Raw genomic sequence first — 57671 nt, 5'->3', positions numbered from 1 at the left:
TGCTGGTATTCTTTCTTTTATTTCAACACCTAAAGATTTAACATAATCTAATTTTTCAGGATTATTTGTAATTAATTTTAAAGTTTTTATTCCTAAATCTTCAAAAATATATCCAACAATAGAATAATCCCTTTCATCCTCTTTAAAACCTAATTCTAAATTAGCTTCAATTGTATTTCTTCCTAAATCTTGTAAAGCATAGGCATTTATTTTATTCACTAAACCTATATTTCTTCCCTCTTGTCTATGATAAATTACTAAACCACCATGTTCTGAAATAAATTTTAATGACAAATCCAACTGATTTTGACAATCACATTTTAGGCTACCTAAAGTATCTCCTGTTAAACATTCTGAATGTATTCTCACATAAGGTGCGTCTATTAATTCAAAATCTTGACTCATTATTGCCAAATGTTCTTGACTTCCATCTTTATAAGCTTTTATCTTAAATTTTCCATATTTAGTTGGTAATTTTGCAATATTTGATTGTATTATATTCATATTTCATTCTCTTTTTTTCTATCAATTATAACAGATAAATCTTATTTGCAACTTAGTTGCAATTTATTGACTACAATCAGTTTTTACATTGTCAATTAAAGTTATATACCACTTATTATCAATTTTTGTTAGGTAAAATATTTTGTTATAAGTTACTATTACCTCATAACTAGTTTTTTCAATTTGCTCAACTCTTTTTAATTCATCTTCTTTATATCTGTTTGGTAAAATTTTATTTATATCATTCATCATTTGTGATAAATAAGGTTTGATATTTGTAGTTAAAAAAACACCTTCTTTACTCCAACCGTAAAAAGCATCATTTGTAGGACTACAATCAAAAGTAACCTCTTCTTCTTTTATCTCATAAGAATCTATAGAATCACTGATTTCATCTAATTTTAAAAAGTGTCTAAAGGTTATCTTATTTGTATTTTCATTTTTATAAATTTCATATACCCCAAATTTTGGATTAATTAATCTTGCATTTAATGTATCTAAATCTTTTTGTTTAAATAGAAATAAAATATAACCTATTTCATCTAATAATTCTTTTGATACTTTTTCTCTTTCCATTTTTTTTTCTGGATTAATAACAAGTTGATTTGTAGAACAAGCACTTATAAAAAATGAAACAAGTACCATAAGAAAAATATTTTTAATCATAATTTTACCTAATTATTTTCTTTTTCTAATCTTACATTTTATACTCTTAAATAACCTAAAAAAATCATTTAAGAGTTATTTTTAATATTGTTGGATAAAATATTAGCTAAAAAATTAATCATTAGGAATTTATCAAATGACTGAAGCAAAATATATATGGATGGATGGAGAATTTGTAAACTGGCATGATGCAAACGTGCATGTTTTAAGTCATACGCTTCACTATGGAAATGGTGCAATTGAAGGTACTAAAGCATATAAAACTGTTGATGGAAGATGTGCCATTTTCAAACTTAATGAACATACACAAAGATTATTAAATTCTTCAAAAATGACATTAATGAATGTTCCTTTTTCTTTAGAAGAATTAAATAAAGCACAAATTGAATTATTACAAAAAAATGAATTATTTGAAGGTGCGTACATTAGACCTTTAGTTTATTTAGGTTATGGAGTAATGGGTTTATATCACAAAGAAGCGCCTGTAAAAGTTTCTTGTGCTGCTTGGGAATGGGGAGCATATTTAGGAGAAGAAGGTCTTAAAAAAGGTGTTAGAGTTAAAATCTCATCTTTCACAAGAACTCCAAATACTTCAGGAATGGGAAAAGCAAAAGCAGTTGCAAACTACTTAAACTCTCAAATGGCAAAATATGAAGCAGTTGAAGCTGGATATGATGAAGCATTATTAAGAGATGACCAAGGTTATATCGCTGAGGCTTCAGGTGCTTGTTTCTTTATCGTTAGAGACGGAAAATTAATCACTCCTCCAAATGACAACTCTTTAGAATCAATTACTCAAGCAACTGTAATTGAATTAGCTGGTGATATGGGAATTGAAGTTGTTAGAAGAAGAATTAGTAGAGAAGAAGTTTACATTGCAGATGAAGCATTCTTTACAGGAACTGCAGCTGAAATTACTCCTATTAGAGATGTAGATGCAAGAGTTATTGGATGTGGTTCAAGAGGTCCAATTACAGAAAAAATTCAATCTGCTTATTTCGATGTAGTTGCTGGAAAAAATGAAAAATATTTAAGATATTTAACATACGTTAACTAATCTTAACTATTATTAAATAATTAAATATTTTTAATAAGGAAAAAAATGCCTATAGACAACGACTATTTTAAAAACCGACAACAAAATAATGGAGGTTCAAATGGTGGAGGAAACTATCAACCACCTTTTGAAGCGCCAGAATTTTTTAAAAATTTTGGGAAAAAAGCAGGAATGATATATGTAGTTATCATTATCCTAGGAGCTTTATTTTTATTTAAACCATTTGTAATTATCGAATCTGGACAAGTTGGTATTAAAGCAACAACAGGAAAATATGATGAAACTCCTTTAAATCCAGGTTTTCATTTCTATATTCCAGTATTCCAAAAAGTTATTATTGTAGATACTAAAGTAAGACTTTTAAATTATAGAAGTGTTGAAGAGATGAGTGGTTTCGACCCTGGTATTAAAATAAATCCAGCAATCAATATCCTTGATGCAAGAGGATTACCAGTTTCTATTGAATTAACAGTTCAATATAGATTAACAGCATCTGGTGCACCATTTACAATCGCAACATGGGGACTTTCATGGGAAGATAAAATTGTAAACCCAGTTGTAAGAAATGTTGTAAGAAACGTTGTTGGTGGATTTAATGCAGAAGAATTACCAACAAAAAGAAATGAAATTGCAACTATGATTGAGCAAGGGGTTAGAGGACAAATTGAAGCATTAGAGGGAAAACCTGTAAGTGTTGAATCTGTTCAATTAAGAGAGATTGTTTTACCTCCAAAAATCAAAGAGCAAATTGAAAGAGTTCAAATTGCAAACCAAGAATCTGAAAGAGTTAGATACGAAGTTTTAAGAGCAAAACAAGAAGCAGAGAAAAGAGCCGCTCTTGCAAGTGGAGAAGCTGAAGCAAAAAGAATTGAAGCACAAGGTAGAGCAGATGCTGTAACAATTGAAGCAAAAGCACAAGCAGCAGCAAATAAAGAGATAGCATTATCTTTAACACCTACTCTTTTACAAATGCAACAAATTGAAGTTCAAGGAAAATTCAACGAAGCACTTAGAGAAAACAAAGATGCTAAGATTTTCTTAACTCCTGGTGGTTCAACTCCAAATATTTGGGTTGATACAAAAGACAAATCAAGAGATGCAGCAATTAACCAATAAATTAAAAGAAGCAGAAAAATCTGCTTCTTAAAACAATGAAAAAAAAATTTATAATAATTTCAACTATCTTTTTTATATTTGTTGATTTTTTATATGCAGAAAATATTGAATCAGTTCTAAAAATTAAACCAGAAATTAAATACAATGAAAATCTAAAATATGAAGAAATAAACAAATATAAAGAGAATAAAGATTTTGAAATAAAATCTAATTATGATTTTGGAATAAATATTGATATAAATAAAGAATTAATGACCATCGATGGAATAAAAATAGATGTTGGTACAAAATTCTAAAGGTAAATATATAATGAAACAACTAGATAAAATTGACTGGGAAAAGATGGATAATCTAATTCCTGTAATTACACAAGATAGCAAAACAAATGAAGTTTTAATGCTTGCTTATATGAATCAAGAAGCTTTAGAATTAACAATTAAAACAAATTATGCTCACTATTTTAGTAGAAGCAAACAAAGAATTTGGAAAAAAGGTGAAAGTTCAAATCACCTACAAGAAATTGTTGAAATTTTAGTAGATTGTGATAATGATACTTTACTTTTAAAAGTTAATCAAAAGGGTGTTGCTTGTCATACAGGAAGAAAATCTTGTTTTTTCACAAATCTTAATACAAATGAAACTATAAGTGATGTTGAAATTAATACAACAGCTGCTTATGGCATAATTGATACTTTATATCATACAATTTGTGAAAGAAAAAATGATGACCCGACAAAATCATATACAGCAAAACTTTTACAAGGTAAACAAAATTCTATGTTGAAAAAAATCGTAGAAGAGTCTGGTGAATTTACCTTTGCAATTAAAGATGATAATACTGATGAGATAATTTATGAAGCAGCAGATATAACTTATCATGTATTAGTTGCCCTTGCAAGTAAAAATATCAGTCCTGATAGAGTTAAACAAGAGTTAGCTAGAAGATTTGGAATTTCAGGAATTGAAGAAAAAAATTCAAGAAAAGATTCTTGATTTTTTATTAATATAAATGCAAGTAAGTTGCATTTAATTCTCACTTGTTATAATTAAAAATTAAAATAAAAAAGGAGTTATTATGACAAATAATTGTCAATACTGCTCTAAAAAAATACCTATTTCAAAGGTTTTTTGTTCAGCCGAATGTAAAGAGAGCTTTTTTCAAAAGATTGTAATATCTGTACCTAAACCATTTGTTAAGAAATTATATTTTTTCTGTTCAGAAGAACAAAGGGAATCTGAAATTAAAGTATTTGCAAAAAGACATAATTGGCATGAAAAACTTGTAACAGAAAAAGTTGAAGAATTATTTGAAGAATATTATAAATGTGGATAAAAAAAGAGTAAATACTCTTTTTTTATTTAATTAGTGACAACCACATCCAGTTCCACAACTTCCACTACTTTTAGCTTTTTGAGCTGCTTCATGTTCAGCTTTTATTTTTTGACCTTCAGTTGAACAAGCACTTACACCTGCTGGCATAATTGGTTGAATTGCAGAATTATCAATGTTATCATCAATACTTGCTAAAAATTGTATTAATTTATCAGCAGCTATCATATATCTTTTTGCAGAAATTGACTCTGGATTAAAATAAACTACAGGTTTTCCACTATCTCCACCTTCTCTAATAGCAGGTTCAATAGGAAGATTTCCTAATACTTGTGTATTATATTGTTTTGCTAACTCTTCACAAGTTCCCATTCCAAAAATATCAGATTCAGTTTTACATGAAGGACAGATAAATCCACTCATATTTTCAACAATTCCAGCAACTGGGATATGAAGTTTTTTAAACATATCTAAAGATCTTCTTGAATCATCAAGAGCAACATGTTGAGGAGTTGTAACATTAATACCAGCACTTACAGGTACACTTTGTGCTAAAGTTAATTGAGCATCACCAGTTCCTGGAGGCATATCAATAAATAAAATATCTAACTCTTCCCATAAGATATCTCTTAAAAGTTGTTGGATAGCTTTCATAATCATAGCACCTCTCCAAATAAGAGCTTGCCCTTCTTCCATAAGCATACCCATTGACATTACATCGACTCCATATGCATTTAATGGTTTTGCTTTATCTCCAACAATTTCCACCTCTTTACCATTTAATCCCATCATTCTTGGAATATTTGGTCCATAAATATCAGCATCTAAAATACCAACTCTTTTACCTTGCATTGCAGATGCAACTGCTAAATTAACAGTTGTAGTTGATTTACCAACTCCACCTTTTCCTGAACTTACCATTACAACTTTTTTAATTTGTGGAGCTATATTTTTACCACTTACACTATTACTTTGTTGTACTTGTTCTTTTGGTTTATTAAAATTAAGAGTTGCATTTATTCCAATTGAAGCCAACTGAGCTGTAATCTCTTTTCTTAACTGAGCTTCTACTTCAGGAGCTGTTGAAGTAATATCAAGATAGATAGAACAGTTCGTTCCATCTACTTGTATATCTTTTACAAATCCAAACTCTACAATAGACTTTGCAAAGCCTGGATATTTAATATTTTCTAATTCTTTTTTAATAGTTTCTACATTAGCCATATAACATTCCTTATAATATTTAAAAGTCTTGACATTATATTTTAAATAGGATAATTTTTATCTTAATTATCCTGCAATATCTATCATTGCTTGACCATGTTCTTTTACTATCTTTTGAGTAATTTTATAAGAGCAGAATTTTGGTCCACACATTGAGCAGAATTCTGCTTCTTTAAATACATCTTGAGGTAAAGTTTCATCATGATATTCTCTAGCTCTATCTGGGTCTAAACAAAGTTCAAATTGTTTATTCCAGTTAAATGCATATCTAGCATCACTCATTTCATCATCAATATCTCTTGCACCTTTTCTACCTCTTGCAATATCAGCACTATGAGCAGCAATTTTATATGCAATAATTCCATTTCTAACATCTTCAGCATTTGGTAAACCTAAGTGCTCTTTTGGAGTTACATAACATAACATAGAAGCTCCATGCCATCCACCAACAGCTGCACCAATTGCAGATGAAATATGGTCATAACCAGCAGCGATATCAGTAGTTAATGGTCCTAAGATATAGAACGGTGCTTCATGACAATACTCTTTTTCAAGTTTCATATTTCTTTCAATTTGATTTAAAGGAACGTGACCAGGACCTTCAATCATAACTTGAACATTTTTCTCCCAAGCTCTTAATGTTAATTCACCAAGAACTTTTAACTCTCTTAATTGTGCTTCATCAGATGCATCAGCTAAACATCCAGGTCTTAATGAATCTCCTAAAGATAAAGAAACATCATATTTTGCACAAATATCTAAAATCTCATCAAATGCTTCATAGAATGGATTTTCTTTATGATAATGCATCATCCAAGCAGCCATTAAAGAACCACCTCTTGAAACGATACCCATTTTTCTTTTTGCAACATGTGGCATAAACTCAAGTAAGAATCCTGCGTGAATTGTAAAGTAAGAAACCCCTTGTTGAGCTTGTCTTTCAATTACTTCAAGCATTCTTTCAATTGTTAAATCTTCAATTTTATCTTTTACGTCATGTAAAATTTGATAAATTGGAACTGTACCAATTGGAACAGTTGAATGTTCAATTACTGCACGTCTAATCATATCTAAGTCACCGCCTGTACTTAAATCCATGATAGTATCAGCACCATATTTTAAACAAACATCAACTTTTTCAATCTCTTTTGAAACATCAGAAGCAAGAGCAGAAGAACCGATATTTGCATTTATTTTGCATGAAGATGCAATTCCAATTGACATTGGAACTAAATGTTTATGATTTACATTTGCTGGAATTATTAATCTCCCTCTTGCAATTTCACTTCTTACAAGTTCTGGGTCTAGCTTTTCTACTTTTGCTACATACTCCATATCTGGTGTAATAATTCCTTGTTTTGCATAATACATTTGAGTTCTAATTTTGTCGTTTTTATGATTGTCTAACCAAGTTCTCATTTTAAAATCCTATAATATTTTATTAAATTGTAAGTAGATTATAGCCAAATATATTTATATAAGCTTAATGAGTTAGGATATTTTCAAATTATTATTCATATAAGTTTCTTTTCTATATAATAAATAATAAATTTTTCATTGGAGGTTATGTAATGTCAAATGATGAACAAATAAATAATTCTCCAAACTTCTCTTTATACACAAAAAATGAATTTTTACAACAAAAATTCATTGATGAGATTATGTCTATCGCCTATAAATACAATATTTTAAAAAATGAAAATCAATTAATAAGTTCCACAGAAAAAAATTATTTATATATAATCAATTATGTTTTAGAGTTACATAAAAAAAGAGAAAATCTACCTTCTGATATAGAAAATCTTTTTTTAAATAATATTTTTTTTAAAGAACAAATTAATCAATTTTTAGAAAAAAAATTGATTAATTTGATAAAAGATGACAATATTCATTTTATAAAAGATATAAACGTTTTAGCCTATATTTCGACTATTGGTTCAAAAGAATATATATTAAATTCATACTATGAATATGATTTAACGGCCATTGAAAAAGTTTTTAGATTTTATGAAAATTATTTACAAAAAATCTTTTTTGACAAAAAAGAGCTGTTTTTACTCACTTTTGATTTATATATTATTTTATTAAAAACTTTGATTCAACTTTGTACTATAAATTCTATTGATTTAATCAAAAAGAGAAATATTAATCAAATTATAGAACTAATGACAGAAACAATAAATATTGTTAAATTTACAATTCCTTTAAGCAATGACAATTTATCTAAAATAAATAATCTTCAAGGAAAATATTTGTACTATTTTTCTCATTTAGATGAGATTTTAATTGATGTTGATGACCTTGATAGAAGTTTTGAACGATATCTTTTATGTTTAGAAAAACAAGAAGATGGATTTACACTTTCAAAAAACAATAATTTTGGTTTTGAAGATGATATTTTGGAAAATTCCGAATTTCTAATATTTAAAAATTACTCTTCTATTCTTTTATTAAAATTACTTAAGAAATTAAGAGATATTCCGAACTCTCCACGTTTTATAGATAATCCTTATTTTCAAAAAATTTTGAAAATTTATTTCAAAAAATTTTCACTTGAAGATGAAATTGTAATTCCTAAAAGTATCAATGAATTAGAAAAAATTCTTCTTAGTTCTTTACTTTACAATTATAATTCAAATCTAAATTTTGAGAAGAAATTAAATTATCATTTTGTTATTGAAGATTTTATCCTTTCAGATAAAGATTTTGATAATAAAAATTTAGAAACGATTTATAGAATACTCTTTTTTGCATCTGATATTGAAGATTTTAAATATAGTCATATTACACAAATCTTGACAAATTCAAAAGTTGTAAAAAATGATTATCATGAATTTTTCAAATTAGCAATTTTTGATCTTTTTATCAATAAATTTAAAAATTCAAAATTTGATGATGAATTAAATACTATTTTAGAGAAAATTTCAACGTATGTTCTTCAGAATACTTTTGACTTCCATCTTGTATCTATTTGTTCAAAGATTTTTATAAATATATCATTGATTTTTTCAACTCATCAAAAAAAAATCAACAAAGCAAAAGATTTATATGCCTTATTTATTTTATTAAATAATTTTGATATTTTAGAAAGCAATTATCAAAAAATAAATAATAAATTATTGGAAAATTTTAACTTTACAAAAGAGTATGTAAGAACAAGTTTTTTAAATGATTTTTTTATTATAAAAGATTTTGAATTATATCAAGAACTAGAATTTTTAGATAAAAAAGTAAAAAATAATAGTTTGAATATAGAAGAAACTATAAATATTTTAACTCAATTTTTATCAACAAAAGTTTTTTATAATCTATGTAAAATTCATATTTCTCAATCAAATCATAATGATTTCTTTGATTTTGAATTTGAAAAATATATTATAAAAATTGACCATAAATATTTGATTTGTTTTTTATTTCCTAAAATACATGAAAATAGTTTCTATAAAATTTTAGAGCATAATAAAAAATTTATAAAAGATGAAATAAGTAAAATTTTTAAACATTTTAATCAAAAAGATTTAACTTCTTTTCTTTTAGATGATGACGATTTAACTTTTTAAAATATAGGATATATATGAAAAAGAAAATATTAAAAGAGATAACATCTTTACCTCCTTTACCAGCAAATATAATTGAACTTGATAACTTTAGAAAACAAGATAGTACAGATAGTGAAAAATTAGTTGAAATCTTAAAAAAAGACCCTTTGATCGTTGCTAATATATTAAAAATTGCAAACTCTAGTATGTTTGGATTTAGAAGTAAAGTTGATACTTTAAGTAGAGCAATTAACCTTTTAGGAATAAAATTTGCTATTTCTGTTGCAATTGGTTCTTCAATTTCACAAGCTGTAAAATCAAATTTATTAGCTTATGCTGTAACCACTGATGATTTTATTTTGACAAGTTCTCTTGCAAGTAATATTGTCAATACTTGGGTTGCTAATATAAATTTTGATTTAAAAAATGAACTTTTACTTCCAGCTTTTTTACAAGAAGTTGGTAAATTTGTAATTTCTCAAGTAATACAAGAAGAAAAAAAGACTGAAGAATTTTTAAAAGAGTTAGAAGAGACAAAAAATACAAGTTTATGTGAAGAGAAATTTACTGGATTTACATGTGCAAGAATTACTGCAAATATTTTTAAACATTGGAATTTAAGCCATAATATAATTTTCCCTATTGCATTTGCAGAAGATATAGAAAATTGTCCAGAATCATTTAAACAAAAAGCTCAAATTTTACAAATTGTAAAAATTTTATGTGATATTAGATATCCATTAAGTGAAAGAAATATTGAAAAAGCACTAGAAAAAGTTGTTGAATATAATTTTGATGTTGAACATTTTATAAACTCAATTAATGTAATAAAAGAAGTAATTAAGAATAGTCTTAACAAAAGCTAAGTAACAATATACTATAATTTGTAACTTTTTTACTCAAAGGAGTCTTTATTGTTTGATGTTACATTGATAGTTCTTTGTGCTGGTAATTCTTCAAGATTTGAACACAAAACAAAAAAACAGTGGTTAAGAATCAAAGATGAACCTTTATGGCTAAATGTTACAAAAAGACTTAAAACTTTTTCATCATTTGATAAAGTAATTGTTGCCTCAAGTGAAAAAGAATTAAATTACATGAAAAATTTTACCGATGACTTTATTTTTGTCAAAGGTGGAGATACAAGACAACAATCAATTTTAAATTGCTTAGAATTTGTAAAAACAAAATATGTGATGATAAGTGATGTTGCAAGGGCATGTATCCCCAGAAGTGTAATTGAATCTCTTTTAACAGAAAAACAAAATGCTGATTGTATCGTACCCATTTTAAATGTTACAGACACTGTTATATATGAAAATCAAACAATCAATAGAGACAATGTAAAACTAATCCAAACTCCTCAACTTTCAAATACTCAAATATTAAAAACTGCATTAAATACAAAAATTGAATTTACCGATGAAAGTTCTGCTATTAAAAATATAAATGGAACAATAAAATATGTTCAAGGTAGTATTGATAGTAAGAAATTAACTTTAGGTAATGAATTAGATGATTTACCATGTCTAAAAGAACCATCAAATAATTTCTTTACAGGTACAGGTTTTGATATTCATGCATTTGAAGAAAATAAAGAGATGTATCTTGGAGGAATAAAACTTCCTTATGATTATGGTTTCAAAGCACATAGTGATGGTGATGTTTTAATTCATTCAGTTATTGATGCATTATTAGGAGCATGTGGAGCTGGAGATATTGGTGAATTTTTCCCTGATACTGATGAGAAGTATAAAGGAATTGATTCAAAAATTTTATTAGAGGAGATTGTAACTTTTGTTAATAATGTTGGTTATGAAATAGTAAATATTGATTTAACTATTATTGCTCAAAAACCAAAAATCAATCCCTTTAAAAATGATATAAAAAATTCAATGGCAAAACTTTTAGGACTTGAAAAACAGTTTATTAATATCAAAGCTACAACTGCGGAAAAGCTTGGATTTATTGGTAGAGCTGAAGGAGTTGCTGTACAAAGTATTGCTACATTGAAATATTATAATTGGAAACAAAAATGAATATATTAATTATCGAAAATGAAATCTATCTAGCACAAAAAGTTGTTTCAAGATTACTTGATGATGGACATAGTTGTGATTATATCGAATCACCAAATATTGATAATCTAACAAAAGATTACGATACTATCTTGCTTTCAACTTCCCTTCCTTCTAGTTTATGTAAAAATATCATCAAACGATATAGTGAAACTTCTATTATTCTTCTTTTAGTTTCTTATATTTCAGATGAAACAGTAACAAATCCTATTAAAGATGGTGCAAAAGATTATATTATGAAACCATTTATAATGGATGAACTTGTAAGAAAGATTTATCACTATAAAGAGTGTAGAAGTATTAGAAGGGAGTTACAAACTTTAAGAGATTATTTTAACTTTACTATGTCGGATATTGATACAAGTGAAATTCTACTTCCACCATCATTCCCAACTTTAATAGAAAGCAACTCTCAAAAATGTGCAGATAAACTTGTTTTTGAATTAGCAAGAAAAATGGATTTACCTATTTGTTTTATTTCATTAACTTCATCTTCGTGGCAAAAACAAATAAATTCTGTTCAAGGTAAAACTATTATTTATTTAACTGATTATCATACTTTAAAGAAAAATGTAAAAGAACAATTAGTAAAACTTATTGAAGAGAAAAATTGTGTAATTTCTACACTAGAGCAAGAAGAGGATTTCCCTTATAGAAGAATTGAGTTTAACAATGAAAAAGTTTTATTAGGAAATTCAAATATTATGACAATAAATGATTATGTTAAAATGATGGTTATCTCATATCAAGGAAAATATCCTGATACTGAACTTTCTAAAAAACTTGGAATTTCAAGAAAATCTCTTTGGGAAAAAAGAAAAAAACTTGATATTGAAAAGAAAAAATAAAAGGATATTTTATGAACTTTAGAAGATTTTTTTTAACAGTTGGATTTACTGGATTAAGTCCAAAAGCTCCTGGAACTGTAGGTTCATTTGTATCTTTGATTTTAGGACTTTTTCTATTAGAGATTTTACATCCTTCAACTCTATTTTTATTATCTTTACTTGTTACAGTAATTGCAATTAAACAAATTGATGCTTATGAAAAAGAGTCAGGGATTCATGATAATAGTGAAATTGTTATTGATGAGTTAGCTGGAATGTGGATTGCTTTATCTATTTGTGGAATAAATAGTGAAAACTTAATTTATATGGCACCTTTGGCTTTTATATTTTTTAGACTTTTTGATATTTGGAAACCTTCAATTATTGGAAAAATCGATAGAGATGTAAAAGGTGGATTAGGTGTTATGGGTGATGATATTGTTGCCGGAATTGCTGCTGGAATTGCAACTGCTGGACTTTATCAACTAATTGAAAAATTTGTTTTATAAAATCTAATTTATCAAAATAAAAAAGGGGGAAGTTAAATCAACTTCCCCCTTTTTTTATGAAATTATTTTACAATATCTGCAAATTGTTTGAAGATATATTTAGACTCATGTGGTCCAGGACTTGCTTCTGGGTGATGTTGAACTGAGAAAATCTCTTTATTTTTATATTTAACACCTTCAATTGTATTATCAAATAAATTGATATGTGTAATATCTGCAATCTCAACTATATTATCAGGAACATTATAGTTATGATTTTGAGCAGTAATTTCTACAACTCCATTATTAGCAACTGGATGGTTACCACCATGTTGACCAAATTTTAATTTGTAAGTATCATATCCATGAGCAATAGAAAGCATTTGATGACCTAAACAAATAGCAAACATTGGAATATTTGCCTCGATTAGTTTTTGAACTTCTTTTTTCTCATTTACTAAAGTTAATGGATCACCTGGACCATTTGATAAAAATACTCCACCAATCTCTTTAGCTTCAAATCTAGCTATTAAATCTTCACCTTTAAATGTTGAAGGAACTACTTCAACTTCTAAACCAACATTTACTAACTCATTTAAAATATTTCTTTTAACCCCAAAGTCAATAACAACAACTTTTTTATCACTCATAACTGCTTTATTATAAGCTTTAATAGAGTGATTCCAAGCTCCTGATTTATGAACATAAGACTCTTTTGTTGAAACTATTTCAATATAGTTAATATCTTCAATTCTAGGACTTGATGCTAATTGTTTTGCTAATTCATCTTTGTTAGAGATTTCAGTTGAAGCTATCATCATCATAGCACCTTCATCTCTAATCATTTTTGTTAAATATCTTGTATCTATTTCACAAATTCCTAAAACACCATGCTCTTTTAAAAGTGAATCTAAATCATTTTGTGCTCTATAATTTGAATATTCAGCATGATAATTTCTAACTAATACACCTTTACAGTGGCAAGTTTTACTCTCCATATCATCTGCATTTACTCCAACATTTCCAATTTCAGGCATTGTAAAAGTAATAAATTGTCCTGCATAAGATGGATCAGAAATAATTTCTTGATAACCAGTTAATGAAGTATTAAAAACAATTTCTCCAACAGCTGTTCCTGTTGCACCAAAAGATTTTGCCTCTAAAAAAGTCCCATTCTCTAAATATATCCATACTTTTTGCATTTATATTAATCCTCTTTTTATTAATTCTTCTTCATAAAGTCTATGATAAACTAAATCATAATCCTCAGTACCAGGTATCAACTTTCTTTTATAATTTTTAAGTTTTGCTAATACTTCACTATCAGCCTTTTCAAAACCTTTTATAAAATCATCTAAAGAGCTAAAAATCACATTTTTCACTTGATTATCTGAACATGTATAATGAATAAAATCTTCTTCCCATAAATAATCTAAGATTTTATGAGCAATGTCTGAAAATCTATCTTCATTATTTAAAATAACTCCATAATCATTTGCCAATCTCTTTTTTGTCATCCAGAAAAGTTGTCTTCTATCAGCATTTAAGTACTCTATCTCTTCTTCTTGTGCTTCTAAAATTTCTTGAACTTTTTCATCTAATGCAAACTCTTTTTCAATATCAGCATCAAGTATTCTTTCTACTTCTGCTTCAATACTATTTTTATCTTTTCTTATTTCTACAAATTCACAATTAGCTAAATCTCTAGTTATTCTTCTTGAGACATATGGCGTATGATGTAATTTTAACCTCATATTTTCTACCCCCTTATGATTGTGTCAACTCTTTCTGGAGAAGTTGAAACAATTCCAACTCTTACAGAAGTAACCTCTTCGATTTTTTCTATATATTTCTTTGCATTTACAGGAAGTGAATCATAATCTCTGATTCCAACTACACTTTCCCATCCATCAATCTCTTCATATATAGCTTTTACATCATCTAAACATGTTGGAACATAATCTATTTTCTCACCATTTAGTTCATATCCAACACAAATTTTTATTTTTTTGAATCCATCTAAAACATCAAGTTTCATTAAAGCTAATTGATCACAACCATTTAATCTTGCTGCATATTTAACTGCAACAGCATCAAACCAACCACATCTTCTTTTTCTTCCTGTTGTTGTTCCAAACTCTTTTCCAACTTGAGCCATAGTTTCACCTTCATCTCCAAAGTCTTCACTTGGGAAAGGTCCATTTCCAACTCTTGTACAATAAGCTTTTACAATTCCTGTAACAATTCCAACATCTTTTGGATTTACTCCAAGTCCAGAACAAGATCCAGAACTTACTGTATTTGAAGATGTAACATAAGGATATGTTCCATGGTCAATATCAAGCATAGTTCCTTGTGCACCTTCAAGTAATATTTTTTTACCTTCATCAAGTGCTTTCCAAACCATATTTGTTGTGTTTGTAATAAATGGTGCTAGTTGTTCTTTGTATGAAGTTAACTCTTCTAATAACTCTTTTTCATTTGGTGTTGCAATTTCTAATACATCAAAAATTGCTCTATTTTGTTCAAAATATTCTAAAATAGAATTAGTTAATTTTGCAGGATTTAGAAGTTCTCCAACTCTATGCCCTACTCTATTAATTTTATCAGAATAAGCAGGCCCAATTCCTTTTCCAGTTGTTCCAATAGCTTTTGCACCTCTTAATCTCTCTTTTGCTTGATCAATTTGTGCATGATATGGTAAATTTAAGTGTGCTTTATCAGAGATAAATAATCTTCCTTCTAAATCTTTAAATTGACTCATCTCTTTGATTATATTTTCAGGTGATAAAACAACACCATTTCCAATTACGTTTATTGCATTTGGATTTAATACTCCTGAAGGAATTAAATGTAAAGCATATTTAATACCATCAACCCAAATTGTATGACCAGCATTGTGACCACCTTGGCTTCTGCAAACCATGTCATACTTTTGTGCTAACATATCAACTATTTTACCTTTTCCCTCATCTCCCCATTGGATACCAACTATTACGTCTGCGCTCATTCTTAATCCTCTAAAATTTTTAATAAATTATCTGTATATAGTGCAAAACCTAATGAACTCATTCCTTCACTTGAGTACATTCCACCTTTGCATAATGTTAAATTTTCATGTATCACTCTATAATAAATACTATCATAATATCTTAATGTTCCATAATAAAGTGGTGCAATGATTATATTAGAATAATCAACTTCTTTTGCTTTTTGAAGTAGTTTTTCTAACTCTTTTTTAATACTACTTGGTACTATATCAATAACTTTTTCTAAACTTGAAATATCTTTTACTTTTATAAGTTTATTTAACCAATCACAATTTAATTTAAACAGTGCTGCTATTTCACCATTTTTTAATAATTCTATATCAATATTTAATTCACTTGAAACTAATTTCGGGATATTAATATTTGATATTTGTAAAATTGGTTCTATTTGTAATGACTTCAAAATTGTTGCTGTTAAATTCATAATATCAGCAATATTATCATGATCTATCCACTCACATCCAATTTGGTACTCTTCTTTTGATGGATATGTAAAGATTGGTTGAACATAAAACCATTTTTTATGTGTTGTAGTTCTTCCTAATCTTTTTGTAATTATTCTTACAACATCTAAAGTTGAATCTGCTCTTAAAGATACTTGTTCATTTTGCTCATCAGAAAATTTAATTAGTTTTCTTTCATTTGCAATTGCTTGATGTTGAGAATATGAGAAATTTGGTGTTAAAATCTCTTCAAAACCCATTACATCTAAAATATCACAAACTTTATTTTCTAATACTCTTTTTCTTTTTGCAGTTTTTCCAAAGTATAATCGGCTACCTTTTGGAATTTCGTGTTCAAAAATCATTCTTATTAATTTCCTTTAAACATATTTGATGCAAAAACTTTATTTGCTGTTCCATCAAATGTTCTAATACCTAAATCATCAAGTGCTAATTCAACTGCATTTACAGCCCATGAAGCTTCATAATCTTCTACTAATCCCATGTGATTAATTCTAAAGATTTTACCAGCTAAATGATCTTGACCACCTGCAATATTTACATTATATTTATTTTTTAATATTTTTCTAATTGCACTTGATTGCTCAGTATAAGCTGTTGTCATTGCATCTGCTGGAGTTTTTGGATAAATTTCAAAACCAATAGCTTTTAACGCTTCTCTTGTAGCATTTGCTCTTAAAGCTGTTTTAGCATATAAATTTTCAAACCCATCTTCTTTTAATTTTTCTAAAATTGCACCTAATCCAATGATTAAAGTAGTTGCAGCTGTCCAAGCAGTTGTATTTGTTCTTTGTTTTTTGATTTCAATTGATAAATTAAAATAGTAACCTCTTGGTTTAGAATCAATTTTTGCAACAGCTTCATTTGATAAACCAATCATTGCAAGACCTGGAGGTAACATTAAAGCTTTTTGACTTCCTGTTACAACAGCATCAAGATTTGTAGTATCAATTTTTTCTACACCAATTGCTGTAATTCCATCAGCAATAATCATAATATCTTTATTGATTTTTTTAACTTCAGCTGCAATTTGCTCAACTGGGTGTCTTAAACCTCCAGCACTTTCACAAATTTGAATAAAAATTGCATCAATTGAAGAATCAGCTTTTACAGCTTCAACAACAGCATCTACTGATACAGGGGTATTCCATTCATTTTTAATTTCAGTGTATTCAATACCAAATGCAGCACAAATTTTTCCAAATCTCTCACCAAATTTTCCAGAATTAACAGTAAGTGCTTTTTTATGCGTTAAATTTGTAACACAAGCCTCCATTGCACCTGTTCCACTTGAAGCTAACATTACAACTTCAGGCATTCCATATAATTCTAATAATAATTCTCTAGTATTTTTAAAAATTGCTTCAAACTCTTCAGTTCTATGATGTATAGTAACATCTGACATTGCTTTTCTAACAAATTCTGGTACAGGAGTTGGACCTGGTGTTAATAGCATTTCATTATCCTTATATTTTCATTCTTTTATAGCAAAACGAAGCATTTTATCTAAATATAGTTTATTAATCGGTTAAGTAAGTTTGATGTTGTATAATTTCAAAAAAATAGGATTTATTTTATGAGTTTTGAAATTTGGCTAACTCTATTTTTAGCTGCTATTGCAATTTCTGTTTCTCCTGGTGCTGGAGCAGTACTTTCTATGAATTATGGAATTAATTACGGTTTAAAAAAATCACTTTGGGCAATACTTGGTTTACAATTTGGATATATTATTCAAATGTTAGTCGTTATTATTGGACTTGGTTCATTAATTGCTAAATCAATTTTTTTATTTAATATTATAAAATGGATTGGTGTTTGTTATCTTTTATATTTAGGAATTAGTGCTTTTTTTAAAAAAGTAGAAATTACAAATGAAGAAGAAAGAATAAATTCTTACAATCCAAAAAAAGCATTAATAAGTGCAACTTTAATAAATCTTACAAATATTAAAGCCACTGTTTTTTTAGTTGCATTTATTCCACAGTTTTTAAATCCAAATGAATCAATTTTATTACAATTTTTTATCATAAGTATTACCTTATCTTTAGTTGATATTTTTGTTATGATTGGATATTCTTCAATGGCATCAAGATTAAAATTTCTATTAAAAGATACAAAAGCTTTAAAAATCCAAAATAGAATTACTGGAGCTTTCCTTATTTTTGCGGCATTTTTAATGTCAACAGCAAAAAAATCTTAATTTTTTAATTTTACTCTTGACATTTATTACTAATTAGTATTATAATTTCACTTAAGGAGAATGTTATGAAAAATAAATCGTTAAAATCATATGGTTCAAGAACTGACAAATCTATGAAAACTGTTGTTAGATTAGAAAAAGCAAATCTTAAAATCACAAATTTAACAATAAATTATTTATCAAAACATAATCTAACGTTTAATCAATTTAAAGTATTAGAAGTCTTATATCATTTAGGTGATTTAAACATTGGTTCAATTACAAAATTAACAATGAGCACACCAGGAAATATCACTGTTGTTGTAAAAAATTTAAAAAGAGATGAATGGATTACTTCAATTAAAGACCCAAATGATAGTAGAGCATCAATTTTATCAATTACACAAAAAGGTAAAGATATTATTGAACAAGTTTTTCCAACTCATGCAAAAAACCTACATAAAGCTATGGAAGTTTTAAGTGATGAAGAATTAGATACTTTATATGATTTATTGAATAAGGTTTACAAAGCAAACTAAAAATTTTTTTGCTTTAAAAGTACTAATTAGTAATATATTATAGATAAAATAAGGAATAAAAAATGAAATTTTTAAAATTAGGATTAGCTTCAGTTATCGCTTCAACTGCACTTTTTGCAGGAACTTATAATGTTGATGCGAGTCATTCAAATGTTGGATTTAAAGTAAAACACATGATGATTTCAAATGTTGTTGGAAAATTTGATACGTTTAATGGTTCGTTTGAATATGATGAAAAAACAAAAACATTAAAATCACTTGTTGGTGAAATTGATGTAAATTCAATCAATACTGAAAATGCAAAAAGAGATGCTCACTTAAAAGAATCAGATTTTTTTGCAGCAAAAGAGTTTAATAACATTAAATTTGTTTTATCAAAAGTTGAAGATGATAAAGCTTATGGTAAATTAACTCTAAGAGGGGTAACAAAAGATGTTGTTTTAGATTTAGAAAATAATGGAACAGTAAAAGATCCTTGGGGAAATACAAGAGTTGGTTTAGCTTTAAGTGGAAAAATCAATAGAATAGATTATGGTTTAAAATATAATACAGTATTAGAAGCAGGTGGTGTTGCTGTTGATGAGATAGTAAAACTTGATATTCAACTTGAGGGAATTTTAGCTAAATAATTAGCTAAAGTTTTAAAACTATGTATCCAACACTATTTATTTCACATGGCGCACCAAATATAATTTTAAGTGATTCAAAATCAAAAAGAAATTTCCAAAAACTTGGAAAAAGTTTATCTATTCCAAAATATATAATAATGATTTCAGCGCATTATGTAACAAATGATTTAAAAATTATTAGTCCTGAAGCAAATAAAATTATGTATGACTTTTATGGTTTTGAAGATGAGTTATATAAAGTTATTTATGAAATAAATAGTGACAAAGATTTAACTTTTAACCTCATCGATAAATTAAAAAAAGAGAATATAAATATTTCAATTGATGAGGAAAGAAAAAGTTATGACCATGGAGTGTGGAATGTTTTGGCTTTATTATATGAAAAACTAAATATCCCAATTCTTCAATTAAGTATTCCTAGTTCTTATTCACCATTTGACTTAATAAATTTAGGTGAAAAATTAAAAATTTTTAAAGATGAAGCTATGATTATTTGTAGTGGTGGAGTTACCCACAATCTAGGAGATATGAGTTATAGCTCTACCCCAAAAACTTATGCCCAAGAATTTAATGAAAAGATTAAAAATATTGTAGAAAATGGTGATGGAAATAGTTTATTAAATATTAAATCAGATATAAATTTTTACAAAAACCATCCCTCAGTTGAACACTTTTTACCTCTATTTATAGCTTTTGGAAGTGCAACAAATAAAAAAGGTAAATCAGTAAATAGTGAAATGCAATACTCAAACATTTCAATGGAGAGTTTCACTTTTGATGAAAAGGATAAATTATGATAAAAAAATTACCAAAAGAAAATATGGGAACATCAAACCTTGGTTGGTTAGAGAGTCGTTTTCATTTTAGTTTTGCAGAATATAGAAATCCAAATAATATAAATTTTGGAGTTTTAAGAGTTTTAAATGATGATATTGTTCATCCTATGTCAGGATTTGACACTCATCCACACTCAAATATGGAAATAATCTCTTATGTTGTAAATGGTGAAATAACTCACAAAGATTCTATGGGAAATAGTGAGACTTTAAAAAGAGGTGAAGTTCAATATCTTAGCGCTGGAGATGGAATATATCATAGTGAACATAATCTTCATAAAAGTGAGGATTTAAGACTTTTACAAATTTGGATTATTCCGCCATTTACTGGACTTCCAAGACTTTATGGTTCACATCAATATAAAGAAGAAGAGAGACAAAATAGACTTTTAAATATTGTTTCTTCACAAAATGGAGATAGTAAAATAAAAATCTATCAAGATATAAATATATTTGTAAGTGAATTAGATAAAGAGTTAGATTTTAAAATTCAAAAAGATAGACAAGTTTATTTTGTACAAATTGAAGGAAGTTCAAATATAAATGGAACACTTTTAGAAAATGGTGATGCAATGGAAATTGTTGATGAAGATATTTTAACAATTAAACCAATTACTAAAAGTCACATTTTATTTATAGAGATGCAAAAGAAATAAGTATATAAATAAAATTAAACTATACTTCCAGTTACAAAAATTTGAATAGGTTAGCTTATGAGTACAAAACTCCTTCTAAATGGTGCAGGAAGAATAGGGAAAGCTGTTTTAAAACAGCTTTTAGAAAATAAAGATTTTGAAATTGTTATTATAAATGATATAAATCCATATATTGAAAATATAGTTTATTCAATAAACTATGATTCAACTTATGGAAAACTTGATGATAAATTTAAAATTGTTGAAAATAATTATATCCAAAACTCTAAATCAAAAATAAAAATCACTCACTTTAACTCTTTGGATAAAATTGATTTAACAAATATTGATATTATTATTGATTCAAGTGGAAAAAAAGAGGATATAAATCTTTTAAAACAACTTCCAGTTAGTGCCATTTTTTTAACTCATCCAAATAAAAATGCTGATATAAATGTGATTTTAGGAGCAAATGAAGAAAAATTAAATCCATCTATTCATAAAATCATATCAACAAGTTCATGTAATGCAACTGCCCTACTTCCAGCTTTGAAACTAATCAATGACAATAAAGAGATTCTTTGTGGAGATATAGTTACTATTCATCCTTTATTAAATCATCAAAGAGTTCTTGATGGAAGTTTTGTTGGAAGTGCAACAAGAGATGTTGAGTGTAATTTTGAATTTGGAAGATCTTCTACACAAAATATAATTCCTAATAAAACAACAACAATAACTGCTTGTTCTTATGTTTTGGAAAAATTTAATAAAGAGTTGATTAGTTCAAACTCTCTTAGAGTTCCAACAGATACAGTGGGAGCTATAAATGTAACACTTTTTACAAAACAAAGTTCAACAAAAAATGAAATAATTGAACTATTTAAAGAGTATGAAAAAACACAAAAATTTCCAATAGTTTTAAATAATATTGAACCTTTAGTTTCAAGTGATTTTAAAAAAGAGAGATTTACAACAATCGTTGATTTTAGATATTTAGAAGTAAAAAACAATATGATTAAACTTCTTCTTTGGTATGACAATGAATGGGGTTATGCTTCAAAAGTTGTTGAGATTTTAAAATATTACGAAGAAATAAAAAAAGGCAAGTAAAAAATACTTGCCTTTATAAAAAATGGAATTTATCTAAAATATTAGATAAATTCTACACCTTTTGCACCTTCTGCAATATGTCCAATAACATATCCATCAGTGTTTGCTAAAATTGCATCAACATTTGAAGGATTTACAACTAAAACCATTCCAACACCCATGTTAAATGTTCTATACATCTCTTCAAGTTCTACATGTTTACCCATAAATTCAAAGATTGGTAAAACTTTGATTTTACTTCTATCAACAACTGCTTTAAAATTATCAGGTAAAACTCTTGGTAAGTTTTCAGTAATTCCACCACCAGTGATATGTGCTAAAGCATTGATTTTATCTTTGTTAGCTTTGAACTCTTTTACATAAATTCTTGTTGGTTCTAATAAAACATCTTTTAAAGGTTTTCCTTGGAAATCATCTTCTAAACTCATTCCTAATTTTTCAAGTAAAAGTTTTCTAACTAGTGAGAAACCATTTGAGTGAACTCCAGAACTAGGAAGTGCAATTAAAATATCTCCAACTGCAATTTTATCAATTCTATTTAATTCATCTTTTTCAGCAATTCCAACACAAAAACCAGCTAAATCAAAATCACCTTCTTTATACATTCCTGGCATTTCAGCAGTCTCACCACCAACTAATGCACACTCACTTCTAATACAACCCTCAGCAATTCCTTTTACAACTTGTGTTGCTTCTTCAACTTCAAGTTTTGCCGTTGCATAATAATCTAGGAAAAATAATGGTTCTCCAAAATTACATAATAAATCATTTGTACACATTGCAACTAAGTCAATACCAACTGTATCAAATTTTTTAGAATCAATTGCTAATTTTAATTTTGTACCAACACCATCAGTTCCTGAAAGTAATACAGGTTTTTTATATCCACTTGGTAACTCAAATGCTCCTGCAAAAGAACCAATTCCACCTAAAACTCCTGGAATTACTGTTGATTTAACGTATGGTTTAATATTTTCTACAAATTGATTTCCCGCATCAATATCAACACCTGCATCTTTGTAACTAACTGTTGCCATTATTCACCTTTTTTTATATTCAATTTTCTAATCTACGAATACTTTAAAAATTTTTTGGTATTATAGCAAAATGTTTATAAATATTAAGGACTATATATAATGAAAGATAATTACGCATTTAATGAAATGATGGTACATGTACCATTATGTACTCATAAAGAAGCCTCAAATGTTCTGATTATTGGAACTGTTGATGAAGATTTAAAATCAGAAGCTTCTAAACATAATAAAACTTCAAAAATTGAATTTGGAGACACATCTTTTTTAACATCACAAAATGAAAAAAACGTTGATGTAATAATTTTAACTGATGTTAAAATAGATGAATTGTTATTAGCAAATATTGAAAGAATTTTAAAAGATGATGGTTTAATCTGTTTTGCAACAAAAGCATTTTCAAAAGATGAAGAGCAACTATTTACAGATTTAAAATTAGTTGGTTCAAAATTCTGGATTGCTATGCCATTTAGATTTGGTCACAATACTTCAATTATTGCTTCAAAAAGATATCATCCAACTGCTGATTTGAATCTTCAAAGAGCAGATTTACTTGATGATTTAGATTACTATTCAGCAGAAATACACAATGCTTCATTTGTATTCCCAGCTGCTGAGTTTAGAGCTTTAACTGGTATCGCTAAAAGATAAAAATACTCCTATTTAATAAAAATAAATCATATTTATAGTATAATCTATACTATGAGTAATGATTTATTTAAAAACGCTATCGCTTTAACAGGCGGAATTTCAACTGGAAAAAGTACTGTTTGTAACCTATTTAAACTTCATGGTTTTTTAACTATTGATGCCGATAAAATAGCTCATAAACTATTAGATGAGAACTCTGATAAGATTATTGAGATGTTTGGAAAACAGTATGTAGAAAATGGAAAAGTTTTAAGAAAAGAGTTAGGAAAAATCATTTTTTCTAATGAAGAAAATAAACTAAAACTAGAAGCTCTACTTCATCCTTTAATCAAAGAAGAGATAATTAAAGAATCAAAAATTTTTGAAGAGCAAAATAAACCATATTTTGTAGATATTCCACTATTTTTTGAAAAAATGCATTATCCAATTTCTAAATCTTTAGTTATTTATACTCCAAAAGAGTTACAAATTCAAAGACTTATGAAAAGAGATAACATAAATGAAAATGAAGCAAAATTAAAAATTTCTAATCAAATGGATATTGAAGAAAAAAAGAAACTTGCTGATATGGTAATTGATAATTCAAAAGATTTAAAACATTTACAAGATGAAGTAGAACGAATCATCGGAGAAATTATATGACATATACAAAATATAGTGCGAGTGGAAATGATTTTATCATTTGTCACTCATTTGTTGAAAAAGATTATTCAACTGATGCGATTAAATTATGTAATCGAACTGAAGGAATTGGTGCTGATGGTTTTGTAGTTTTAGTTCCAACAAATGAAGCAGACTTCAAATGGCTATTTTATAATAGTGATGGAAGTCATGCCGCTATGTGTGGAAATGCGACAAGAGCTTGTGCCCATTATGCTTTTACAAATGGATTAATTAGTTCAAATGAAACGAAATTTTTAACAGGTGCTGGATTAATAAAATCAACTATTGAAAATGATATAGTTGAAACACAACTAACTGCTCCAAAAGTTATCAATGAAGAATTTATGGAAGAAGGTTTTATTTGGTATTTAGTTGATACTGGTGTTCCTCATTTAGTAACTATTGTTGATGATTTAGATTTGTATGAACACAATTTATGTGCAAAAATGAGATATAAACACAACGCAAATGTAAATTTCGCAAAAATTGAAAATGGAATTATAAAAGTTAGAACTTATGAACGTGGTGTTGAAGGAGAGACTTTAGCATGTGGAACAGGAATGGCTGCATGTTTTTTAAGAGCAATTAATCTTAAATTAGTAAACGATACTGCTTTTGTTTATCCAAAAAGCAATGAACAATTAACTCTTTCAATTAAAGATGGCATTATTTATTTTAAAGGTGCTGTAAAAAAAGTTTTCACAACAAATATTTAACAAGAGGCCTATGTATTTATTAAAATTTTTAATCAATAACTCAAAAAAACTTTTACTAACACTTTGTTTAGTTGGTTCTATGCAAAGTCATTGTTTAGCAAAAGGTTTACCAAAAGAGTATTACGAAATTGACGATGTCAATAAAGCAAAAGAGTATTTCTTTGAACATTTATATCAATTAATCAAAGAAGAAAATGAAGCTATTTTACAAGATAGAGAGTTTGTAAAAAATGTTTTAACATCAAATATCTTACGTATAGATTTTGATTCTTCAACATTTTCAAAACTTCTTGAAATTAAACAAAAATATAAAATAAAAAATATTTTTACGCTACAAGAGTATCTAAAAAAAGTTGATGTTATTCCTCCTTCACTTGCACTTGCACAAGCTGCATTAGAGAGTGGTTGGGGGAAAAGTAGATTTATAAAAGAAGCAAATAATATCTTTGGACATTGGACTTATGACCCAAGATTTGGAATGATTCCTAAACAAAGAAAATTAGGAGCTTCTCATTTTGTAAGAGTTTTCCAAAGTTTACAAGAATCTGTAAGTGCTTATATGTTAAATCTTAATAGAAATCTCGCATATAGAGCTTTTCAAGAAAAAAGATTTGAACAAAGAAAAGATAAACAATCACCAGAAGGTTTAGTTCTTTCTCAAACAATGTTAAACTATTCTGCTATTGCACAAGATTATTTAAAAATATTAAAGGATATAATCCTTGTTAACAATTTACAAAACTTTGATAAAAAATTTTATCAATCATAATCTAAATTAAGGACAAAAATGAAATTCCCAGCACCTTTAAAATCTGACTCTATTAAAATTATGCTTCTTGGAAGTGGAGAACTTGGAAAAGAAGTAATAATTGAAGCTCAAAGATTAGGAATTGAAACTATTGCTGTTGATAGTTACAATAATGCTCCAGCTCAACTTGTGGCAAATAAATCATATACAATCAATATGAAAGACAAAAATCAACTGCTTGATATTATAAGAAGAGAAAAACCAACTTATATCTTACCAGAGGTTGAAGCTATCAATATTCAAGCTTTATTTGATGCTGAAAAAGAGGGATTTCATGTAATTCCTAATGCTGATGCTGTTAATAAAACAATGAATAGAAAAAATATCAGAGAATTCGCAGCAGAACAACTAAAACTTCCAACAAGTAAATATAAATTTGTTACAACATTTGAAGCTTTAAAAGAAGCAGCAAGTGTTATTGGATTTCCTTGTGTTATTAAACCTGTTATGAGTTCTTCTGGACATGGGCAAAGTGTTGCTAGAAGTGAAGCTGATTTAGAAAAATCTTGGGAAATGGCAAAAGAAGCTAGAGGAGATGCTAGTGAATTAATCGTTGAAGAATTTATCACTTTTGATTATGAAATCACTATGTTAACTGTTAGAAATGGAAAAGCTACAGTATTTTGTGAACCAATTGGACATATTCAAAAAGATGGTGACTATATCTTCTCATGGCAACCAATGAATATGAGTGAAATTGCTGTTAAAAAATCACAAGAAATTGCAAAAACAATTACAGATGGACTTGGAGGACGTGGGATTTTTGGAGTTGAACTATTTGTAAAAGGTGATGATGTTTATTTTTCAGAAGTAAGTCCAAGACCACATGATACTGGAATGGTTACTATGATTACTCAAAGTGCTAGTGAGTTTGCACTTCATGTAAGAGCTGTTTTAGGTTTACCAGTTGATTTTATAAATTATGGTTGTGGAGCAAGTGCTGCATATAAAGCAAGTGGTGATAGCTTTAATCCTCAAATTGATATTTTTGATTCTTCATTTACAAAAGATTCAATTATTAGAGTATTTGGAAAACCACAAAGCCATGTTGGAAGAAGAATGGCTGTTGCACTTACATTTGATAAAGATAGTAGTGACAAAGCTTTACAAAAAGCAAAAGAGATTATTGGAAATTTCAAAGATAACTAAAGGTTAAAACCCTTTAGTTTTTTCTTAATCTTTAGATTTAAGAACAAGTGAATATTGCATACCTTCATTATCAATACTTGTAATATCAAATTTTGCATTTAAAGAATTTGCTAAATTTTTTGCTTCTAATATATTTTTATTATCAATATCTGATAAAAATAAATTATAAATATTTCTAACTTCAAATCCATTATTTTTTACAACCATTTGAAATAAATTTTTATTTAAAGAGATATTCACATCTATTTGTTTTTGTATTTTTCCTTTTTTTAACTCTTTTTTAACAACATCCATTGATGATTGTTCTATTATTGCTGATAAAATATTTTCAATATAAGCCATATTTAGATATACAGGTTTATTGATACTTACTTCACAATTATATTCAATAAATATTTTATACTTTATACCAGCATACATATAGTTATCAACTCTTCTTTTATGTAATTCAAGTAAAGAATTAATACTATTTAAGTTTGTAATTTTTTGACTCTCTGTACCTAATGTTGTTAATTGTTCTGCAAACTTTTTTACTTCTTCAAATTGTAAAGCATAGGAATCTATTATTTCAAAGATTATTGTACTATTAATCAAATCTTCAACACCCAATCTATTTATATATTTATCGAAAATTGTAGTATCAAACATATCTATAAAATATCGTAAATTGAAAACTTTATTTTTTAGATTAATTAACTCTTTTATCTCATTTAGACATCTTTTTTTTGCTTCACCTTTTATGCCATGTGTATCTAAATCCAAAGATAATATCTCTAAGAAATTTTTATCATCAAAAATTAGTGTATTTAATTCGGCTTTTTCAAATTGATTGTTATTATTTAAAACAACTCTCATTTGCTCTTTAATTAAACCTGTAATTTCATCTAAAGATAAACTAATCTCTAAAATTGATGATTGGATATTTTCATGGTTTTCATTAAATATTTGTCTATTTAATCTTGTTTTTCCACCATTTTCACTAGAAAAAATCTCTTCTATATTAAAAAATTTATTGTATTTACTTTTTAATATAAGAACTTCATTTGAAATTTTTTCTATATTTGCAAAAATTTCTGATTTATAATCTTTTTGATTTTCCAATTTAATTTCCTATTTACAATTATCACTTAAACTTACATTTTCCTCTGCTAATTGAACCCAATTATTTTGATTTGATACATCCATTACATCACCTGAAACTTTTTTATAAATTGTATCTATTTGAAGCCAATCATTATTTTTTTCTTTTATTGTAAATTTATCATCAAGTTTTAAAATTCTTAAAATTTTTGCATCAGAACTTGTATTATTTCTTACATTTAGATTTTGTTTATTTACAATGTAACAAGACTTATCTTTATTATTTGTAGTTTTTTGTTCAGTTTTAACTTGTTCAAAAACTTTTTTTACACTCTTATTTTCTTTTTCATCTTTCTTAGTTTCTTCATTTACTTCTATTTTCTTTAAGTCGCTAACAGAGATTCCATAATTACTTAAATAGATTGTATATCCGTACTCTTCATCAAGTTTTTTATATAATTCAACACTTTTTGTTCTTGTATTAATATCAATAATTTTATGTCCTAAGATACTATCACCTTCAACATATCTTCCTTCAATATTTGCACTTAACTCTGTTTTTGTCAAACCATTTTGTTTACTTGTAGCTGTTTCATCAATCAATTCTAAAACAACATAATCTTTTCCATTAAAAGAGTACATACTTTTGATTTTTAAATCTTTTAATTTTTTTGTTCTAGTAAAATCAGTTGTTAATCTAGCCATCTCATTTTGGTGTGTAAATACATTTTTTTCATAATCTTCTTGAGATAATTTTGGTTCTTCTTTTATAATTACTTGAGGTTGATTTGGAATATTTGGATTTATATTTTGTTCTACTTTTTTATTTTTTATAGCATTAACTTGTTCTTCTAAATAATCTTTTTCAAGTCCAGTTATAGCTTTAAAAAACTCTTTAGATTGTTGATCTAAAGCATCTAATTTATCCATATTCTGTAAATTTTGTTCCTCTGCATAAAGATTTATCACTGTAACAAATCCTAATAAAATCAAACTTATTTTTTTCATATTTTCCCTTTTAAATTTTTACTTAAATATAAATTCATAATTAAATCCACCTATATATGTAGGATATTTCATAAAAAATGCACCTGTTTTCCCATCACTATTTGTAATAGACCACTCACCAGATGTTATACTTGTAAGATATCCATAATTACCACCCTCAACAACTAAAAAATCTTTATTTATATCATACAAATTTGTATTAAACACAGGTATCATAAATGTATTTCCCATATAATCACTATATGATGTTCCATCTCTATAAAATGATTGTATTCCCCAACAATACATTTGATCATTTATATCTATTCCACACATTCCATTATCATCATCAATAACTTTTATTTTTTTCCATTTTATCTGTTTAATTGCATTTTTGAATATTTTATCATCTTTATTTGAAGAAGTGAAATAGTCACCTTTTAATTCATTTTTACTATTTATCCAAACTATTCCTGAACTAGGAATATATCTATTACTTAATCCCTGTTCACTTATTTTTCTAGAAAAATCTACTGATAAAATTTCTAAATCATTACTTTCACTATATTCAGAATACCCCTTAATAGATTCATCAACTGAAACAACTTCTATTTTTTTATTTTTAGGATGTGATATTTTGTAATATTTTCCATCATCCGTTTTAGCAACAAAGGCATCTAATCCACCTTGTATAGACTCAAATTTTAAAGTTGTTGCCATTGTTGAATTATTTGTTTGTACTTTTGTTGGAGAGCATAAATCATAATTTATATTATTCCATTTATTATCACAAGTATATGTTTCAAATGATGATGAAGAATTATCTTTTAGATATTCTCTTCCCCAAATATAAATATCACCTGTTTCAGATAATCCTGCCATTTTTCTATGCCCAATAGTTAAAAGATAAGATATGTCAGAAAATTTTGTAGAGGAAATAACTTCTGGTAATTTATTTGAATTAGTACTACAATTAAACCAACCGCAACTATAATTAAATCTTAATTCTCCTGCACCAGAAAATCCACTTCCAGTATCATAGCCCCAAGTATATATGTAACCATTTTCTCCTAAAATCAACCAAATCTGATTATTTGCAAAGATTTTTTTTGCTTTATTTGATTTACCATCAAAAAAAGTACTTCTATAAAGCATTTCACCTTTTCTATTTGTATCTACAGCTGTAAAATTATTTCCAAAATCGTAATCTACTCCCGTTGTTCCACCACAGTACAATTCACCTTTTATACTAATTCCACAAGTTCCATAATAAACTGCACTAAAAAAATCTACAAATTTTGGTCTATTTGGAGAAGAAAAATAGTTTTGATCATAATATTTTGTAAAATCTTTTCCATCACTTGAATCATCATCATACATTTTTGCTTTTAATCTTACTAAACCATTTATTACAGGAAATCTATTACTTCCTTCACTTCCTGAATATCCTAAATTAATACCTGTAATCTTATTTGCATTATTTCCCCAAGCATAAATATCTCCATTTACAATCATTCCACCAGCACGTCTAGTAAACTGAATAACTGTTTTTCCAATATCTCTTGTTGTTTGTTTTACTTTTACTGCACTTGATGAACCAATCATTATATATTCATCTGCTGTACTTGAAGTAGTATTTTTATGTAAAACTGTCATTCCTGCAAAAGATACATCTTTAACTAACTCTTTATAAGTACTATTTACTGTTCCATCTTCATTTAGTAAAGTCACATTTTCATCAAGAAGTAAATCTTTATCAAAAGAGTATTTATAATTTCCACTTGAATCATACCAATGCAAAACTTCGTTTGAGTCTAAATAATATTTGGCTTTTGCATCTGCTTTTGTAGTTGTAATTTTACTTTTATTACTAAAAATAAATTTTTCTTTTGTTGATAAAATAATTTGTACTTCACTCTCATTTATACTTAATGGGGCTTTTGTATAAGTTCTATATCTATTTGAGTAATAATAATCGTATAAATTAGATTTTAAAGTGTTATCTGTTGTTGAAAAACCATTTATTACATATTCATTATTTTTTAAAGAAATTACTTTACCAAAAGGATTTATACTATCAAATCCCTTTGGTAAAAAATTTTGTTCTTTTAACACTTCAATAGTAGTAGGATTTGTACCTTTTTCTAAAAGATATTTTTTATATGCTAAAGCTATCTCTTCCTCTTTTTGTACAAGTTTTTTTATTTTTGTAAGAGTTAAAGAATCTATATAATTATCTGCAAATAAATAATTTATAAAAAGAAATAAAAGAAATAAAGTTTTTATAGCTAATTTCATTTTATTTCCTTAGGTTTAGAGATATAATTTACAAAATATAGTGTTTCATCCATATCACTTTTTTTAATTTCTCCTATATAAGATAAAATTCCTTCTGCTGCTTTTAATCCATTTTCACTTTGTGTATTTACTCTAGTAATGATTATATATCTATCTATACACATTTTTTTTGAATCAATAAAATCTAATTGATAATCAAGTAATGACATTCTTGAGAAAATATCTTTTACTTTTGTTTCTATCTCTTCTTTTGTCATATAACTTTTTTCTAAATCTTCAATTCTTTTTTTAGACTCATTTGCTTTTGTTTTCAAAGAGTTTGTTTCATCTCTTTTTAGTTGAAGGTCATTTGTAAGTTTCTCTTTTTCATAATATGATTTATAATAATTCATAGCTTTAAATCCAACATAAACCAATGTATAAATTACTAAAATAGATATGATTAACTTGCTTGTGTTTGCTATTGTTTTGTTGCTGATACTTATCATTTTGAAACCTTAGTCGAACTTATACAGTCAGTTAATTCTTTATATTTAATTTGACTTTCATTTAAAAGTTTTTCTTGTCGTTTTGCTAATTGTGTTTCTACTCTTAATTCTCTTTGTAAATTTTCTAAAGGTTCTGTATAAAAAACTTTATCCGTAAATGTTTTTAATCCAGAAAACATTACCCAGAAACTAACACCCAATAATAGTGACATATATGTTAGTTTTGTAAAATGAGATTTTGAAGTATCTAACTCTTTTAAAGGTTTAACTAACTCTTCTATTTCTCCTAAAGATTTTGCAACTACTTCTTGTTTTTCATTTTTTGTATTTTGTTTTAAAATATTTTCAATAGCACATTTATATTTTGAATTAATTACATAATAAATATTTTCTATTGCTCCACCACTTGAAAGCATTGCTATATGTTTTGTAATCAAAATCGATTTAATCATATCATCTGTAATAAAATTTTGGTTTATTTTTGCAGAATAAACTGTTTTATGATTAAATAAAATTACATACTCTCCATCAGCAATATGAATTAAAAATTGATTTCTTCCTAAATATTTTTTTGATAATAAATTTAATGAATAAATTTCATCATTGCTATATTTTGATAGATATACACTATATTTTTTAAAGGAATGATATGTAAACATATTTTGAGAAACATCAAATTCATCATTTACATAGAAAAATTCGCTATCCTCTTTTGTTGCAAAATCAGTAATTACTAATCGTACCATACTTCTTCCCCTCTGATAATTGCAATTGCATCTTCTTTTGTAATTAAACCTTCTTTATATTGTGCCATTGAAGCTTTTTCAACTGTCATATATTCTGCTGGATTTTCAAAATCACCACCATGTCCAAGTTTAAATCTTACAACCTCAGCGATTGGCACCCTATCTTTAAATCCTGTGTGGTTACACTCATCACATCCAACTTTTTTATATCCACCTTCTCCATCTGGTTCTTTACAATAGTTACATAATTTTCTAACTAATCTTTGAGAAACAATTCCTCTTAAGTTATCAATAATATCCCCTTCATTGATTCCAAGTGAACTTGTCATCCTTGAAACAGTTGCAGGTGCTGAGTTGGTATGCATTGTAGAGAATACTAACTGACCTAAGTTTGATGCATTTACAAGTTGTGATGCTGTTTGAGGTTCCCTTGTTTCACCAATTAGTATGATATTTGAATCTTGTCTTAAAATATCAACAACGGCTTCTGGGTAACCATACTTAAACTCTTCACTTGCACTTGCAAACTCAGATAAATCAATTTGGAAGAAAGATTCATCCACATACTCAACTGGGTCTTCAATGGTAATAACATACTGTTGTTGTTTTGCCAATTGTTGTAATAAGGCATACATTAAGTGAGTTTTACCAGAACCAACTTGTCCCGTAATTAATATCATTCCATTTGCATATTTTGTTAAGTTTGATAGAATTTGTACTGTCTCTTCTGGATAATTTAATCCTCTTAAATTATGTGAAACAACTCCACGTCCACCAATCATCCTCATAACCAATGAAAAGTTTAATTTTGAGTTTATAAGCCCAAGCCTAAACTTGATATTTTTTTTACCATACTCATAATTTATAACACCATTAATTGATTCATAATCAGAATCCTCTTGGTCAGCCATAGTTACAAGTCTTCTTTTTAAAGTTTTTGCAATTGTAATTGGCATAGTTCCCATATCAACTTTGATACCATCAATTCTAAACCAAAGTGAAGCATATCTACTTGTTTTTTGAATATGTATATCAGATGCTCCAAGTAAAATAGCTTGTCCCATCATTTTGTCAAAATATTTATTTATCTCTTCATCATTTTCAGTATCACTATTTGAACTAAAGATAATCTCTCTATCTTCTCCAAAAACTGAAGATAAAACGCCCTCTCCTAAAACTACAATTTTTGTAAAATAAAACTTACTTAATATTTCAAAATCAAGATTTACAACATCTCTAATACCCAAAACTTTATTTTTGTTCTTTTTATCTTCCAAAGTGATAATATACATTGTTGTACAAAATTCAAGTTTTTTTTCATCAAGTTGAAATGAAGTATCTTGATAATATTTTGACAACTCATTATACGTTGCATAATACTCATAACCTAAAGTTCTTACAAATTGTTCATACTTCTCTTCATTTGCAATTAAATCTCCATATCCACCTTTTAAATGAAATTTTTCTTTAATCATATCCTCAATTACATTTGATAAATGAGTATCAGGATCATCACTTTTTCCAATGAAATCATAAATTGATTTTTTTTGTTTTTCAAAAAAATCTTTAAAATCAAAATCACTTTTTTTCTCTTTTTTTAGAGATATCTTTTTTTTATCTCTTTTCAAAAAAGGAAACTTTGGTGTATTTCTTAAAGTTGTTACTATCTTCTTTATCATAATTTCATCTTCTATTGATATAAAGTTTTAAATGTAAAAGTACTAATTACCAAGTTAATAACATCTGAACCTATTATTACAGTAACCAACATTGCAATCATCCAAAACATAAACTTCCATTGTAAAACCATATAATTTATATTTTTTTCATACATTGTGTCACAAGTTTGATATAAAGCTTTTGTTACTTCTGAAAAACTTGTTTTACTTAATTCTGATAGTTTTATATCTGCTGTTATAATTGCAGGGAAATTATATTTTTCAAACATAATAAATAGTTTTTTATTTTTATTTATCATCTCTGCTAACTCTTTGAAAAACGGTCTAAGACCCTCTTTAAAATAATCCTTTGATAAAATCAATGATGTTTTATGAAAAGAGATACCAGCACTTAACATTCCATTTAAAATTCTAAACATAAATCTTCCATCTGAAAATGCTTGAGTTTTAAAAACTTTATATAACCAAGCTGGCTTATATTTTTCAGTATATAAATACCCAAAAAATATAAAAGCTGTCACAAATATAGAAATTCCTAATCCAACATATGCAAAATCATAAGTAAAATATTTTGGTATTCCTAAAAACTGTTCAACATCAGGATTTAACTTTCTTAATTGAACTAAATCTTTTTGTAACATATCAAGATATAAAATCAAACCATAAAAAGTACCAATTACAATAGATAAAGGAACAAAAATAGGATTTATCATCTTTAACATCAAATTTGAATTTGCTTTTTTAAATGATAATACAAGTTTTAATCCATCTAAAGTATTTGTACTATTTACAACCAAACTAAATTGAAAGCTATTTAAGAATTTATGTTTATGTAAAATAGCTTCAAGTTTATGTTTTCCTATTTCCATATCTTTGATTGCAGCCATCAATCTTTTTTTAAAATTTGTTTCTCTTGTAATTTGTTCACTATATAACAATAATGCTCTTCTTGTATTAGAACCATTTTCAAGTTTTGTTACAAGATAATCAAGCAAAAATTGCTCATATGGATCAGCAAACATACTCATTATTAAAAGCCTTTAATATTTTTAAGAGTAACTACGTAAACTATTTCTCTTCTTACATAAGATTTTGAATCTGTTCCACCAACAGCAAATCCTTCTACAGGTAAAACCCCTTGATAATTTTTTGTATCATCATGAACAATAATTGAACCAACTATTGCAGTTTCTCCTAATCTTACTTCTCTTGAGATATTGTAACTTTGGTCATTATATTGAGGTAATTTTATAGATGTACCATCAATACTTACTTCTCCAAACTCAATAAGTTTTTTTATTGTAGGTAAAATATTTAAGAAAATTTTATCTCTTGATATTTTTGCCATTGCTGTTATTGAAGTTCCTTCTTTTAAAGTATTAACTGTAACATCAGATGTTCTTGTATTTGTATCAGCATCAATTGTTGTCTCTATTTTTTCAACATAATCTGTATTTTCTGTGATTGATTGAACTGTTGGGATATTATTTTTTAAAACAATCATATTTTTACTATAATTTAATATCTTCCCTATTTCATTATTTGCAGTTGCAGCAACAGTTAAAAGTCTTGTTACATTATCACTTGTGAAATTTAATGCACCATCAGCTCCAATTCCTCTGATTACTCCTGCTCCTGTATTTGTTTGTCTATCATCAGAAATACTTCCTATTCCATACTCTCTATTTTTATTTAAAAGTATTTCTATTCTTTCAAACTCTATAACTGCCTCTTTTGAGAAAGTCGATTCATAAGCTTTTGCTACAGTTCTAACAGCATTTTCAATTGATTTTGTTGATTTTAAAAATATTAAACCACTTGCTTTATCTATATGATATGTTGAAATTTTATCTGTTGAAATTATATTTTTTAACATTTTGTCTAATTCATCATATAAAACTATTTGGGAACTATTCTCAACTTTACTTTCACCTGTTGATTCTTGATTTGTTGTTTGACTTGTAGATTTAATATCTAAAAGAGGAATATTTAACTCAATAACTGTATCTTTATATCTAGTTATATTTATAGCTTCTTTATCATAATCTATATCAACATATACATCTTTTGCATGACCTAAAGAGTTTAATGCATCTTTTAAATCTTTTGAACTAATACTTACAATACTATTTTGGAAATCATCTTTATTATCTATATAATTTCCAATATTTACTTCATATCCTGATTCAATTGTAATTAATTTTATTAACTCTTCAACAGATATTTGACCATCTAATTTAAAAGGAATATTTTCAATTGATTGTTTTTTTGTTTCACTTGTACTTAAAAGTTTTACAAGATAAATTGAACCGTTCTTTTTAATAAACAACTCTTTATCTAATACAGCATTTAAGTATTGATTTAATTCCGTAATATTATGAATCTTAATTCTACTTTGTGGTATTAAAACATCACTACTTTTTAAATAGTAAAAGTTACCATCTAATACTTCCATCTCTTTTAAAATATCACTTAGTGATTTTTCTTCTAAAATACTTATGAACTCTTTATTTTTTATCTTTTCATCAACTAAGGAATCGGAATATGATTTTTTTATCGCACTGTAATTCTCTTTATCTAAAGAAGATTTTGTATTTTCAAGCATCTCTTCGTGATAATCCTTTGAACTACAACCCCCAAGTAGTAAAAAAAGTGTCCCTAAAAACAATAAATTCTTAAAATCTTTCAACATATAATTCCTTATTTAAAATAAAATGCATAATCAAATCCCCCGATATAAGTTGGATATTTTAGAAATAAATTTCCGTTATTGTCAAAATTATCAAAAGCCATCTGTGAAGTTTTATCATTTTCTTGAGAAATAAATAACTTATTTATAGTGTTTATTTTACTTACATCATATAAAGATGTGCTTAAAATAGGTATACTTCGTCCCACATTTCCCCAACAATACATCTGAGATTGGCTACCTATTCCTGTCATTGCACATACAAAAGTTTTACTTGTCTCTTTAACTTTTACGTGTACATTATCTATTCCCCACGATTCATCATCCCTTGATTGGGCAAAAGACCAACCATTATAGCCATAATCTGTATTTTTTAAACCTCTTGTACTAAATCTAACTTTTAATTTTCCTGCAGAGTCTAATTTAGTTCTTATTTTATAATGGTATTTTTCATCATTATCATTGTTATAACTACCAGAAGAACCAACTTTTTGTAGAGACTCTCCCGTATCATTTACATCTGATAAATAGGGATGATTATCATGAATAAAATTATCTTCAACAAAAACTACATCATTTAAAGTTACAGTGAATCTTTCAAAATCCCAAGTATCAATTTCATAAAAATCAAATTCTAATTCAACTTCATTATTTGCATAACTACTACCAATTGAAAAAGTTTTTTCTATATAAGAAGGTCTATTTGTATAGTTTGTTGCTGGTTGACTTCCATACTCAACCTCTTCAATATTAAAATTACCCAAAAATTTTGTTACAGGTATTTCATCTGTTCCATCATCGTTTACAGAGGTTACTCTAATTTTTCCAGAACTTTTATTTATTGAACTTCCATCCCAATCTGTTGATTTTCCATCCTCAAAATCTTCAAAAATCTCATATTTAACAGTATCTAATTGATAAATAGATACATTTGAAAAATTTGCATAATCTTTTCCATTAAAATTATTTGAAAAACTATTTAACTCATCTAATGCTGTACTAAAGACCTTACTATCTGTTGTTGTACAATTTGTTCCAGACGTTGTTTTACAAGTTAAATAATTATTACTTCCAAAAAGTTGCATACTCTCATTTATATATACATATAACTCTTGAGAATTATCATCATATATAGATGCACTAATTGCACCACTTGGAATACTCTCAACTTTAGTAAGTTCTTTATTGCCTACTGTTCTATAAAAACTATTATCCACACCTTTTAATAGAAAATCTTTACTATTTGTAAAAATTCCATCAGGATTAAATTTTAAAGAACTGCTAACAAGTGTTGGTTCATAATAAACTGTTCCATTTGGTCTTTCGCCCCAAATATAAAAGTAGTTATTACTATCTATTGCACCAAACATTGCTATATCTCTTAAAGCAAATATCTTTTTAAATATTACACCATTACTTTTTACTTCTTCAGGAGTTAATTGAACAATAAACTTATCATTACTTCCAATACCTAAACCTCCTTTATAATTTCTTCCAATTGTATAAATCTTTCCTTCATCTGATAAAACAGCAATTGTATCTTCAACCATTACAATATCTATTAAATAAATTTCATCTCTTGTAATCATTAATTCATTTCCTGAACCATCTTTTACAATAGGTCCACCGTCATCAGATATTTTAATAAGTTTAGAACTATCATCTATTTGGTCACTTTTCCCCCATGCAAAAAATTTGTTTTTACTTAGAATTGATGTTTCACTTACAGTTGAACTTATATTTTCAAAATACAATTGCGTAATTTGACCATTACAATATAAATCTCCTCCAAATTTCTTTTGAGTTCCTTCAAAATAGTTAAATAAAGGAGAAATAGCACAAACACCTGAACTATTCATTGCCATTTTTTCAAATTTTATTCTATATGGATTGTTGTACCAATTTTTAGTTTTTAAATCTAAAATTTCTGTTCCCGTATCAATATTTTCTATTTGAACTTTTAACATAACAGGAGTATTTACATAATCAGGAGTTAAAGAAGTATCAAGTTGTCCATAACTTGCAATTCCTGCTTTTTTATATTTATTATTTCCCCAACAAAAAATATCTCCATTAGCAAGCATACATCCACCATCACGTCTTAAAAGCAAATCTTTTGCATCAGGAATATAAGATAAAATTCTATCTCCTATACTAATCTCATCATTTACTTGTCCTGTTGTTCTTCCAGTTCCTGATGGTATCCAAGTACTATTACCTTCATAATAATACTCATACCAAGAGTTTCCATCTTTTACGTAAGCTTTTTCGCCTATTCCAACTTTTATATATGCTAAATCGTCTAAATTATCTAAATAAACTGGTGCTTTTTGATAAACTTCTATTGAATTTCCAGCTGTTTTACAATATTTATATATTAATTTTTCATTTTTTAGTTCATAAAAATATTGTGCAGAATTACAAGTTTTAGAAGGCAAGAATATTGAAGTTTCATTTTTTGTTAAAACTGTTGCTATCTCTTTTTGTAAAGAGTTATATAAAACAAGAGAACCTTTTACTAACTCTGTTTTAGTAATATTTTTTGGTGGAATTGTATTTACCCTAAATACTTTATTAGTATAAAAATTATATAAATAATTATACTCTTCCTTATAATCTGCCTCTTTTTCTATTGCACCTTTAATAAATGCACTATTTTTTTCATCAAAAGTTATAACAATATCTTTTAAAGTAACTGGATTAGTTTTATTAAAATTTACTCCTAAATAATCTTCAACTTCCAATTTTTCCCAATCTAAAGTATCATCACTTTTTTTAGGAATTTTTCCTGTTTGTAAAATATATTTATTTATAGCAAGTGAGATATACTCCTCTTTTTGAATAAGAGATTTCACATTATTCATCAATGAAATATTTTCACTTGACGCAAAAACAAAATTAAAAAATATGATTATTGAAACTAGAGTTTTGATTTAATCCACCTTTAAAATTTGTAAATTTCCAGAAGAGTCATCTATCAACTTTACATTTTTTGTTTTATCTTTTATATAAATATAACTTCCAACTTTTAAACTTGCAAGTTTACTAGCCTCTGAAGTTAAAATACTTTCACTACTAATTGTTATATTTCCTTTATTAAAATCTTTTTTATCATATTCAATCCAGTTTGAACTTGAGTTATACCATCTAATACTTTTTTCATTATTGTTACAATAACTATTTTTCAGTGAAGCAGTGCAAGTTTTAGCAATAGTGTTTCCATTTTTTAATAATTCAAATATATTTTTAGCTTCATCAGATTTTAATTCAAACTCAACATACATATTATTCACATCCGTATCATCACTAAAAACTGTTGTATAATCTCTATATAAATCTCTGTTATAAAGTTGAACTATAAAATTTTCAACCCCTAAATTTTCATCTTTTGTTTTTCGATATTCATCTTTTGTGATAGCATATTTTAATTGTAATTTTGAACTATCTTTAAAATCTATATCATTTCCCATTCTATTTGTAACTGAAAAATTACTTCCTAAATATTCATCATCTATTAAATTTTCCATAGTTGGAATTTTATATTCAGTTAAAATATATTTTTCAAAGTTTTTTGCAATATTCTCTTCTATTTGAATTAAATCTTGAATATATAAAGTATTTTGTTTTTGAGCTGTTAAAGTATCTTGAGAAAAAGATGATATTAAAATAGTAATCAAAAGTATAAATTGTCTAATCATTTTAAAATCTCGATTCCAGCTAAAGTTTTAACATATTTTACGCCATCAACATCATAAAGCAAAGCACCTTTTGGAATTGAATCAAAGGCACTTTCAGTAATATGTTTTGAAGTATCATTTGTGATAATGATTGGTCCATTTTTAAAATTATCCATATGATAAGCCATCAAATAAGTATTTGGTACCACTTCTAAACCCTCAAGTTTTTTAGTAAGTTGAATATAAATATGATTGTTCTCTTTACAATTCATTGCTGTTGTAAATACTGTTGTTGGACAAGTTTGAATTTCTCCACCATTTTGTTTGATTAAATCATATAAATGTTTTGCAAACTCATCTTCAAGAATAAAGTTTATCTCATCATTTCTAACATAAGTTCTTTTTCTATATGTATTACTTTCATATAAAGCTTTTATAGAACTATCTGCTTTTAAATCACTATTTAGTCCATAAGAAATTTTTGTTAAAGTGCTACTCAAAACTAGATTTGAACTTATATTATTTACTAAAGTTAAATTACCAATTAGAGTTTTTATTTCAGCAAGTGTTGGAAATTTATAGTTTGTTAAAATAAAATCTTCATATGCTTTTGCTATTGATTCTTCATATAAAATGATTGTTTTTACATCTTGAAGAGCACTTTGTCTATCTTCAAAATTAGTTAAATCTAAGGCAAAAGATAAATTAATCAATAAAAATAAAATACATAATATTTTTTTCATAATATATCTTTCAACTCTTTATATAATCTTGTTTCAAGTGCATTTTCATTTTGATAAAGTCTATCTTTTATTCTTGATTTAAAATACTCTTTTTGTCTGTCTTTTAATGTTTGTTCACTAATTGTAGTTTCACCTGTTTTTAAAAAATCAAAATAAAGTTTATCATAAGGAGTAAACTCATTTAAAATTGCATTTAATGTAGTTTCTTTATTTGAACTTGTATTATATAAAATTTCATCTGCCAAAAAATGTATTGCTTTTGTTAAATTTTCTTCAATATCTATATCTTTTAAAACTCTATTTTTCTCAACTTTCCCAACTTCAAAAGTATATTTTTTATCAACTGGTTCAATTGAAGTTACATCTATAACATCTTTTAATTTTGCTTTTAGTGCAAGTAATTTTAACTTTTCATCTTCACTTATCTCAAAATTTCCCGTTTCATTTACTAACTCTTTATTAGAAAGATTACTATCTTTATTTCTATCAAGAAGAAGAACTTTTTCCCAATTTTCACCTTTTGGTAAATTGGCAATTATATCATCACGTGTTATTTCATCTGGATTTTTATTGTATTGCTTGGCTAATAAAGTTTTGATTTCAGAGATTATTTCATAATGTTCTTGGATTTGTTTGGCTTCTTGAATATCACTATAAGATTTATACATAGCACCTGCAGAAAATATAGCTGTAACAATAAGTGCCGATGATAGCCATATATTTCCCAACATTAGAAAAAAACCTTTTTTAAGAGTAAAACAAAAAGTAAATGCTAATTTTTAGCACTTAGGTTTTGTTTTAAAGATTTAAGGCAATTGCCTTAAATCTTAAGATTTTGTTTTATCTATCATACCTCTAGGTAAATCTTTAAAATATATAATAAATTTACCATCAGAATCTGATCCACCAGTTGCAGCAGTACCAATGTCTCCTTCTGCATCTAATGTATTATTATATGATGCACTTGCAGCACTACTATCAATAGAACCTAATGCACCTAAATCTGTTTTTAATTGTTTTTCTAAGAAGCCAGCATTTGTTGCTAAACTACCTTGGCTTAAATCAATAAATAAACCTGGTCTAGCATTTGGACCTGCGTCTGTTGCAGATGGCAACACTAATGTAATTTCTAATGTATTAGAACCTTTTCCACCAAAAGATATTGCTTGATAAGTATTTGTTTTACCTGCTGCAGGATCTTTTAATTGGTTGTTTATTTGTTCAGGGAAAAACTCTAAATTAGCTATATCTTGCAAATTTTTAGCTTTATCTGCTACTGTACTATCTGTAGCTTTAATAGATTCTCCTCTTAAAGCTAATTGAACACCATTTTTTACATTATTAATTTCAGTAATAATACTTGATTTTTGTGCAATACCTTCGATCTTATCTCCAGTTCCTCCAAATGTTTGGAACATATAAATCATTGCTCCAACTACTACGATAATCATCGCTATCAACTGTGGCATTTTCTTTCCCCTTTATTAAATTTAAGTTTACCTACCAACCGCCCTATTATACAACAACTATTATTTAAGTTGCACCTAAAATTACTTAAAAACTATACAAACGATATAACCATCTTTATCATTTCCATCTAAAGAAAACGTTTCTTTATCTTCAGTTGAAACATAGGATTTTGCATTTCTTTGTAAAGTTCCCAAAAGCATTTTTTCACAGAATTCTCTTCCCGAAAAACTCTCTGAAAATATTGCTTTGCTCATTAGACTAGAATTATTATGCATATCAATTAAAAGTTTATATGCACTTCCTGCTGAATCGCCAAAATCAGCATTGTTATCATTAGAATTTATATCTCGAACAGGAAGTAAGTGCCATTTAACTTTACTATTTGGAAAAGTTAATGTAGAAGCATAACTTGTGCCTTCAACTTCTTTACCAGAATTTACTGCACCTTTTTCAATATTACCAAGAAGTATTCCATTATTATACAACTCTTCAAAATTTATATTAGATAAACTTCCACCTGATTGGATATAAGTATTTACAAATCCATCTACTGTTACAAACATAGATTTTAATCTATCCAGTTCACCAGTTATTGTACTATCATCAGCTTCATATCTAGTAAATAAAATAATCATAGCTGAAACGACCGCAATTATTGAGGAAACAAGATATGGCAAATATTATCCTTGAATTAGAGATTTTCTAACTTGGTGTATATTCTAACACAAGATACACTAAAGAAAAACTTAAAGTTAATAATATTTATTTATAATTTTTATTACTTACTTTCTTGTTTGATAATTTAATAATCAAAAATATTAATTAATAATTATTTGGCTAAAAATTCTTCAATATTTACAATATCTATTTGTTCTTCTTTTAAAAATCTTTGAGCATAAACTTTATAAACACCACTTCTTAAAAATATCTCAAAAAGGTCACTATCTATATGTTTCTCTTTACACATAAAAGACATGATTTTTATTGATTCACTCAATGTTTTTGCTTTTTTATAAGGTCTATCTGCAGCTGTTAATGCTTCAAAAATATCAGCGATTGCCATAATTCTTGCAGGAATTGAAATTTCATCTTTTACTAATTTTCTAGGATATCCTGTGCCTATCATAGTTTCATGGTGAGAACCTGCATATTCTGGAACATTTTTTAGATTTTTTGTGAAAGGAATATTTTCAAGCATTTTTATAGTCATTATAATATGCTCGTTGATTTTAAATCTCTCTTCGGTTGTTAATATTCCTTTTTTCACACTAAGATTATATAATTCTCCTAAATTTCTCTCATATTTTGGTATATCCATTTTAAAGCCAAATTTTTTATATTCATCTAAATTTATCTCTCTAATTCTATGAATAATTTGTTCTGTTTTATCTTGCAATAAATTTTCAAGAACAGGAACAAAAGGCTCATTATTTTCAACTCTATGTAGCTCTTCTTGTGATAATCCTAATCTATTATCAAAATACCTAATCCATTTTGTTTGCCCTATTTCGTATAACTTATCTATATTTGATTGTTCCATAAACTCTCCACCAATATTGCAGTTTGCAATAAATTCAAAATCTTCAATAAGTTTTTTATGATTTTGTTTTAGTTCATTTTCTAATTCTATTTTATTTAAAGGATTTTCTATCAACTTCTCATAATATTTTATAGTTGCATCTCTATGTAAAACTTCAAATCTTGTTCTTATTTCGTGAATTCTATTATAAATTGTTTCCAATTTTGTAGCTTTATCAACTACATATTCAGGTATAACAACTTTTCCACAATCATGTAACCAAGCAGCTGTTTTAAACTCTCTCCATTGCTCTTGCGTTGAAAAATTAAAATTTGCTACTTCTCCTTGTTTTGAATCATTTGCAGCTTCTGCAAGTAAAATTGCAAGATGTGGTACTCTTTCACAATGTCCACCTGTATATGGAGATTTTGAATCTATGGCTTCTGCTAATATTTTTATAAAAGAGTCTATTAGATTTGCTTGTTCTTTTTCATATTTTTGAATAGCTTTTGACATACTAACTATTGAATTTGATAATTTGAAAAATTCGTATATTATAGTTTTTATAGGTTTTACATTTTCATATTTATTTTGTGCTATTTCATTTGTAAGATTTTCTAGTTCATTAATTGGTTTTGTTACATATCTATTTAGTATATATTGAATAGGAAAATATATAATAAAAATAATAAGTAAAGAGATTAATACACTATGGATTAAAGTATTTTTGATATCAGCCGTAATCAAATCTTTTTCAACATAAGAGGCAATATACCAATTTTGTCCACTATCTTTTTGTAGTTTTGAAACAAAAAATATATACTCTTTTTCATCTTCGTCTTTTAATTCACCTGTTAATATATTCTCTTTTATTTTATTAAACGTATTTGTAAATAATATTGAATTAAGGTCATCAAGTTTTGTTAGTTGGTTATCTTTTGTTTTTAAAGGTGCATTAAATGATGTAGCTATCACAGACTTTGATTCATTAAATAAAATCAATTTTCCATTTAAAATCTTTGCTTTTGATTCTAATAATTTTGATATTTTACTCAAAGTAAAATCAGCTGCTGCAACTTTTAGTTTTATATTATATTCATTAAAATCACCCACAGAAATAGTAATTCCTGGTTCTTTTGTAGAATCAAAAATATATGGTTCAGACCATGAAACTTCTGAACTTTTTACAAAGTTGTACCAATCTCTTTTTCTTGGGTCGTATGTTGATTTGCTGATATGAATTGAAGTAGTTAAATAATCATCATTTTTGTAATACCAACTATCTAATTTTTTTTCATCAATATTATTTATACTTCTATATGCAAAATGAGGTTCTCTTCTTGTTTGAAGAAAATTTCCAAACTCATCTGCTAAAAATATACTTGCTATATTTTCATTTGATTTTAGTTGCTCCCACATTATCTTTTCAATAATCTCTTCACTTTTTATAATATTTTTATCAGTTGTGATTTTTGATAAAACAGATAATTGCCCTACTATACTTCTTAATGACTCCAATATAGTATTTGACAAGTTTGTTGTTATCTCAAGATTTTTTTCTTCTAACATTTTAAAGGATTGACTTAATCCTCTTAAATAAAAATTTGATATCAAAAATATTGATAAAAAAAGTGTCAATGAACTAAATAAAACAAAAATACTTACCATAAACGTATATCTTCTATTTTTCATTATTGAACCTTACTTTTATTATACATCTCTTTAAAATTTTCAAATTTTTCTACAATATTTTTATAAGTGTTTTCATTATCAATTAAAATCTCTGAATTAAAAAGATAACTTTCATCTGGATAAGTAATATTATTTTCTACATCTTTTTTATCAATATATTTTAAAGAAACTTGATTTGATACAGCATAACCAGTTGTATTTCCTATTTTTGCAAAGTTTTTTTCATCAATAATAAAATCTATGAACTTATATGCCAAATCTTTGTTTTTTGAATTTTTTAAAATAACCATACCATCTGCCCATTTTAAAGCACCCTCTTTTGGATAAATGAACTCAAAATCATCTGAATTGTCTATTATTAACTTCGCATCTCCACTAAAAGCCATTCCAAGACTAAAACCATCTGTAATAAAATATGTAATAGCATTTGAAGAACTAATATCTTTTATGTTTGGGATTAATTTTTGTAATTTATTATAAGCTTTCGTAATCTCATCTTTATTTGTACTATTTGCACTAAAACCTAAAGATTTTAAAGTGATTGCAAAAACATCAGCCGGTTCATTTGATAATAAAATTGCATTTTTAAACTCATCTCGCCATAAATCATTCCATTGAGTAATCGGTTCTTTTATCAATTTCTTATTATAAATTAACCCAACTGTTCCCCATAAATATGGAATCGTAAACTCTTTAGTATCCGAAAAATTTGTTTGTAAAAACTCTTGATTTATATTAGAGTAGTTTTTCAATTTACTAATATCTATTTTTTTCCAATTTATCTATTTTTGCAAGTTTTGTTATATAGTTTGAAGATAAAATAAGTAAATCAAAATCATTATTTTCTTTTATTTTTGAATATATCTCCTCATTAACTTCATGAATATCGTAAATAATTTTTATATCATTTTGATATGCAAACTCTTTCAACAAATCAATGTTTATATAATCTATGAAATTTGAGATTTTCAAAACTCTTTGTTCTGAAAATAAAGAAGTGATAATCAAAAAAGTGTAAAAAAGATACTTCATATAACTCCTTTTGTAAGGATTAAAATTATGAGAATAGTTTTAATTAAATAATCATATCCTAATTTGAGAGCTAAATAGTATTAAAAATGTTAATTGAAAGGATTTAGTTTTTTGATAAAAAAAAGTGGCACGCCTAGAAGGATTCGAACCCTCAACCTACCGGGTCGAAACCGGTCATTCTATCCAGTTGAACTATAGACGCGCTTGTTCTTATAAAAATAAGGCTGAAATAATATCACAGCCTTACTTAAAAAGAAAATTAAAAGAAAATATTGTCCAGTACTATTAATACAAAAAATATAATTCCTAAGTAACCATTTACTGTAAAAAAGGCTTTATCAATTTTTCTAAAATCTTTGTTTACTAAATAGTGTTCATAAGAAAGCATTAAAGCACTTAAAACCACAGCAATATAAGCAAAATATGAACTTTCAGAAATAATTACAAATAAAAGCCAGAATAATACAGTTAAAGCATGAAAAATCTTTGAGATTTTCATTGTTTTTTCAACACCAAATTTTGATGGAATAGAGTGAAGTCCAAGTTTTTTATCAACTTCAATATCTTGTAAAGAATAAAGTAAATCAAATCCAGCAACCCAAAACATAACTCCAATACTTAAAACAATTGACCAAAAAGGAATAGTTTCACTAACAGCAACAACTCCTGCAATTGGTGCAAGTCCTAAAGATATTCCCAAAATAATATGAGCTAAGTATGAAAATCTTTTAAAATATGAGTAAGAACCAATAATAATTAAAATAGGAATTGATAAATAAAAAGCCAAATCATTTACAAAATATGCAACAGCAATAAATCCAAAAGCATTCAAAAATGTAAATATAAATATTTGTTTAGCATCTAATCTTCCATCAACATTTGGTCGATTTATAGTTCTTGGATTTAAGGCATCTATATCTCTATCCATAAATCTATTAAATCCCATTGCAAAATTTCTAGCTGTTAATGCGGCTAAAATTCCAAGAAACAAAAGTTTAAATCCAAACCAACCTTGAGCACTAACTACCATTGCAATAAAAATAAAAGGTAGCGAAAAAATAGAGTGTTTGAACATCACAAGTTCATTAAAATCATTAAGTTTTTTTATCAGTTTATTCATGTTTGGGATTTTATCGAAGATATTATTAAAAAAATAAAAATTAAACTTTTTCTAGTTATAATCTACTATATTTTACACACAAAAGAGTTTTATGAAAAAATATTTGTTATTAGTTTTAAGTTTACTGTTTTTATTTAATTTTACTGCATGTGCAACAAAAGTACAAAATGAAGTTTATGACTCAAGTACAAATGACGTATCTGAATTATTAAGAACTCTTATTCAAAAAGAAAAAGAGATAAATGAACTTAATCAAAAACTAGAAGATTGTAAAGAATCAAAACCTACAAAATGAAAGAAATAGCAATAATTGGAACAACTGCTTCAGGTAAAACTGCTTTATCTTTAGAAATAGCAAATAAAACAAACTCTATTATTTTATCATTGGATTCACTTTGTGTTTACAAAGAAATAGATATTGTTTCTGCAAAACCAACAGTTGAAGAAAGAGGAGATATTGTTCATTTCGGAATTGATGAGGTTTATCCTAATGTTGATTTTGATGTTATAAAATTTATGGAACTTTACAAAAAAGCAAAAAATTATGCTTTAACTCATGAAAAAAATTTAATCGTTGTTGGTGGAACAGGTTTTTATTTAAAAGCATTAACAGAAGGTTTGTCTTTAGGTATTGAATCAAAAATAAAACTTGATATACCTTCAGATGAAGCTTATGAACTTTTATATGAAATTGATAAAGAGTATATGCAAAAAATTGAAAAAAATGATAAATATAGAATAGAAAAAGCTTACTCAATCTACAAAGAAACAGGATTAAGTCCAACAAATTATTTTGAGAAAAACCCTAAAATTGCACTAGCAAAAGATTTAAAAATCTTTGAAATTTTGTGGGATAAAGAAGAGTTGAAAAAAAGAATAAATTTAAGAACAAATCAAATGATAAAAGCAGGTTTGATTGATGAAATTATTTATTTAGAAAAAAAGTACACAAGAGCACCAAATTGTATGTCATCAATTGGAATAATAGAAACGTTAGAATATTTAGATGGAAAACTTACAAAACATGAGTTAGAAGAAAAAATATCTTTAAATACAGCAAAACTTGCAAAAAGACAAAATACTTTCAATAAAAGTCAATTTTCAGATAAAACTTCAAATATAATAGAAAACTTAAATTCAGATATTATTAAGTATTTCTCGATATAATCACGTCCCTAAAGAGTTTAATAAAGGGCCTGCGAAGACTTGACCTTTTGTTAGACAATAATTAAATTAAGGAAAATTGGAATGAAAAAAAATATTCATCCAGATTACAAAGTTTGTACAATTTCTTGTGCTTGTGGTAACACTTTCGAAACAAAATCAAATGTTGAAACATTAAGAATTGATATTTGTTCTTCTTGTCACCCATTCTTCACTGGTGAGCAAAAACTTGTTGATGCTGCTGGTAGAGTTGAGAAATTCAAAGCTAAATATAACATGGCTAAATAGTACAATACTATGTTGTGCTTAGTTCCAACTCCAATAGGAAACCTTGAAGATATTTCAAACAGGTCTTTAAGGATTCTTTTGGAAGCGGAACTTATTTTTTGTGAAGATACAAGAGTAACAAAAAAACTTCTAAATCTTTTAGGTGAAAAAAATAACCTAGACTTTTCAAACAAAGAATTCAAATCTTTCCATTCTCATAATGAAACTCAAGTTTTACAAACTTTAGATAAAGAGACTTTTTCTAAAAATGTTGTTTATGTAAGTGATGCTGGAATGCCTTGTGTTAGTGACCCAGGTGCAACTTTGGTTGATTATTGTATAAAAAATCAAATTCCTTATGATGTACTTCCAGGTGCAAATGCTATTTTAACTGCTTATGCAATGAGTGGTTTTTCACATACAACTTTTTCTTTTTATGGATTTTTGGACCATAAAGGTGCTAGTCGTGCTTCAAAACTTAGTGATGTTTTAAATGATGATAAACTTGCAATTTTATATGAATCACCTCATAGACTTTTAAAACTTCTTGAAGAGTTAAAAGAAAAAGAACCAAATAGAACAATATTTTTAGCAAAAGAGATAAGTAAAATTCACCAAAAAACTTTTAAAGATTCTGCGTTAAACCTATTTAATGAATTTAAAAAAGTTGATATAAAAGGTGAATGGGTTGTAATAGTTGAACCAAAAGAAAAAATTGGTTTTAATCTTGACTTAGAAGATATAACATCTTTAGATATTGCACCAAAAATAAAAGCTAAATTAATAGCTAAAATGACTGGACAATCAATAAAAGAGGTTTATCAACAAATTTTGGATAAAATCCCCGAATGATAATATACGGAAAACAAATTGTACTTTATGTACTTGATAATCACCCACATTTAATAGAAGAAGTTTTTCTTTCAAAAGAGATTGATAAAAAACTTTTTACAAGATTTGCAAAACTTGATAAAAAAATCCATAAAGTGGATAATCAAAAAGCTCAAGCATTAGCAAAAGGTGGAAACCATCAAGGTTTCTTTTTAAAACTTACTCCTGTTGGTTATACAGACTTAAAAGAGTTCAAAAAAATGAACTTCATTTTAGTTTTAGATGGTGTAACTGATGTTGGAAATATTGGTGCAATTGCTAGAACTGCTTACTCTTTAGGAATTGAAGGATTAATTGCTTCAAATATTAAAACTGTAAATGATTCTGGAGTTATAAGAACAAGTTCTGGTGCTTTACTTGATTTACCATTTTTAGTTCATCCAAGAAGTGCTGATTTAGCAAGTGAATTAATCGATTGTGGATTCACACTAATTGGTGCAACAATGGATGGAGTTGATTTAAAAAAATATGGGAAAATAGAAAAAACTGATAAAGTTGCCCTGTTTTTAGGAAGTGAAGGGGAAGGAATTTCTCCAAAAGTTGCTAAAAAACTTGACTTAAAAGTATCTATTGCAATGGAGCATGAATTTGATTCATTAAATGTATCTGTTGCTGCTGGGATTTTAATTTACAATCTAAAAAGATAAAAGAAGAATTACATGATAAAAAAATTAATTTTAATTATTTCATTATATATAAGTTCTTATGCAAGTGTAAATGATGCTGTTTTAAATCTGATTGGAAATGCAGATTATAATACACATAGAAATTTGATTAATCATATATTTAGAAACTCTAATAATTTCTATAAAAATGGACAAATTGATTACACAAAAATTAGTCAAGAATTATCAAATAATGGAATATTAAAATTAAATTTGGGCTCAGTTCAAAATCTTGAAGTAACATTTTATTTCAATTCAAATCCTAAAAAATCAATGAAAAACATTAGTGATATACTAAGAGTATTAGGTTATCAAGATTTCATCACACAAGGTGAAGTTGTAGTGGATAATCAACTTAAATGGACGATAAAATTAAAAACCGCAGCCGCCATAAGCCCTCTCAGATTATCTCAAGAGTTACAGGGTGTAAACTGCAATATTGTTGATATTAAAAGAGAGGGAAATTATAAATGGAATTACTATATAGATTCAAGTAATTCTACAATTTATAAAGCAGAAGATTTAATAAATACAAACCAATTATCGTTAAGAAAACCACTTAAACCTTACATTGTTCAAGTGGCAAATATTTCAAGTATAACAATAAACCCAAATGCTGGTAATAGTTGGTATCCAAGTATAATCTTCTATGACAATGATTTCAATGTTATTGAAGTTGTTGAAAAAGATAGTTTGTACAAAAGTTTAAAACTTGATGTACCTAATAATACAAAATATATCAAAATTGATGATTTTTATAGCCTAACTAATTTAAAATATGGGCTTAACATTACTAAGGAGTAGTATAAAATGTTCCACGAATTTGAATTTGAAAGAATGAAAAGACTTCCAAACTATGTGTTTGCAGAAGTAAATAATATTAAAATGGAAGCTAGACGTGCAGGAATTGATGTAATTGATTTTTCAATGGGAAATCCAGATGGTCCAGCACCACAACATATTACAGATAAATTAATTGAAGCATCTGCAAAACCAAAAAATCACGGTTATAGTGCAAGTGCAGGAATTTATAAATTAAGACTTGCTATTTGTAACTGGTATAAAAGAAAATATAATGTTGATTTCTTAGACCCAAATAAACACGCTTGTGCAACTATGGGTTCAAAAGAGGGATATGTTCATTTAGTTCAAGCTGTTGTAAATGTTGGAGATGTGGCAGTTGTTCCAGATCCTACTTATCCAATTCACTCATATGCTTTTATGTTAAACGGTGCGGCTGTTCATAAATTTGAATTAGGTTTTGATGATTCATTTAAAGTTGATGAAGATTTATTCTTTGAAAGATTACAAAAAACAATTAATGAATCAATTCCAAAAGTAAAATTTGTTGTTGTTAACTTCCCTCATAATCCTTCTTGTGCGACAGTAACACCTGAGTTTTATACAAAATTAGTAGCAATGGCAAAAAGAGAAAGATTTTATATTATCTCTGATATTGCATATGCTGATATTACATTTGATGGTTATAAAACTCCTTCTATCTTCCAAGCAGAAGGTGCTTTAGATGTTGCAGTTGAATGTTTTACATTAAGTAAATCATATAACATGGCAGGATGGAGAGTTGGATGTATCGTTGGAAATGAAAGATTAATCGGTGCATTAAAAAGAATTAAATCTTGGCTTGATTATGGAATGTTTACACCAATTCAAATTGCAGCTACTGTTGCACTTGATGGTCCACAAGAGTGTGTTGATGAACATGTTGAAAAATATAGAAAAAGAAGAGATTTAATGCTTGAAACATTTGCTGATGCAGGATGGGTTATGAATAAACCAAATGCATCTATGTTTATTTGGGCAAAAATCCCTGAAGTTGCAGCACACTTAGGAAGTATGGAATTTTCTAAACAATTATTAACTCAAGCTCAAGTTGCAGTAAGTCCAGGAATTGGATTTGGACACTATGGTGACCAATATGTAAGAATTGCTTTAATTGAAAATGAAAAAAGAATTAGACAAGCTGCAAAAAATATAAAGAAATATTTAAAATCATTAGAAAAATAGGAAATAGATTATGCTAAAAGTTGGAATTATAGGTGTTGGTACAGTTGGAACAAGCGTTGCAAATATTTTATTAGAAAATAAAAATATTATTACTGCACGTGCGGGAAAAGAGATTGTACCAACCATTGGTGTAGTTTCAAACTTAGACAAAAAAAGAGATGTTAGTATTAAATTAACTACTAATGTTGATGAAATATTAGAAGATGATTCTATTGATGTTGTAGTTGAATTAATGGGTGGAGTAGAAAAGCCTTATGAAATCGTAAAAAAAGCTTTACTAAAAGGAAAAGCTGTTGTTACTGCAAATAAGGCTTTATTAGCTTATCATAGGTATGAATTACAAGAGTTAGCTGGAGATATTCCATTTGAATTTGAAGCAGCAGTTGCTGGTGGAATTCCAATCATTAATGCTTTAAGAGATGGATTAAGTGCAAATCATATCAAATCTATTCAAGGTATTATGAATGGAACTTGTAACTATATGCTAACTCGTATGATTAATGATGGTGTTAATTATAATGATATTCTAAAAGAGGCTCAAGAATTAGGATATGCAGAGGCTGACCCAACGTTTGATGTTGGTGGTTTTGATGCAGCACATAAACTTCTAATTCTTGGTTCTATTGCATATGGAATTGATGTTAAACCAGAAGATATCTTAATAGAAGGTATTCAAAATATTACAAAAGCTGATATTGATTTTGCAAAAGAGTTTGAATACTCTATTAAACTTTTAGGAATTGCAAAAAAAGTTGGTAGTGAAATTGAATTAAGAGTTCATCCAGTTTTAATTCCACAAGATAAAATGATTGCAAAAGTTGATGGTGTAATGAATGGTATCTCTGTTGTTGGAGATAAAGTTGGTGAAACAATGTTTTATGGAGCAGGTGCTGGTGGAGATGCAACTGCATCAGCAGTTGTTGCAAATATTATTGATATTGCAAGAAAAGGAAAAGGTTCACCAATGCTTGGTTTTGAGAATCAACCAGGTGAAAAAATCTCTTTAATGGCAAAAGATAATATTCAAACAAAATATTATTTAAGACTTGAAGTTGCTGATAAATCAGGTACTTTAGCTAAAGTTGCAACTATCTTAGGAGATAACTCTATTTCAATTGAAGCAATGATGCAAAAACCGTTAAAAACACAAAATGCTAATCTTCTTTTAACAACACATACTTGTGTTGAAAAAGATATTTTAAAAGCTATCAATGAGTTAGAAAATTCTGGTGTTGTTCTTGCAAAACCAGCAATGATAAGAATAGAAGAGTAACTCTTTTATTTTCTCTTGAAAACTAACTCAAAAAACTTACTAAACGAAAATATTTCATCTTTACTAAAACAATTAGCAATTCCTGCAAGTACAGGAATGCTTTTTAATACTCTATATAATGTAGTAGATACATTTTACGCAGGATTTATCTCAACTCAAGCTGTTTCTGCTTTAACCATATCATTTATGGTATTTTTCCTAATTATTGGTTTAGGATATGGTTTTAGTTCAGCTATAACTGCAATACTAGGAAACTCTTTTGGTAAAAGAAAAAATAAACAAGCATCTATTTATGCACATAAAGGTTTACTTTTTATTCCTATACTTGGTGTTTTTCTTACTATTTTGGGTTATATTTTTGCTCCGTCTATGTTTGTATTACTTGGTGCAAAAGATGAGTATTTACAAGATGCAATTACTTATATAAATCCTATTTTATTTGGAACAATATTTTTTATGTTTAATTTTTCCCTAAACTCTATTTTAGTTGCTTTAGGAGATACAAAAACATATAGAAATACTTTGATATTTGGTTTCTTTGCTAACTTAGTTCTAAATCCATTGTTTATGTTTGGTTTTTTATTTATTCCAGCAATGGGACTATCAGGTATTTCATTTGCTACTGTTTTAATTCAAATAATAAATATGATTTATATGTTTTATAAAGTCTTACAAACAAAAGTTATTCATTTTGAAAAACTTTCATATTTTTTACCCGATTTAAGAGTCTATAAACTATTTTTAACTCAAGGAATTCCTTCTAGTTTAAATATGCTTATTATGTCTATTGGTTCAGTTATACTTACTTATTTTGTTGCTCAATATGGTGTAATGGCAGTTGCAGGATATGGAATTGCTTTTAGAGTTGAACAACTTATGCTTTTACCAATTTTGGGACTTAGCACTGCTGTTTTAACAATTGTTTCAAACAACTTTGGAGCAAAAAAATATGATAGAGTTATTGAAACTTTAAGAATCTCTATAAAATATGGATTTATTCTTTCTACTATTGGTATTTTAATTCTTACGATTTTTGGCAAATTTTTAATATCTTTATTTGATTCTACAGCAATAGTTATTGATTTTGGAATAAAATATTTATTAGTTGAGATATGGATATTTTACGCTTATGTAGTTTTATTTATTTGCGTATCTACTTTACAAGCAATAAAACAACCTAAAATGATTTTATATATTGCTTTATATAGACAAATTATTGCAAAACTTTTAATTGCATATGTGATTGTAAAACTTTTTGAATTGGATTTTATATATCTTTGGCTTGGTATATTAGTTATGATTTATAGTGCAGCAATTTTCGCATATTTTTATACAAATAATCTTTTAAAAACTATCTGTAATAAAACCATATAAAAAACCTCAAAAGAGGCTTTTTATAAATAATTATTTAGAACCACATTTTCCTGAACCGCAAGAACCTTTAACGTCTTCTTTCATATCTTTTTTCATGTCTTTCATCTCATTATTCATTTTAGACATATCATTCTTCATCTCTCCACCACATTTTCCAGGAGCACAAGAAGCACTTTTTGTCTCTTTCATACTAGCACCACATTTTCCAGTACCACAAGATGAACTTTTTTTCTCAACCATCTCTTTTTTCATCTCTCCACCACATTTTCCAGCACCACAAGAACCGTTATTTGCAAATAATGATGTAGTTGCTAATAATGTTCCAAATAATAAACCTGCTAATTTAATTTTCATTTGTTTTCCTCTTTTTAAATTTTATTTTTAATTATAATATATTATTTCTCAACTGCTTCAACTTCAACAGTTATTTTTACTTCTTCAGCAACTGCAACTCCACCTAACTCTAAAGCTTTGTTCCATTTTAAATCATAATCCATTCTATTGATTTTACCTTTTAAAGAAAATCCTACCCTATTTTGATTTTTGAAATCTTTTATAGTTCCTATATCTTCAACTTTTAAAGTAACTGGTTTAGTAATTCCTCTAATTGTTAAATTACCTTTCATCTCACCATCATCACCATCTGCTTTATATGATGTCATTTCAAAAGTCATTTTAGGGAATTTTTCTGAAGCAAAAAAATCTTCACTTCTTAAATGGTCATCTCTTTTTTCTATTCCAGTGTTAATTGAATTTGTTTCAACTGTAGCACTAAAAGTTTTAAAAGTTTTTGTTGCTGGATCAAAATCTATATTTGCATCATAAGTAGCAAAATTTCCATTAACATTTGTAATCATCATATGTTTTACTGTAAAACCTACATTTGTATGTGAGGCGTCAACATCATAAATAGCAGCATTTGCGAAACCCATACTTAAAATCAATGCACTTGTCACTTTTGTTACAAAATTCATATTATCTCCTTATTTTATTGATTAGTCATTGTATATTATAATTGTTTATTTAATGTGTAGAAACATTATTTCTTTTTAAAATTATAATATAAAATATTGCAGGAATTATTATAAGTGTCAAAAATGTTGAACTTACCATTCCACCTATCATTGGTGCTGCAATTCTTTGCATAACTTCACTTCCTACGCCATTTATATACATAATTGGAATCAAACCTCCTAAAATACTAAATAGAGTCATAAGTTTTGGACGAAGTCTCAAAACTGCTCCTTTATATATAGTTTCTACAATATTATTATTTGTAAAGTCTTCTTTATTTTTATAAAACTCTTTTATTGCTTCATCTAAATAAACTAACATTACAATTGAAGTCTCTGCTGCGACACCTAATAAAGCTAAAAATCCAACAATAACTGCAATAGAAATATTGAAATTTAGATATTCTAAATAGAATATTCCACCAGTTAATGCAAAAGGAAGTGTAAAAAATATAACAAAAGTATAAGTTAAATTTTTCAAAGCTAA

Annotated in this window: 61 protein-coding genes and 1 tRNA gene (2 of these 62 running past the window's edge); 30 read left to right on the top strand and 32 right to left on the bottom strand. The window is 26.9% G+C overall.

All coding sequences use genetic code 11. The features are described 5' to 3' along the window. Positions 1-504 carry the 5' portion of a GTP cyclohydrolase II gene (gene ribA, locus AELL_RS00905; RefSeq protein ID WP_118916137.1) on the bottom strand. It extends 72 nt beyond the left edge of the window, so only the first 504 of its 576 coding nucleotides appear in the window; the start codon lies at positions 502-504; the stop codon falls past the left edge of the window. Positions 505-567: 63 nt separating this feature from the next. Then, positions 568-1170, bottom strand: a complete 603-nt coding sequence (locus tag AELL_RS00900) for a hypothetical protein (protein WP_118916136.1) — start codon at positions 1168-1170, stop codon at positions 568-570. A gap of 136 nt (positions 1171-1306) precedes the next feature. On the opposite strand from AELL_RS00900, the gene AELL_RS00895 reads away from it, so the two are divergent. From AELL_RS00895 to AELL_RS00875, 5 genes are all read left to right on the top strand, one after another. Then, positions 1307-2227, top strand: coding sequence for a branched-chain amino acid transaminase (locus tag AELL_RS00895; protein WP_118916135.1), 921 nt, complete (start codon positions 1307-1309; stop codon positions 2225-2227). Between the two features lie 45 nt (positions 2228-2272). After that, on the top strand, positions 2273-3343 hold the full coding sequence (locus tag AELL_RS00890; RefSeq protein WP_118916134.1) for a prohibitin family protein: 1071 nt from the start codon (positions 2273-2275) through the stop codon (positions 3341-3343). A 35-nt stretch (positions 3344-3378) separates the two neighbouring features. Then, positions 3379-3639 carry a hypothetical protein gene (locus AELL_RS00885; RefSeq protein WP_118916133.1) on the top strand — a complete coding sequence of 87 codons (261 nt, stop codon included), beginning with the start codon at positions 3379-3381 and terminating at the stop codon, positions 3637-3639. 13 nt (positions 3640-3652) lie between these two features. Beyond that, positions 3653-4336, top strand: a complete 684-nt coding sequence (hisIE, locus tag AELL_RS00880; protein WP_118918590.1) for a bifunctional phosphoribosyl-AMP cyclohydrolase/phosphoribosyl-ATP diphosphatase HisIE — start codon at positions 3653-3655, stop codon at positions 4334-4336. Positions 4337-4418: 82 nt separating this feature from the next. Continuing rightward, positions 4419-4676, top strand: coding sequence for a hypothetical protein (locus AELL_RS00875; RefSeq protein WP_118916132.1), 258 nt, complete (start codon positions 4419-4421; stop codon positions 4674-4676). A gap of 30 nt (positions 4677-4706) precedes the next feature. On the opposite strand, the gene AELL_RS00870 is transcribed toward AELL_RS00875, so the two are convergent. Next, positions 4707-5897: an Mrp/NBP35 family ATP-binding protein gene (locus tag AELL_RS00870; RefSeq protein ID WP_118916131.1), complete on the bottom strand. Its 1191-nt coding sequence runs from the start codon at positions 5895-5897 to the stop codon at positions 4707-4709. A gap of 66 nt (positions 5898-5963) precedes the next feature. Next, positions 5964-7316, bottom strand: coding sequence for a phosphomethylpyrimidine synthase ThiC (gene thiC / locus AELL_RS00865; protein ID WP_118916130.1), 1353 nt, complete (start codon positions 7314-7316; stop codon positions 5964-5966). Positions 7317-7468: 152 nt separating this feature from the next. On the opposite strand from thiC, the gene AELL_RS00860 reads away from it, so the two are divergent. From AELL_RS00860 to AELL_RS00840, 5 genes are read left to right on the top strand one after another with little or no spacing between them, the layout of a single operon-like run. After that, positions 7469-9457 carry a hypothetical protein gene (locus tag AELL_RS00860; protein WP_118916129.1) on the top strand — a complete coding sequence of 663 codons (1989 nt, stop codon included), beginning with the start codon at positions 7469-7471 and terminating at the stop codon, positions 9455-9457. 14 nt (positions 9458-9471) lie between these two features. Then, entirely contained in the window at positions 9472-10302 is an 831-nt protein-coding gene (locus AELL_RS00855) for an HDOD domain-containing protein (protein WP_118916128.1), read from the top strand. A gap of 48 nt (positions 10303-10350) precedes the next feature. Then, a complete protein-coding gene (locus tag AELL_RS00850) occupies positions 10351-11475 on the top strand; it encodes a bifunctional 2-C-methyl-D-erythritol 4-phosphate cytidylyltransferase/2-C-methyl-D-erythritol 2,4-cyclodiphosphate synthase (RefSeq protein WP_118916127.1) in 1125 nt (374 codons plus the stop codon). After that, positions 11472-12362 (top strand): response regulator, encoded by an 891-nt coding sequence (locus AELL_RS00845; protein WP_118916126.1) that lies wholly within the window; start codon positions 11472-11474, stop codon positions 12360-12362. The genes AELL_RS00850 and AELL_RS00845 overlap by 4 nt, the downstream gene beginning before the upstream one ends. An 11-nt stretch (positions 12363-12373) precedes the next feature. Beyond that, a complete protein-coding gene (locus tag AELL_RS00840) occupies positions 12374-12850 on the top strand; it encodes a phosphatidylglycerophosphatase A family protein (protein ID WP_118916125.1) in 477 nt (158 codons plus the stop codon). 62 nt (positions 12851-12912) lie between these two features. Here AELL_RS00840 and carA read toward each other — a convergent pair whose 3' ends face one another. The 5 genes from carA to AELL_RS00815 are packed head-to-tail and all read right to left on the bottom strand — an operon-like array spanning position 12913 to position 17799. Then, positions 12913-14031 (bottom strand): glutamine-hydrolyzing carbamoyl-phosphate synthase small subunit, encoded by a 1119-nt coding sequence (gene carA / locus AELL_RS00835; RefSeq protein ID WP_118916124.1) that lies wholly within the window; start codon positions 14029-14031, stop codon positions 12913-12915. After that, the gene (locus tag AELL_RS00830; protein ID WP_118916123.1) at positions 14032-14583 is read right to left on the bottom strand and encodes a DUF507 family protein; all 552 of its coding nucleotides are present in this window, start codon (positions 14581-14583) and stop codon (positions 14032-14034) included. It abuts the gene before it with no gap. 5 nt (positions 14584-14588) lie between these two features. After that, positions 14589-15839 carry an adenylosuccinate synthase gene (locus AELL_RS00825; protein ID WP_118916122.1) on the bottom strand — a complete coding sequence of 417 codons (1251 nt, stop codon included), beginning with the start codon at positions 15837-15839 and terminating at the stop codon, positions 14589-14591. A gap of 2 nt (positions 15840-15841) precedes the next feature. After that, a complete protein-coding gene (locus AELL_RS00820; RefSeq protein ID WP_118916121.1) occupies positions 15842-16687 on the bottom strand; it encodes an ATP phosphoribosyltransferase regulatory subunit in 846 nt (281 codons plus the stop codon). Positions 16688-16692: 5 nt separating this feature from the next. Then, complete coding sequence (locus tag AELL_RS00815; protein WP_118916120.1) at positions 16693-17799, bottom strand: pyridoxal-phosphate-dependent aminotransferase family protein; 1107 nt, start codon at positions 17797-17799, stop codon at positions 16693-16695. Between the two features lie 120 nt (positions 17800-17919). On the opposite strand from AELL_RS00815, the gene AELL_RS00810 reads away from it, so the two are divergent. From AELL_RS00810 to AELL_RS00785, 6 genes are all read left to right on the top strand, one after another. Next, positions 17920-18543 (top strand): LysE family transporter, encoded by a 624-nt coding sequence (locus AELL_RS00810; RefSeq protein WP_118916119.1) that lies wholly within the window; start codon positions 17920-17922, stop codon positions 18541-18543. Between the two features lie 65 nt (positions 18544-18608). Next, positions 18609-19061, top strand: a complete 453-nt coding sequence (locus tag AELL_RS00805; protein WP_118916118.1) for a MarR family winged helix-turn-helix transcriptional regulator — start codon at positions 18609-18611, stop codon at positions 19059-19061. A gap of 62 nt (positions 19062-19123) precedes the next feature. Next, entirely contained in the window at positions 19124-19690 is a 567-nt protein-coding gene (locus AELL_RS00800) for a YceI family protein (protein ID WP_118916117.1), read from the top strand. 20 nt (positions 19691-19710) lie between these two features. Beyond that, positions 19711-20487: a DODA-type extradiol aromatic ring-opening family dioxygenase gene (locus tag AELL_RS00795; protein WP_118916116.1), complete on the top strand. Its 777-nt coding sequence runs from the start codon at positions 19711-19713 to the stop codon at positions 20485-20487. Continuing rightward, positions 20484-21182: a pirin family protein gene (locus AELL_RS00790; RefSeq protein ID WP_118916115.1), complete on the top strand. Its 699-nt coding sequence runs from the start codon at positions 20484-20486 to the stop codon at positions 21180-21182. The genes AELL_RS00795 and AELL_RS00790 overlap by 4 nt, the downstream gene beginning before the upstream one ends. 57 nt (positions 21183-21239) lie before the next feature. Beyond that, positions 21240-22271, top strand: coding sequence for a glyceraldehyde 3-phosphate dehydrogenase NAD-binding domain-containing protein (locus tag AELL_RS00785; protein WP_118916114.1), 1032 nt, complete (start codon positions 21240-21242; stop codon positions 22269-22271). 41 nt (positions 22272-22312) lie between these two features. Here the strand turns inward: AELL_RS00785 and purM are convergent, their stop codons facing one another. Beyond that, positions 22313-23308 carry a phosphoribosylformylglycinamidine cyclo-ligase gene (gene purM, locus AELL_RS00780; protein ID WP_118916113.1) on the bottom strand — a complete coding sequence of 332 codons (996 nt, stop codon included), beginning with the start codon at positions 23306-23308 and terminating at the stop codon, positions 22313-22315. Between the two features lie 99 nt (positions 23309-23407). Between purM and AELL_RS00775 the strand changes: the two genes are divergently transcribed. Genes AELL_RS00775 through purT form a run of 5 tightly spaced genes read left to right on the top strand, consistent with a single transcriptional unit; the run spans position 23408 to position 27292 of the window. Beyond that, positions 23408-23956: a spermine/spermidine synthase domain-containing protein gene (locus tag AELL_RS00775; RefSeq protein ID WP_118916112.1), complete on the top strand. Its 549-nt coding sequence runs from the start codon at positions 23408-23410 to the stop codon at positions 23954-23956. Positions 23957-24007: 51 nt separating this feature from the next. Continuing rightward, complete coding sequence (gene coaE, locus AELL_RS00770) at positions 24008-24598, top strand: dephospho-CoA kinase (RefSeq protein ID WP_118916111.1); 591 nt, start codon at positions 24008-24010, stop codon at positions 24596-24598. Next, entirely contained in the window at positions 24595-25335 is a 741-nt protein-coding gene (gene dapF / locus AELL_RS00765; protein WP_118916110.1) for a diaminopimelate epimerase, read from the top strand. Before coaE ends, dapF begins: the two co-directional genes overlap by 4 nt. Before the next feature lie 10 nt (positions 25336-25345). Further along, entirely contained in the window at positions 25346-26104 is a 759-nt protein-coding gene (locus tag AELL_RS00760; protein ID WP_118916109.1) for a glucosaminidase domain-containing protein, read from the top strand. Positions 26105-26122: 18 nt separating this feature from the next. Further along, complete coding sequence (gene purT / locus AELL_RS00755; RefSeq protein ID WP_118916108.1) at positions 26123-27292, top strand: formate-dependent phosphoribosylglycinamide formyltransferase; 1170 nt, start codon at positions 26123-26125, stop codon at positions 27290-27292. A gap of 24 nt (positions 27293-27316) precedes the next feature. Here the strand turns inward: purT and AELL_RS00750 are convergent, their stop codons facing one another. The 19 genes from AELL_RS00750 to mqnP form a co-directional block, all read right to left on the bottom strand. Next, positions 27317-28393: a hypothetical protein gene (locus AELL_RS00750; protein WP_118916107.1), complete on the bottom strand. Its 1077-nt coding sequence runs from the start codon at positions 28391-28393 to the stop codon at positions 27317-27319. A gap of 9 nt (positions 28394-28402) precedes the next feature. Next, positions 28403-29380 carry an SH3 domain-containing protein gene (locus tag AELL_RS00745; RefSeq protein WP_118916106.1) on the bottom strand — a complete coding sequence of 326 codons (978 nt, stop codon included), beginning with the start codon at positions 29378-29380 and terminating at the stop codon, positions 28403-28405. Positions 29381-29398: 18 nt separating this feature from the next. Next, positions 29399-31657, bottom strand: a complete 2259-nt coding sequence (locus AELL_RS00740; protein ID WP_118916105.1) for a hypothetical protein — start codon at positions 31655-31657, stop codon at positions 29399-29401. Beyond that, complete coding sequence (locus AELL_RS00735) at positions 31654-32145, bottom strand: hypothetical protein (RefSeq protein WP_118916104.1); 492 nt, start codon at positions 32143-32145, stop codon at positions 31654-31656. The genes AELL_RS00740 and AELL_RS00735 overlap by 4 nt, the downstream gene beginning before the upstream one ends. Further along, positions 32142-32891: a hypothetical protein gene (locus tag AELL_RS00730; RefSeq protein ID WP_118916103.1), complete on the bottom strand. Its 750-nt coding sequence runs from the start codon at positions 32889-32891 to the stop codon at positions 32142-32144. The genes AELL_RS00735 and AELL_RS00730 overlap by 4 nt, the downstream gene beginning before the upstream one ends. Further along, complete coding sequence (locus tag AELL_RS00725; RefSeq protein WP_118916102.1) at positions 32879-34570, bottom strand: GspE/PulE family protein; 1692 nt, start codon at positions 34568-34570, stop codon at positions 32879-32881. The genes AELL_RS00730 and AELL_RS00725 overlap by 13 nt, the downstream gene beginning before the upstream one ends. Positions 34571-34581: 11 nt before the next feature. Next, positions 34582-35598 (bottom strand): hypothetical protein, encoded by a 1017-nt coding sequence (locus tag AELL_RS00720; RefSeq protein ID WP_118916101.1) that lies wholly within the window; start codon positions 35596-35598, stop codon positions 34582-34584. 2 nt (positions 35599-35600) lie between these two features. Then, positions 35601-37262, bottom strand: a complete 1662-nt coding sequence (locus AELL_RS00715; RefSeq protein ID WP_118916100.1) for a hypothetical protein — start codon at positions 37260-37262, stop codon at positions 35601-35603. An 8-nt stretch (positions 37263-37270) separates the two neighbouring features. Beyond that, complete coding sequence (locus tag AELL_RS00710) at positions 37271-40114, bottom strand: hypothetical protein (RefSeq protein ID WP_118916099.1); 2844 nt, start codon at positions 40112-40114, stop codon at positions 37271-37273. 78 nt (positions 40115-40192) lie between these two features. Next, the gene (locus AELL_RS00705) at positions 40193-40957 is read right to left on the bottom strand and encodes a hypothetical protein (RefSeq protein ID WP_118916098.1); all 765 of its coding nucleotides are present in this window, start codon (positions 40955-40957) and stop codon (positions 40193-40195) included. Continuing rightward, a complete protein-coding gene (locus tag AELL_RS00700; RefSeq protein WP_118916097.1) occupies positions 40954-41679 on the bottom strand; it encodes a hypothetical protein in 726 nt (241 codons plus the stop codon). Before AELL_RS00700 ends, AELL_RS00705 begins: the two co-directional genes overlap by 4 nt. Continuing rightward, positions 41676-42410: a hypothetical protein gene (locus AELL_RS00695; RefSeq protein WP_118916096.1), complete on the bottom strand. Its 735-nt coding sequence runs from the start codon at positions 42408-42410 to the stop codon at positions 41676-41678. Before AELL_RS00695 ends, AELL_RS00700 begins: the two co-directional genes overlap by 4 nt. A gap of 96 nt (positions 42411-42506) precedes the next feature. Continuing rightward, complete coding sequence (locus AELL_RS00690) at positions 42507-43148, bottom strand: hypothetical protein (protein ID WP_118916095.1); 642 nt, start codon at positions 43146-43148, stop codon at positions 42507-42509. 81 nt (positions 43149-43229) lie between these two features. Continuing rightward, on the bottom strand, positions 43230-43826 hold the full coding sequence (locus AELL_RS00685) for a hypothetical protein (RefSeq protein ID WP_118916094.1): 597 nt from the start codon (positions 43824-43826) through the stop codon (positions 43230-43232). Positions 43827-43978: 152 nt separating this feature from the next. Further along, positions 43979-46360 carry an HD domain-containing phosphohydrolase gene (locus AELL_RS00680; protein ID WP_118916093.1) on the bottom strand — a complete coding sequence of 794 codons (2382 nt, stop codon included), beginning with the start codon at positions 46358-46360 and terminating at the stop codon, positions 43979-43981. Then, positions 46360-47112: an ABC transporter substrate-binding protein gene (locus AELL_RS00675; RefSeq protein ID WP_164967198.1), complete on the bottom strand. Its 753-nt coding sequence runs from the start codon at positions 47110-47112 to the stop codon at positions 46360-46362. The genes AELL_RS00680 and AELL_RS00675 overlap by 1 nt, the downstream gene beginning before the upstream one ends. Positions 47113-47116: 4 nt before the next feature. After that, entirely contained in the window at positions 47117-47392 is a 276-nt protein-coding gene (locus AELL_RS00670) for a hypothetical protein (protein WP_118916091.1), read from the bottom strand. A gap of 125 nt (positions 47393-47517) precedes the next feature. Beyond that, positions 47518-47594 (bottom strand) — tRNA-Arg (locus AELL_RS00665). A gap of 57 nt (positions 47595-47651) precedes the next feature. Further along, positions 47652-48512: a menaquinone biosynthesis prenyltransferase MqnP gene (gene mqnP / locus AELL_RS00660; protein ID WP_118916090.1), complete on the bottom strand. Its 861-nt coding sequence runs from the start codon at positions 48510-48512 to the stop codon at positions 47652-47654. A 91-nt stretch (positions 48513-48603) separates the two neighbouring features. On the opposite strand from mqnP, the gene AELL_RS00655 reads away from it, so the two are divergent. From AELL_RS00655 to AELL_RS00615, 9 genes are all read left to right on the top strand, one after another. Beyond that, the gene (locus AELL_RS00655) at positions 48604-48807 is read left to right on the top strand and encodes a hypothetical protein (protein ID WP_118916089.1); all 204 of its coding nucleotides are present in this window, start codon (positions 48604-48606) and stop codon (positions 48805-48807) included. Further along, positions 48804-49679 carry a tRNA (adenosine(37)-N6)-dimethylallyltransferase MiaA gene (miaA, locus tag AELL_RS00650; protein ID WP_118916088.1) on the top strand — a complete coding sequence of 292 codons (876 nt, stop codon included), beginning with the start codon at positions 48804-48806 and terminating at the stop codon, positions 49677-49679. Before AELL_RS00655 ends, miaA begins: the two co-directional genes overlap by 4 nt. Positions 49680-49760: 81 nt before the next feature. Continuing rightward, positions 49761-49964, top strand: a complete 204-nt coding sequence (gene rpmE, locus AELL_RS00645) for a 50S ribosomal protein L31 (RefSeq protein WP_118916087.1) — start codon at positions 49761-49763, stop codon at positions 49962-49964. Positions 49965-49973: 9 nt separating this feature from the next. Then, complete coding sequence (gene rsmI, locus AELL_RS00640) at positions 49974-50795, top strand: 16S rRNA (cytidine(1402)-2'-O)-methyltransferase (protein ID WP_118916086.1); 822 nt, start codon at positions 49974-49976, stop codon at positions 50793-50795. Next, complete coding sequence (gene rlmB / locus AELL_RS00635; protein WP_118916085.1) at positions 50792-51481, top strand: 23S rRNA (guanosine(2251)-2'-O)-methyltransferase RlmB; 690 nt, start codon at positions 50792-50794, stop codon at positions 51479-51481. The genes rsmI and rlmB overlap by 4 nt, the downstream gene beginning before the upstream one ends. Before the next feature lie 12 nt (positions 51482-51493). Beyond that, positions 51494-52303: a hypothetical protein gene (locus tag AELL_RS00630; protein ID WP_118916084.1), complete on the top strand. Its 810-nt coding sequence runs from the start codon at positions 51494-51496 to the stop codon at positions 52301-52303. 6 nt (positions 52304-52309) lie between these two features. Further along, the gene (locus tag AELL_RS00625) at positions 52310-53524 is read left to right on the top strand and encodes an LL-diaminopimelate aminotransferase (RefSeq protein ID WP_118916083.1); all 1215 of its coding nucleotides are present in this window, start codon (positions 52310-52312) and stop codon (positions 53522-53524) included. Positions 53525-53534: 10 nt separating this feature from the next. Beyond that, complete coding sequence (locus tag AELL_RS00620; protein WP_118916082.1) at positions 53535-54797, top strand: homoserine dehydrogenase; 1263 nt, start codon at positions 53535-53537, stop codon at positions 54795-54797. A gap of 15 nt (positions 54798-54812) precedes the next feature. Beyond that, positions 54813-56171: an MATE family efflux transporter gene (locus AELL_RS00615; RefSeq protein ID WP_118916081.1), complete on the top strand. Its 1359-nt coding sequence runs from the start codon at positions 54813-54815 to the stop codon at positions 56169-56171. Between the two features lie 30 nt (positions 56172-56201). Here AELL_RS00615 and AELL_RS00610 read toward each other — a convergent pair whose 3' ends face one another. The 3 genes in view from AELL_RS00610 to AELL_RS00600 are tightly spaced (at most 49 nt apart) and all read right to left on the bottom strand, a layout consistent with a single transcriptional unit that may run on beyond the window. Beyond that, on the bottom strand, positions 56202-56525 hold the full coding sequence (locus AELL_RS00610) for a hypothetical protein (RefSeq protein ID WP_118916080.1): 324 nt from the start codon (positions 56523-56525) through the stop codon (positions 56202-56204). A 41-nt stretch (positions 56526-56566) separates the two neighbouring features. Then, on the bottom strand, positions 56567-57145 hold the full coding sequence (locus tag AELL_RS00605) for a YceI family protein (protein WP_118916079.1): 579 nt from the start codon (positions 57143-57145) through the stop codon (positions 56567-56569). Between the two features lie 49 nt (positions 57146-57194). Then, on the bottom strand, positions 57195-57671 hold the end of the coding sequence (locus tag AELL_RS00600; protein WP_118916078.1) for an efflux RND transporter permease subunit. 2625 nt of this gene lie beyond the right edge of the window; the window shows 477 of its 3102 coding nt (coding positions 2626-3102); its start codon lies beyond the right edge, outside the window; its stop codon occupies positions 57195-57197.

Origin of the sequence: Arcobacter ellisii, from assembly GCF_003544915.1 — a bacterium.
GTDB lineage: Bacteria > Campylobacterota > Campylobacteria > Campylobacterales > Arcobacteraceae > Aliarcobacter > Aliarcobacter ellisii.
This window is presented reverse-complemented; position numbering and strand designations above follow the sequence as displayed.

What these genes read in the sequence shown, in the direction of transcription:
- AELL_RS00900 (WP_118916136.1), bottom strand. Translation starts at nt 1,170, where the DNA reads ATGATTAAAAATATTTTTCTTATGGTACTTGTTTCATTTTTTATAAGT.
- AELL_RS00895 (WP_118916135.1), top strand. Translation starts at nt 1,307, where the DNA reads ATGACTGAAGCAAAATATATATGGATGGATGGAGAATTTGTAAACTGG.
- AELL_RS00890 (WP_118916134.1), top strand. Translation starts at nt 2,273, where the DNA reads ATGCCTATAGACAACGACTATTTTAAAAACCGACAACAAAATAATGGA.
- AELL_RS00885 (WP_118916133.1), top strand. Translation starts at nt 3,379, where the DNA reads ATGAAAAAAAAATTTATAATAATTTCAACTATCTTTTTTATATTTGTT.
- hisIE (WP_118918590.1), top strand. Translation starts at nt 3,653, where the DNA reads ATGAAACAACTAGATAAAATTGACTGGGAAAAGATGGATAATCTAATT.
- AELL_RS00875 (WP_118916132.1), top strand. Translation starts at nt 4,419, where the DNA reads ATGACAAATAATTGTCAATACTGCTCTAAAAAAATACCTATTTCAAAG.
- AELL_RS00870 (WP_118916131.1), bottom strand. Translation starts at nt 5,897, where the DNA reads ATGGCTAATGTAGAAACTATTAAAAAAGAATTAGAAAATATTAAATAT.
- thiC (WP_118916130.1), bottom strand. Translation starts at nt 7,316, where the DNA reads ATGAGAACTTGGTTAGACAATCATAAAAACGACAAAATTAGAACTCAA.
- AELL_RS00860 (WP_118916129.1), top strand. Translation starts at nt 7,469, where the DNA reads ATGTCAAATGATGAACAAATAAATAATTCTCCAAACTTCTCTTTATAC.
- AELL_RS00855 (WP_118916128.1), top strand. Translation starts at nt 9,472, where the DNA reads ATGAAAAAGAAAATATTAAAAGAGATAACATCTTTACCTCCTTTACCA.
- AELL_RS00845 (WP_118916126.1), top strand. Translation starts at nt 11,472, where the DNA reads ATGAATATATTAATTATCGAAAATGAAATCTATCTAGCACAAAAAGTT.
- AELL_RS00840 (WP_118916125.1), top strand. Translation starts at nt 12,374, where the DNA reads ATGAACTTTAGAAGATTTTTTTTAACAGTTGGATTTACTGGATTAAGT.
- carA (WP_118916124.1), bottom strand. Translation starts at nt 14,031, where the DNA reads ATGCAAAAAGTATGGATATATTTAGAGAATGGGACTTTTTTAGAGGCA.
- AELL_RS00830 (WP_118916123.1), bottom strand. Translation starts at nt 14,583, where the DNA reads ATGAGGTTAAAATTACATCATACGCCATATGTCTCAAGAAGAATAACT.
- AELL_RS00825 (WP_118916122.1), bottom strand. Translation starts at nt 15,839, where the DNA reads ATGAGCGCAGACGTAATAGTTGGTATCCAATGGGGAGATGAGGGAAAA.
- AELL_RS00820 (WP_118916121.1), bottom strand. Translation starts at nt 16,687, where the DNA reads ATGATTTTTGAACACGAAATTCCAAAAGGTAGCCGATTATACTTTGGA.
- AELL_RS00815 (WP_118916120.1), bottom strand. Translation starts at nt 17,799, where the DNA reads ATGCTATTAACACCAGGTCCAACTCCTGTACCAGAATTTGTTAGAAAA.
- AELL_RS00810 (WP_118916119.1), top strand. Translation starts at nt 17,920, where the DNA reads ATGAGTTTTGAAATTTGGCTAACTCTATTTTTAGCTGCTATTGCAATT.
- AELL_RS00805 (WP_118916118.1), top strand. Translation starts at nt 18,609, where the DNA reads ATGAAAAATAAATCGTTAAAATCATATGGTTCAAGAACTGACAAATCT.
- AELL_RS00800 (WP_118916117.1), top strand. Translation starts at nt 19,124, where the DNA reads ATGAAATTTTTAAAATTAGGATTAGCTTCAGTTATCGCTTCAACTGCA.
- AELL_RS00795 (WP_118916116.1), top strand. Translation starts at nt 19,711, where the DNA reads ATGTATCCAACACTATTTATTTCACATGGCGCACCAAATATAATTTTA.
- AELL_RS00790 (WP_118916115.1), top strand. Translation starts at nt 20,484, where the DNA reads ATGATAAAAAAATTACCAAAAGAAAATATGGGAACATCAAACCTTGGT.
- AELL_RS00785 (WP_118916114.1), top strand. Translation starts at nt 21,240, where the DNA reads ATGAGTACAAAACTCCTTCTAAATGGTGCAGGAAGAATAGGGAAAGCT.
- purM (WP_118916113.1), bottom strand. Translation starts at nt 23,308, where the DNA reads ATGGCAACAGTTAGTTACAAAGATGCAGGTGTTGATATTGATGCGGGA.
- AELL_RS00775 (WP_118916112.1), top strand. Translation starts at nt 23,408, where the DNA reads ATGAAAGATAATTACGCATTTAATGAAATGATGGTACATGTACCATTA.
- coaE (WP_118916111.1), top strand. Translation starts at nt 24,008, where the DNA reads ATGAGTAATGATTTATTTAAAAACGCTATCGCTTTAACAGGCGGAATT.
- dapF (WP_118916110.1), top strand. Translation starts at nt 24,595, where the DNA reads ATGACATATACAAAATATAGTGCGAGTGGAAATGATTTTATCATTTGT.
- AELL_RS00760 (WP_118916109.1), top strand. Translation starts at nt 25,346, where the DNA reads ATGTATTTATTAAAATTTTTAATCAATAACTCAAAAAAACTTTTACTA.
- purT (WP_118916108.1), top strand. Translation starts at nt 26,123, where the DNA reads ATGAAATTCCCAGCACCTTTAAAATCTGACTCTATTAAAATTATGCTT.
- AELL_RS00745 (WP_118916106.1), bottom strand. Translation starts at nt 29,380, where the DNA reads ATGAAAAAAATAAGTTTGATTTTATTAGGATTTGTTACAGTGATAAAT.
- AELL_RS00740 (WP_118916105.1), bottom strand. Translation starts at nt 31,657, where the DNA reads ATGAAATTAGCTATAAAAACTTTATTTCTTTTATTTCTTTTTATAAAT.
- AELL_RS00735 (WP_118916104.1), bottom strand. Translation starts at nt 32,145, where the DNA reads ATGATAAGTATCAGCAACAAAACAATAGCAAACACAAGCAAGTTAATC.
- AELL_RS00730 (WP_118916103.1), bottom strand. Translation starts at nt 32,891, where the DNA reads ATGGTACGATTAGTAATTACTGATTTTGCAACAAAAGAGGATAGCGAA.
- AELL_RS00725 (WP_118916102.1), bottom strand. Translation starts at nt 34,570, where the DNA reads ATGATAAAGAAGATAGTAACAACTTTAAGAAATACACCAAAGTTTCCT.
- AELL_RS00720 (WP_118916101.1), bottom strand. Translation starts at nt 35,598, where the DNA reads ATGAGTATGTTTGCTGATCCATATGAGCAATTTTTGCTTGATTATCTT.
- AELL_RS00715 (WP_118916100.1), bottom strand. Translation starts at nt 37,262, where the DNA reads ATGTTGAAAGATTTTAAGAATTTATTGTTTTTAGGGACACTTTTTTTA.
- AELL_RS00705 (WP_118916098.1), bottom strand. Translation starts at nt 40,957, where the DNA reads ATGATTAGACAATTTATACTTTTGATTACTATTTTAATATCATCTTTT.
- AELL_RS00700 (WP_118916097.1), bottom strand. Translation starts at nt 41,679, where the DNA reads ATGAAAAAAATATTATGTATTTTATTTTTATTGATTAATTTATCTTTT.
- AELL_RS00695 (WP_118916096.1), bottom strand. Translation starts at nt 42,410, where the DNA reads ATGTTGGGAAATATATGGCTATCATCGGCACTTATTGTTACAGCTATA.
- AELL_RS00690 (WP_118916095.1), bottom strand. Translation starts at nt 43,148, where the DNA reads ATGCCACAGTTGATAGCGATGATTATCGTAGTAGTTGGAGCAATGATT.
- AELL_RS00680 (WP_118916093.1), bottom strand. Translation starts at nt 46,360, where the DNA reads ATGAAAAATAGAAGATATACGTTTATGGTAAGTATTTTTGTTTTATTT.
- AELL_RS00670 (WP_118916091.1), bottom strand. Translation starts at nt 47,392, where the DNA reads ATGAAGTATCTTTTTTACACTTTTTTGATTATCACTTCTTTATTTTCA.
- mqnP (WP_118916090.1), bottom strand. Translation starts at nt 48,512, where the DNA reads ATGAATAAACTGATAAAAAAACTTAATGATTTTAATGAACTTGTGATG.
- AELL_RS00655 (WP_118916089.1), top strand. Translation starts at nt 48,604, where the DNA reads ATGAAAAAATATTTGTTATTAGTTTTAAGTTTACTGTTTTTATTTAAT.
- miaA (WP_118916088.1), top strand. Translation starts at nt 48,804, where the DNA reads ATGAAAGAAATAGCAATAATTGGAACAACTGCTTCAGGTAAAACTGCT.
- rpmE (WP_118916087.1), top strand. Translation starts at nt 49,761, where the DNA reads ATGAAAAAAAATATTCATCCAGATTACAAAGTTTGTACAATTTCTTGT.
- rsmI (WP_118916086.1), top strand. Translation starts at nt 49,974, where the DNA reads ATGTTGTGCTTAGTTCCAACTCCAATAGGAAACCTTGAAGATATTTCA.
- rlmB (WP_118916085.1), top strand. Translation starts at nt 50,792, where the DNA reads ATGATAATATACGGAAAACAAATTGTACTTTATGTACTTGATAATCAC.
- AELL_RS00630 (WP_118916084.1), top strand. Translation starts at nt 51,494, where the DNA reads ATGATAAAAAAATTAATTTTAATTATTTCATTATATATAAGTTCTTAT.
- AELL_RS00625 (WP_118916083.1), top strand. Translation starts at nt 52,310, where the DNA reads ATGTTCCACGAATTTGAATTTGAAAGAATGAAAAGACTTCCAAACTAT.
- AELL_RS00620 (WP_118916082.1), top strand. Translation starts at nt 53,535, where the DNA reads ATGCTAAAAGTTGGAATTATAGGTGTTGGTACAGTTGGAACAAGCGTT.
- AELL_RS00610 (WP_118916080.1), bottom strand. Translation starts at nt 56,525, where the DNA reads ATGAAAATTAAATTAGCAGGTTTATTATTTGGAACATTATTAGCAACT.
- AELL_RS00605 (WP_118916079.1), bottom strand. Translation starts at nt 57,145, where the DNA reads ATGAATTTTGTAACAAAAGTGACAAGTGCATTGATTTTAAGTATGGGT.